The 49,326-nt window shown below is 32.6% G+C and carries 44 protein-coding genes; 24 read left to right on the top strand and 20 right to left on the bottom strand.

Translation table 11 applies throughout. From position 1 onward, the window contains the following. Positions 1–266 precede the first annotated feature (266 nt). Positions 267–2,678 carry an alpha/beta hydrolase family protein gene (locus OIU83_RS21980; protein ID WP_264208419.1) on the bottom strand — a complete coding sequence of 804 codons (2,412 nt, stop codon included), beginning with the start codon at positions 2,676–2,678 and terminating at the stop codon, positions 267–269. A gap of 273 nt (positions 2,679–2,951) precedes the next feature. Between OIU83_RS21980 and OIU83_RS21975 the strand changes: the two genes are divergently transcribed. From OIU83_RS21975 to OIU83_RS21965, 3 genes are all read left to right on the top strand, one after another. After that, a complete protein-coding gene (locus OIU83_RS21975) occupies positions 2,952–3,959 on the top strand; it encodes a 3-oxoacyl-ACP synthase III family protein (protein WP_264208418.1) in 1,008 nt (335 codons plus the stop codon). Between the two features lie 340 nt (positions 3,960–4,299). Next, positions 4,300–4,623: a GIY-YIG nuclease family protein gene (locus OIU83_RS21970; protein ID WP_264208417.1), complete on the top strand. Its 324-nt coding sequence runs from the start codon at positions 4,300–4,302 to the stop codon at positions 4,621–4,623. Between the two features lie 124 nt (positions 4,624–4,747). After that, positions 4,748–5,419: a copper homeostasis protein CutC gene (locus OIU83_RS21965; protein ID WP_264208416.1), complete on the top strand. Its 672-nt coding sequence runs from the start codon at positions 4,748–4,750 to the stop codon at positions 5,417–5,419. 260 nt (positions 5,420–5,679) lie between these two features. Here OIU83_RS21965 and OIU83_RS21960 read toward each other — a convergent pair whose 3' ends face one another. Next, entirely contained in the window at positions 5,680–8,094 is a 2,415-nt protein-coding gene (locus OIU83_RS21960; RefSeq protein WP_264208415.1) for a TonB-dependent receptor family protein, read from the bottom strand. A 321-nt stretch (positions 8,095–8,415) separates the two neighbouring features. Here OIU83_RS21960 and argS point away from each other — a divergent pair, with 321 nt between their 5' ends. Beyond that, a complete protein-coding gene (argS, locus tag OIU83_RS21955) occupies positions 8,416–10,197 on the top strand; it encodes an arginine--tRNA ligase (RefSeq protein ID WP_264208414.1) in 1,782 nt (593 codons plus the stop codon). A gap of 61 nt (positions 10,198–10,258) precedes the next feature. Here argS and OIU83_RS21950 read toward each other — a convergent pair whose 3' ends face one another. Then, complete coding sequence (locus tag OIU83_RS21950; protein ID WP_264208413.1) at positions 10,259–11,170, bottom strand: DUF6607 family protein; 912 nt, start codon at positions 11,168–11,170, stop codon at positions 10,259–10,261. Positions 11,171–11,276: 106 nt separating this feature from the next. Here OIU83_RS21950 and OIU83_RS21945 point away from each other — a divergent pair, with 106 nt between their 5' ends. The 14 genes from OIU83_RS21945 (at position 11,277) to OIU83_RS21880 (ending at position 28,392) form a co-directional block, all read left to right on the top strand. Then, entirely contained in the window at positions 11,277–13,394 is a 2,118-nt protein-coding gene (locus OIU83_RS21945; RefSeq protein ID WP_264208412.1) for a TonB-dependent receptor plug domain-containing protein, read from the top strand. Positions 13,395–13,411: 17 nt separating this feature from the next. Then, the gene (locus tag OIU83_RS21940; protein WP_264208411.1) at positions 13,412–14,494 is read left to right on the top strand and encodes an HmuY family protein; all 1,083 of its coding nucleotides are present in this window, start codon (positions 13,412–13,414) and stop codon (positions 14,492–14,494) included. A 330-nt stretch (positions 14,495–14,824) separates the two neighbouring features. Then, entirely contained in the window at positions 14,825–16,300 is a 1,476-nt protein-coding gene (locus OIU83_RS21935) for an SGNH/GDSL hydrolase family protein (RefSeq protein WP_264208410.1), read from the top strand. 82 nt (positions 16,301–16,382) lie between these two features. Continuing rightward, the gene (locus tag OIU83_RS21930; RefSeq protein WP_264208409.1) at positions 16,383–17,714 is read left to right on the top strand and encodes a GDSL-type esterase/lipase family protein; all 1,332 of its coding nucleotides are present in this window, start codon (positions 16,383–16,385) and stop codon (positions 17,712–17,714) included. A 1-nt stretch (position 17,715) separates the two neighbouring features. After that, entirely contained in the window at positions 17,716–19,407 is a 1,692-nt protein-coding gene (locus tag OIU83_RS21925; protein WP_264208408.1) for an MBOAT family O-acyltransferase, read from the top strand. A 515-nt stretch (positions 19,408–19,922) separates the two neighbouring features. Beyond that, on the top strand, positions 19,923–21,275 hold the full coding sequence (ffh, locus tag OIU83_RS21920; RefSeq protein ID WP_035619403.1) for a signal recognition particle protein: 1,353 nt from the start codon (positions 19,923–19,925) through the stop codon (positions 21,273–21,275). Positions 21,276–21,416: 141 nt separating this feature from the next. Beyond that, the gene (locus OIU83_RS21915; protein WP_264208407.1) at positions 21,417–22,298 is read left to right on the top strand and encodes a bifunctional 5,10-methylenetetrahydrofolate dehydrogenase/5,10-methenyltetrahydrofolate cyclohydrolase; all 882 of its coding nucleotides are present in this window, start codon (positions 21,417–21,419) and stop codon (positions 22,296–22,298) included. Positions 22,299–22,616: 318 nt separating this feature from the next. Then, the gene (locus OIU83_RS21910; protein ID WP_264208406.1) at positions 22,617–23,093 is read left to right on the top strand and encodes a hypothetical protein; all 477 of its coding nucleotides are present in this window, start codon (positions 22,617–22,619) and stop codon (positions 23,091–23,093) included. 98 nt (positions 23,094–23,191) lie between these two features. Then, positions 23,192–24,934 carry an ATP-binding protein gene (locus OIU83_RS21905; RefSeq protein WP_264208405.1) on the top strand — a complete coding sequence of 581 codons (1,743 nt, stop codon included), beginning with the start codon at positions 23,192–23,194 and terminating at the stop codon, positions 24,932–24,934. Further along, positions 24,927–25,673 carry a LytR/AlgR family response regulator transcription factor gene (locus tag OIU83_RS21900; protein WP_264208404.1) on the top strand — a complete coding sequence of 249 codons (747 nt, stop codon included), beginning with the start codon at positions 24,927–24,929 and terminating at the stop codon, positions 25,671–25,673. Before OIU83_RS21905 ends, OIU83_RS21900 begins: the two co-directional genes overlap by 8 nt. Before the next feature lie 345 nt (positions 25,674–26,018). Next, positions 26,019–26,309, top strand: coding sequence for a hypothetical protein (locus tag OIU83_RS21895; RefSeq protein ID WP_264208403.1), 291 nt, complete (start codon positions 26,019–26,021; stop codon positions 26,307–26,309). A gap of 88 nt (positions 26,310–26,397) precedes the next feature. Then, positions 26,398–26,685 carry a hypothetical protein gene (locus OIU83_RS21890; RefSeq protein ID WP_264208402.1) on the top strand — a complete coding sequence of 96 codons (288 nt, stop codon included), beginning with the start codon at positions 26,398–26,400 and terminating at the stop codon, positions 26,683–26,685. A gap of 98 nt (positions 26,686–26,783) precedes the next feature. Next, positions 26,784–27,128, top strand: coding sequence for a mannan-binding lectin (locus OIU83_RS21885; protein ID WP_264208401.1), 345 nt, complete (start codon positions 26,784–26,786; stop codon positions 27,126–27,128). Between the two features lie 169 nt (positions 27,129–27,297). Next, on the top strand, positions 27,298–28,392 hold the full coding sequence (locus OIU83_RS21880; protein ID WP_264208400.1) for a glycosyl hydrolase family 18 protein: 1,095 nt from the start codon (positions 27,298–27,300) through the stop codon (positions 28,390–28,392). 104 nt (positions 28,393–28,496) lie between these two features. On the opposite strand, the gene rluF is transcribed toward OIU83_RS21880, so the two are convergent. From rluF to OIU83_RS21865, 3 genes are all read right to left on the bottom strand, one after another. Next, positions 28,497–29,309 carry a 23S rRNA pseudouridine(2604) synthase RluF gene (rluF, locus tag OIU83_RS21875; protein WP_264208399.1) on the bottom strand — a complete coding sequence of 271 codons (813 nt, stop codon included), beginning with the start codon at positions 29,307–29,309 and terminating at the stop codon, positions 28,497–28,499. Between the two features lie 158 nt (positions 29,310–29,467). Further along, on the bottom strand, positions 29,468–29,836 hold the full coding sequence (locus OIU83_RS21870; RefSeq protein ID WP_264208398.1) for an antibiotic biosynthesis monooxygenase family protein: 369 nt from the start codon (positions 29,834–29,836) through the stop codon (positions 29,468–29,470). A 17-nt stretch (positions 29,837–29,853) separates the two neighbouring features. Beyond that, a complete protein-coding gene (locus OIU83_RS21865) occupies positions 29,854–31,020 on the bottom strand; it encodes a cytochrome P450 (protein ID WP_264208397.1) in 1,167 nt (388 codons plus the stop codon). A gap of 76 nt (positions 31,021–31,096) precedes the next feature. Between OIU83_RS21865 and OIU83_RS21860 the strand changes: the two genes are divergently transcribed. Further along, entirely contained in the window at positions 31,097–31,777 is a 681-nt protein-coding gene (locus OIU83_RS21860; RefSeq protein WP_264208396.1) for an ArsR/SmtB family transcription factor, read from the top strand. Between the two features lie 165 nt (positions 31,778–31,942). Here the strand turns inward: OIU83_RS21860 and OIU83_RS21855 are convergent, their stop codons facing one another. From OIU83_RS21855 to OIU83_RS21845, 3 genes are read right to left on the bottom strand one after another with little or no spacing between them, the layout of a single operon-like run. Beyond that, positions 31,943–32,797 carry an alpha/beta fold hydrolase gene (locus OIU83_RS21855; RefSeq protein WP_264208395.1) on the bottom strand — a complete coding sequence of 285 codons (855 nt, stop codon included), beginning with the start codon at positions 32,795–32,797 and terminating at the stop codon, positions 31,943–31,945. A 52-nt stretch (positions 32,798–32,849) separates the two neighbouring features. Next, positions 32,850–33,629: a zinc ribbon domain-containing protein gene (locus OIU83_RS21850; RefSeq protein ID WP_264208394.1), complete on the bottom strand. Its 780-nt coding sequence runs from the start codon at positions 33,627–33,629 to the stop codon at positions 32,850–32,852. A gap of 3 nt (positions 33,630–33,632) precedes the next feature. Beyond that, entirely contained in the window at positions 33,633–34,727 is a 1,095-nt protein-coding gene (locus OIU83_RS21845; RefSeq protein ID WP_264208393.1) for a Nif3-like dinuclear metal center hexameric protein, read from the bottom strand. A 169-nt stretch (positions 34,728–34,896) separates the two neighbouring features. Here OIU83_RS21845 and OIU83_RS21840 point away from each other — a divergent pair, with 169 nt between their 5' ends. From OIU83_RS21840 to OIU83_RS21825, 4 genes are read left to right on the top strand one after another with little or no spacing between them, the layout of a single operon-like run. After that, a complete protein-coding gene (locus OIU83_RS21840; protein WP_264208392.1) occupies positions 34,897–35,145 on the top strand; it encodes a DUF2683 family protein in 249 nt (82 codons plus the stop codon). Continuing rightward, a complete protein-coding gene (locus tag OIU83_RS21835) occupies positions 35,127–35,408 on the top strand; it encodes a Txe/YoeB family addiction module toxin (protein WP_264208391.1) in 282 nt (93 codons plus the stop codon). Before OIU83_RS21840 ends, OIU83_RS21835 begins: the two co-directional genes overlap by 19 nt. Before the next feature lie 3 nt (positions 35,409–35,411). Beyond that, positions 35,412–36,437, top strand: coding sequence for a tetraacyldisaccharide 4'-kinase (lpxK, locus tag OIU83_RS21830; RefSeq protein ID WP_264208390.1), 1,026 nt, complete (start codon positions 35,412–35,414; stop codon positions 36,435–36,437). Continuing rightward, positions 36,409–37,221 (top strand): purine-nucleoside phosphorylase, encoded by an 813-nt coding sequence (locus OIU83_RS21825; protein WP_264208389.1) that lies wholly within the window; start codon positions 36,409–36,411, stop codon positions 37,219–37,221. Before lpxK ends, OIU83_RS21825 begins: the two co-directional genes overlap by 29 nt. Here the strand turns inward: OIU83_RS21825 and OIU83_RS21820 are convergent. From OIU83_RS21820 to lipA, 3 genes are read right to left on the bottom strand one after another with little or no spacing between them, the layout of a single operon-like run. Next, positions 37,218–39,392 carry a tetratricopeptide repeat-containing hybrid sensor histidine kinase/response regulator gene (locus OIU83_RS21820; RefSeq protein WP_264208388.1) on the bottom strand — a complete coding sequence of 725 codons (2,175 nt, stop codon included), beginning with the start codon at positions 39,390–39,392 and terminating at the stop codon, positions 37,218–37,220. The genes OIU83_RS21825 and OIU83_RS21820 overlap by 4 nt on opposite strands. A 25-nt stretch (positions 39,393–39,417) precedes the next feature. Then, positions 39,418–40,422 carry a type I glyceraldehyde-3-phosphate dehydrogenase gene (gene gap, locus OIU83_RS21815; RefSeq protein ID WP_264208387.1) on the bottom strand — a complete coding sequence of 335 codons (1,005 nt, stop codon included), beginning with the start codon at positions 40,420–40,422 and terminating at the stop codon, positions 39,418–39,420. Positions 40,423–40,448: 26 nt separating this feature from the next. Continuing rightward, entirely contained in the window at positions 40,449–41,318 is an 870-nt protein-coding gene (gene lipA, locus OIU83_RS21810; protein WP_264208386.1) for a lipoyl synthase, read from the bottom strand. Between the two features lie 276 nt (positions 41,319–41,594). On the opposite strand from lipA, the gene OIU83_RS21805 reads away from it, so the two are divergent. Then, positions 41,595–42,464, top strand: a complete 870-nt coding sequence (locus OIU83_RS21805) for a M48 family metalloprotease (RefSeq protein ID WP_264208385.1) — start codon at positions 41,595–41,597, stop codon at positions 42,462–42,464. Positions 42,465–42,515: 51 nt separating this feature from the next. On the opposite strand, the gene OIU83_RS21800 is transcribed toward OIU83_RS21805, so the two are convergent. The 8 genes from OIU83_RS21800 to OIU83_RS21765 all read right to left on the bottom strand — a co-directional run bounded on the left by OIU83_RS21800 (position 42,516) and on the right by OIU83_RS21765 (position 49,233). Then, positions 42,516–42,896 carry a PH domain-containing protein gene (locus OIU83_RS21800; RefSeq protein ID WP_264208384.1) on the bottom strand — a complete coding sequence of 127 codons (381 nt, stop codon included), beginning with the start codon at positions 42,894–42,896 and terminating at the stop codon, positions 42,516–42,518. A 160-nt stretch (positions 42,897–43,056) separates the two neighbouring features. Continuing rightward, positions 43,057–43,872 (bottom strand): energy transducer TonB, encoded by an 816-nt coding sequence (locus OIU83_RS21795; RefSeq protein ID WP_264208383.1) that lies wholly within the window; start codon positions 43,870–43,872, stop codon positions 43,057–43,059. A 151-nt stretch (positions 43,873–44,023) separates the two neighbouring features. Further along, positions 44,024–44,575, bottom strand: coding sequence for an RNA polymerase sigma factor (locus OIU83_RS21790; protein ID WP_264208382.1), 552 nt, complete (start codon positions 44,573–44,575; stop codon positions 44,024–44,026). Continuing rightward, positions 44,566–45,675 carry a glycosyltransferase gene (locus OIU83_RS21785; protein WP_264208381.1) on the bottom strand — a complete coding sequence of 370 codons (1,110 nt, stop codon included), beginning with the start codon at positions 45,673–45,675 and terminating at the stop codon, positions 44,566–44,568. The genes OIU83_RS21790 and OIU83_RS21785 overlap by 10 nt, the downstream gene beginning before the upstream one ends. A gap of 82 nt (positions 45,676–45,757) precedes the next feature. Further along, positions 45,758–46,372 (bottom strand): FMN-binding negative transcriptional regulator, encoded by a 615-nt coding sequence (locus OIU83_RS21780; protein WP_264208380.1) that lies wholly within the window; start codon positions 46,370–46,372, stop codon positions 45,758–45,760. Position 46,373: 1 nt separating this feature from the next. Beyond that, the gene (locus tag OIU83_RS21775; protein WP_264208379.1) at positions 46,374–46,832 is read right to left on the bottom strand and encodes a GNAT family N-acetyltransferase; all 459 of its coding nucleotides are present in this window, start codon (positions 46,830–46,832) and stop codon (positions 46,374–46,376) included. A gap of 125 nt (positions 46,833–46,957) precedes the next feature. After that, positions 46,958–47,971 carry a UDP-N-acetylmuramate dehydrogenase gene (murB, locus tag OIU83_RS21770; protein ID WP_264208378.1) on the bottom strand — a complete coding sequence of 338 codons (1,014 nt, stop codon included), beginning with the start codon at positions 47,969–47,971 and terminating at the stop codon, positions 46,958–46,960. A gap of 161 nt (positions 47,972–48,132) precedes the next feature. Then, positions 48,133–49,233, bottom strand: a complete 1,101-nt coding sequence (locus OIU83_RS21765) for a pyridoxal phosphate-dependent aminotransferase (RefSeq protein ID WP_264208377.1) — start codon at positions 49,231–49,233, stop codon at positions 48,133–48,135. Positions 49,234–49,326 lie beyond the last annotated feature (93 nt).

Raw genomic sequence — 49,326 nt, 5'->3', positions numbered from 1 at the left:
TAATCCTTTCACTGGTCTCAATAAGTTATATAACTAACAGAATCAGACTTTTTCATGAGGAAAAGAGTGCGTATAAGTTATTTTTAGATTATTTTAAAATCTCATGCAATTGGTTTGGTTTTCTCTTGTCCAGATGGTCCCGACACTTCGGGAGCTCCTTAATAAAATCCTATGGGAATTAAGTCCGGTATAAAACGACAAAATCCCCTAAATTCATCATTTAGGGGATTTTGTTTTTATGTTAATGACTGAGTTTTTTATCAGTATTAATTCTTTAAATATTTCTCTAAGAACTGATCCTGTTCCCAAAGCAAATGTAAGATGTTTTCTCTAGCGACATAACTATGAGCTTCTTTAGGTAAAATTACCATTCTTGCAGGTGCTCCTAATCCTTTTAAAGCTTGGAAATAACGCTCTGTTTGCAAGGTAAAAGTTCCTGGATTATTGTCGGCTTCACCATGAACCAACAGTAATGGTGTTTTCATTTTATCGGCATGCATAAATGGTGACATTGTATTGTAAACATCCGGGACTTCCCAGTAGTTACGCTGCTCACTCTGGAAACCAAATGGAGTTAAGGTTCTATTGTAGGCACCACTTCGTGCAATTCCACAAGCAAAAAGATTAGAATGAGTCAATAAGTTAGCAGTCATAAAAGCTCCATAAGAATGTCCGCCTATTGCTACTTTTTTTCTGTTTATATATCCCAAAGCATCTACAGCATCTATTGCAGCTTCGGCATCATCTACTAATTGTGTGATGAAATTATCGTTAGGTTCTGTAGTTCCTTCACCAATAATAGGAAAAGAAGCATCATCAAGAACAACATATCCTTTGGTTACCCAATATATAAATGAACCATAGTAAGGAAACGTAAATTCATTTGGATTTTGGTTACTCTGCCCAGCACTGTTTTTATCTTTATATTCTGCTGGATATGCCCAAATTAATAACGGGAGTTTTTCTTTTTTGACCTTGTCATATCCTTCCGGTAAATATAAAGTTCCGGATAATTCAACGCCATCTTTTCGTTTGTATTTAATTACTTCTTTACTTACGTTTTTAATGCTTTCAAAAGGATTCTTGAAAAAGGTAATCTGAGTTAAGCTATTTTGTTTCTTTATGTTTCTAAAGTAATAGTTAGGGTATTCATTTTTAGATTGAATTTGTACTCGAATTTTCCCTGTTTTAAAGTCCTCAATATCTAATATGTCTTCTTTTTTGTCTTTATAAGTTGAGGTATATAATCTTTTTTTCTTTAGCGTTTTAAGATTGAATTCATCAATAAATGGAAATTGTCCATCCTTGGTAAATCCTTCTCCAATAAGAAAAGCATTGTCATTTTCTATAGCAAGAACATATTTATTATATTGATTTTTCTTAAGTTCAAAAATACCTGGATCGGTATAAATATCTTGTGAGTTTCTGTCGAATATTACTTTTGGTTTTTGACTTGGATCCGATGGGTTGATCAAGTATGTTTTTATATTACGGGTGTCATACCATTCATCCACTAGGATTGCTACATTATCATTTCCCCAGGTAATGTCATTAAAACGTTGTGGTGTTTTTGTTACAGAAGTTGCTTCGGTATTAAATGGTGCGTTCCAAAGGAATATTTCGTCTCTAAAATCAACTTTGTTAGCCGGATCTCCTCCGTCCAAAGCGACAACATAAGAAAGCGTTGCAGGTTTATCACCTCTCCATGCCATTTCTCTTTTTCCTTTGCGAACAGCCATAAAACCTTTTGGCATAATTTCATAAAGAGGAACTTCGTTTACTGTTTTTACTTCAGTACCATTTTTGTCATAAACGACAGCTTTTGATGGAAATCTGTTAAAGGGAACAATGTAGGAGAAAGGTTTTTGGATTGTAGATAACATTATATAATTTCCGTCGGGCGAAATTTTTTCTCCGGCATACATATCAGCACTTTTAAATAGAGATGCAGTACCATTTATGTTTACTTTATATAATTCGGAAGTGATGATGTTTTCAAAATTAGTTTCATCATTTTTGTTTTTCAACATATCTGCATAGGTTCTGTTTTGAGATTTAGAACCATCGGCATTAGAAATTATCGGACCCGTAGGTAAATCCTTTTTAGGATCTAATAATGCTGGTCTGTTCTTTGGTAACATTTTTACCAAAATAGTTTCATTATCTTTAAACCAGCTAAACGGATTTCCGAGATTTGCATTTACTGTGGCATCCGTTAGTTTTACTGCTTTTGCAGAAGCAACATCTATAACCCAAAGTTCAACACCTGTATTTGTAGTATGAGAAAATAAGATCTTCTTATCATTAGGAGACCATGATATATTGCTAATATGCGGATTGCTTGGCAAACCAGATACCTGTATTTCTTTGGTGTCATTTATTTTTCTTAATTTAAGATTTTTGACATAAGTAACCGTACTCGAGATATTTGTTACTGGGTTAATTCTTAAACCTCCTAAACGAAGTTCTTCCTGGTTTAAATCTTCTAAAGTCTTATAGGTATTTCTATAAGATAAAAGCATGAACTCTTTCTTGGTATCCATTGATACGCTGGGAGCTTTTTCATAGTCGGCCAGATCAAGTATAGACTTGGATGGTTTTTGATACGTTAAATTCTCTTGCGCAAAAGCCACTAAGCCAAGATTTAGAAATAGAAATAAAGTAACTTTTAATTTCATGATTGAAACTTTTGTAATTAATTAAAGGTATTGAATGTTATAATTTGTCTAAAGTAATCTAATCTTGTTAGATTTTTATAATGGAAGAGGTTCTTATGAAAAAAATATTATATTCAATGTATTTTTCTTACAGGAGAAAAGAAGGATGTAAAATACAGTTAGCGTGAAGGATAGGTGGAATTGCCGATTACGAAAAAATCACTAAATTGTGTACGTGATTTTTAAAAGATGTTTAGCTTTGCAGTCGAAATTTTTAACGAATAATAAAAAAATATGTATCATTCAAAAATATCGGGATTAGGATATTATGTCCCTTCAAATGTGGTAACCAATGACGATTTGTCTAAAATAATGGATACTAATGACGAGTGGATTCAAGAACGAACAGGAATTGAAGAACGCAGACACATTATTCGTGGTGAAGATACTACAACTTCGATGGGAGTAAAAGCTGCCGAAATTGCTATTCAACGTTCTGGTGTTGCCAAAGAAGATATAGATTTTGTTGTTTTTGCAACATTAAGCCCAGACTACTATTTTCCAGGTCCAGGAGTTTTGGTACAACGTGATTTAGGATTAAGAACGGTAGGAGCATTGGACGTAAGAAATCAATGTTCTGGTTTTGTATATGCTATTTCTGTTGCCGATCAATATATTAAAACAGGAATGTATAAAAATATTTTGGTAATTGGTTCCGAGGTACATTCTACAGGTTTGGATATGACAACCAGAGGAAGAGGAGTTTCTGTAATTTTTGGAGATGGAGCAGGAGCTGCTGTTTTGAGTAGAGAAGAAGATACTACAAAAGGGATTTTATCTACACACTTACACTCAGAAGGACAACATGCCGAAGAATTATCGCTAACAGCACCAGGAATGGGAGCACGTTGGGTAACAGATATCTTGGCAGATAATGACCCGAACGACGAAAGTTATTTCCCTTATATGAACGGACAATTTGTATTTAAAAATGCAGTAGTACGTTTTGCCGAAGTTATTAATGAAGGTTTGGTAGCCAATAATCTACAGGTTTCAGATATCGATATGTTGATTCCGCACCAAGCAAATTTGAGAATTTCTCAATTTATCCAAAAGAAATTTGGCTTGAATGATGATCAAGTTCATAACAATATTCAGAAATACGGTAATACAACTGCAGCATCTATTCCGATTGCATTGACAGAAGCTTGGGAACAAGGAAAAATCAAATCTGGAGATACGGTTGTTTTGGCTGCATTTGGTAGTGGATTTACATGGGGAAGTGCAATTATCAAATGGTAATATAAATTTATACACTATATATATTTTAAAACCTGTTCTTTTGGAGCAGGTTTTTTTATACGCATTTGTCAGACTGAGCGAAGTCGAAGTCACGTTCCAATCGTTGTGTTCTTTGACTTCGCCTCAGGGTGATAATGAAATGAAAAAAATGTAGTAATTGATAAGAATTGTCAGACTGAGAGAAGTCAAAGCCCATTTCCAATTAATAAACCGCCTACTTCGTTCAAGATTGCAATAGAATTTTAGGGACAGTTTTTTTATTGAGTCATTTTTCTTACTTTTAAAGTTGATTTATCAAACTGAGTGAAGTCAAAGCTAGCTTTAATTAATATTGTTTAAAATGAAAGGATATTATGTCTATATATTAAAATGCTCCGATAATAGTTATTATACAGGAGTAACAAATAATATCGAAAGAAGATTAACTGAACATAATTATGGGTTAAATAGCGATTGCTACACATTTAATAAGAGACCTTTTGAGTTAGTATTCTGTACTGAGTTTAATGATGTAAATCAAGCTATTTTATTTGAAAAGCAAATAAAAGGTTGGAGTAGAAAGAAGAAAGAGGCTATTATGGCTGATAATTGGGAAGATTTAAAAAAACTATCGGAATGTTTGAACGAAACTCATTTTAAAAATTATAATAAAAAGAAGATTTAGTAGTAAATTAGCCTTCGACTTCGCTCAGGATGACACTCCGGTTTTTGATTGCTATTTTATCTTCATTTTATTGTCAGGTGGAGCAGAGTCAAAGCCTATTGCAATTGTTTAAGAATAATAAAAAATGGAAAAAAGTCAATTAGAGATTGCGTGTTTTAATCTTGATTCTGTAGAAATCGCTCAGGCAAATGGAGCAAACAGAATCGAGTTGTGTGTAAATATGAAAGAAGGAGGAACAACTCCTGGTTTAAGTTTAGTTCAGGCTGCAAGGGAAAAAGCAAAGATTGGTTTAAATGTTATTATCCGACCTCGAGGGGGGGATTTTGTTTTTACTGATGCAGAATTTGAGGTAATGAAACAAAATATAATTGAATATAAAAAATGCAATGTTGACGGATTCGTATTTGGAAATCTAAATGCAGACGGGAGTGTTAATATCGCACAAAATACGACATTGATTAATTTGGCATACCCGCTTCCTTGTACATTTCACCGTGCTTTTGATGTTGTTTCGGATGTGTTTAAATCTTTGGAAGATGTAATTAATTGTGGCTTTAAAACAATCTTAACATCAGGACAAGGAAAAAATGTAGAAGAAGGAATCGATGTTCTTATTGCAGTAAGTCAAAAAGCAAACAATCGAATCATCATCATGCCAGGTGGTGGACTTAGATCTTCGAATATCGGATTATTAAAAGAAAAACTGGGAAATACTTTTTTCCATTCATCGGCAATTACTGATTCTGGCGAAACGGCGAGCGCTGTAGAAGTTAATGCTTTAACAGCAAAGTTGTAATTTTATTAAAGCTGACTAAAAAAGAACGCGGATTATACGGATTTACTAAAGGAAAGACGCAGATAAAAACTGATTTTAAAAAATAGCCAAAAGAAAAAAAATCGTTTTTATCCGCGTTTTCGCCTTGGCGAATCCGTATAATCCGCGTTCTTTTTTTAGGCAATTTATATATATCAAAAAAGCCCAGAGTGGCATACTCTGGGCTTTCTTTACTACTAAAAAATATTCAATTATTAAAATATTCGAATAAGTGTGATGGATTAAAACATTCCTCCACCACTTTTATTCGTGTTGTCTTCTCTTTGTTTGCGTTGTAAGCTTTTGTTTTTACCACCACCAAAGTTGTAGCTTAAACCAAAATATACGGTTTGACTTTCCCATCTAAATTCTCCTTTTTGAGGATAAGGGTTTGTAGCATCAAAGGCATATTTCATAGTATTGAAAACATCATTAAAACGCAAGCTTAAAGTCATTTTACTATCCAATAATGTATAACGTGTACCAGCATCCATTTTGTACATATCATGACTGTTGTTTTGGATTCCATCAACAGGACCTCTGTAAAAACCGAATAATAAGAAACTCAAGCGTTTGTTAGCTTTGAAGTTTGCATTAAGTCTGGCATTAAAAGAATTAGCATCAATACTTTTGCTTATTGGTGTTGAAAGATTTGTTACAGGATCTATGATAAAAACAATTCCTTGTTGGTTAATACTTGAGAAATCGATCGATGGTTGTATATCCAGCCATTTTGCAGCCTTATAATTTGCCGACATTTCGAATCCGTATGCAGTATTATGGTCAAAATTGGTATAACTCATAATTTGCTTTTGGTGTGTTTCATCAGCTTCATCAGGATATAGTGTTCTACTAATTTGATCATTGATGCTTCTTACATAAACTCCAGCAGTAAAAGTACTTTTTCCAATAGTTTTGGTATAGTTTATTTCAACAGAATTTGTGAATTGAGGTCTCAATTCAGGATTTCCAAATGAAGTTACTAATGGTGTTGAGAACTCACGTATTGGTTTTGTTTGTTCTATACTCGGACGGTCTACACGACGACTATAACTAAACTGAAAAGTATTATTTTCGTTAAGGTTATAAGTAAAATAAGCAGATGGATATAGTGTTACATAATCATCATTAAATTTTGTTTGTCCATAATTTAAGTTAGCTTGAACTTTATAACTCTCAAATCGTGCTCCAATCTGGTAGCTAAATTTAGTGAATTTCTGACCAAAAGTTACATAAGCAGAATAGATATCGGTATCATACGTATAATTAGAAACTCGACTTTCTGGAAGTACATTAGGATTTCCAGTTGTATAATCACTTGAAGTTCTCGTAATTCTTGCCTCTGCACCAGCTTCAAGAGTTGTTTTCTTATCCAAAGGATTAACGTAATCAATATTTAAAGTACTGTTTTTTCTAACATCTTTTATATAATCATTGTAAAGCGAAGTCAATGCATTACTTGTGTTATCAGTTGTTTTTGTATCGAAATAAGCAGTTTGAGGTTGTTTGTAATCATTGAAGTTTCCTTCAACGTCCAAAGTATGTCCTTCTTTTTTGAAAAGATGTTTGTATGCTAAATTGTAGGTGTTGTTATTATTCTTTCCATCGTATATTGATTTTTGATAGATGTTTTTGATAGGACCTCCTACGCCATAATTAATGTTTGTGTTCACATTACCAAGTCCGGTAAAAGAGTTTTGATTGGTGTAAACAGAAATAGTATTGTTGTCATTGATGTAATAATCCATACCGATTTTGTACAAGTAAGAATCATTGTCATTTGTGATTTTTAGATTTTGAGTTAAATCTGTATCCAATCGATCGATTTGTCCTTTGTTCTCATAAACTCCAAAATTACGTCCGGCACTTCCAAAGAAGTTTACCTTTCCTACTTTGTAGTTTAAATCTAATGAATTGTTATATTTTGCTGTTTTCCCAAAAGTTATTCCGGCATTAAAGCTTCCGTTGAAACCAGTGTTGGCATTTTTATGCAAAATGATATTTATAATTCCAGACATTCCTTCTGGATTATATTTGGCACTAGGATTTGTGATTAACTCAATTTTCTTTATAGATGTAGATGGAATCTGCTTAAGCAATTGAGCTGGGTCAATGTTTGATGGTCTTCCGTCGATTAATACACGTACGTTTGAGTTACCACGTAATGATAATTTTCCATCTTGATCCACATTCACAGAAGGAATATTGTTCATGATTTCCGAAGCCGAAGCACCAGCTGTAGTAAGATCTTTACCTACAGTAATTACTTTTCTGTCTATCTTTTGTTCAATAGTAGAGCGTTCGCTAATGATATTTACACCTTTTAATTGAGTTGCTTCTTCTTCAAGAGCAACTTTAAAAGTGTATTCTTTTTTTGAATCATTAAAGTATAGGTTGGCTTTGTAGTTTTTAAAACCGATGTATTGTATTTCTAAAATGTAATTTTTTAAAGGGATGTTCTTTAAAATAAAGTCTCCTTTATCATCTGTCACGCCACTTGCTATTGTTTTTCCTTCTTCTTTTACTGCAATAGTAGCATAAGAAATAGGAGCGTTAGTGGCTTTTTCTAGTACTTTTCCAGAAACACTTCCGGAATTTTGAGCATGTACCGATGTTATTACCCCAATAAGCAACAACATGATAAGTTTAAGTTTCATAAAATTTGATTTGTTAGAATAGATTAATAGAATTTTGATTGATGATTTTTTCTTTAAATACAAGTTGATTAATCTTGCTGAAAAATTTATTTAAAGACTCTATTAAGACTATAATATCGATTTTATGTTACAAGAATCATGAAAAAAAATAGTTGTTTTGTGAATTTAGCTTTGTTTATCAGTGATTTAGAACTGTTATTTTGAATGAGTCTTAATTGTTTTTCAAGATAATAAGACTTCTTACCGTAGATTTTAAATCTTTCACATTTTCTGTAATTGATGAATAAGCAGTATATTTGCACACTTTAAAACTAAGTTTACATGTCATTATCACAAATTCTTACGCCTTCTATACAAAAAGCAATACAAGCCTTATTTGAAGTAGCTGTAGATAAAATCGAATTTCAAACTACCAGAAAAGAGTTTGAAGGCGATATTACTATGGTTATCTTTCCTTTATTAAAAGTGGTTAAAAGTAATCCTGTTGAATTAGGAAATAAAATCGGAAATTATCTGGTAGAAAATGTTGCTGAAGTGGCTCGTTTTAATGTAGTTTCGGGTTTTTTGAATATTGTTATTGCCGATACCTATTATGTGAATTTCTTTAATGGAATTAAAGACGGAAAAAAATATGGTTTTGTAGAGCCAAATCCTTCTGATAAAGCAATTATTGTAGAATATTCTTCGCCCAATACAAACAAACCATTACACTTAGGTCACGTACGTAACAATTTGTTAGGATATTCAGTAGCTGAGATTATTAAAGCTGCTGGTAAAAAAGTATACAAAACTCAAATTATAAACGACAGAGGAATCCATATTTGTAAATCGATGCTGGCTTGGGAAAAATTTGGAAATGGAGAAACACCTCAAAGTACAGGTTTAAAAGGCGACAAATTGGTTGGTAATTATTATGTAAAATTTGATAAAGTTTATAAAGAACAAATCAATGAATTAGTACAAGCGGGTAAAACTGAAGATGAGGCTAAGAAACAAGCTCCAATAATTCTTGAAGCACAAGAAATGCTTTTAAAATGGGAAGCTGGGGATGAAGCTGTAAAAGAACTTTGGGCCAAAATGAATCAATGGGTTTATGATGGTTTTGCTATTACATATAAAAATTTAGGAGTTAATTTTGATAGTTATTACTACGAAAGTAATACGTATTTATTAGGAAAAGATGTTGTTCAGATAGGTTTGGACAAAGGTATTTTCGAAAAAGATCCCGATGGTTCTGTATGGATTGATTTAACCGATGAAGGTTTGGATCGTAAGATTGTATTGCGTTCAGATGGAACTGCTGTTTACATGACGCAAGATATCGGTACAGCAATCCAGCGTGTAAAAGATCATCCGGATGTTGGCGGAATGGTTTATACTGTAGGAAACGAGCAAGATTATCATTTTAAAGTGTTATTTCTGATCTTGCAAAAATTAGGTTTTGATTGGTCTTCAAGTTTATATCATTTATCATACGGAATGGTTGATTTGCCTTCGGGTAAAATGAAAAGCCGTGAAGGAACTGTAGTCGATGCCGATGATCTAATGCAGGAAATGACCGATACAGCTCAGGAAATTTCAGAAGGGTTAGGGAAATTAGACAGTTTCTCTGCCGATGAAAAAGCAAAATTATATAGCACAATCGGACTTGGAGCTTTAAAATATTATATTTTAAAAGTAGATCCAAAGAAACGTATTTTGTTTAATCCAGAAGAATCTGTTGATTTTGCTGGAAATACAGGTCCGTTTATTCAATATACATACGCAAGGATTCAGTCGATTATTCGTAAAGCCGATTTTGATTTTTCCGTGACGCTCAATGGAATCGAAGAGCTTCATGAAAAAGAGAAAGAATTGGTAAAACAAATCGAACTTTTTCCAGAAGTAATCCAAAATGCAGCACATAATCATAGCCCGGCATTAATTGCTAATTATACGTATGATTTGGTAAAAGAATACAATTCATTTTATCAGTCGGTACATATTTTAGGAGAAGAAGATTTAACCAAGAAAATATTCAGAGTACAATTTTCTCAAAAAGTGGGAGAAATTATAAAATCAAGTTTCAGTTTATTAGGAATTGAAGTTCCTGAGAGAATGTAAAAATTAAAAAGAGCCGATAGTTTTAAAACTACCGGCTCTTTTAACAACTAACCAAATATATTTATTGTTTAACTACGAAGTTATCAATTATAGCATCACTTTCGGCTTTTTTAGCATCCGGTTTTAAGTCGAATAAAAACGAATACAGCGGCTTTTTATCTACATCATTTTTTAACGTTAAGTCTTTATCTGCTGCAAAAACTGTATCCCATTTATCTCTTACGTTTTTCCAAACCGCTTTATTTGCAGTCCACCAGTTTTGAGCTGCAAGACATTTAGAATCGGCTACTTTAGTATATACATCAAGGCCTTTTTCCTGAGCCAATAGTACATCTTTGCCATTATTGTCTCTTATAAGTTTGTCATTGTCTTGCTCATGATTCCAACCAGTAGCAGTGATTTCTTGAATATTTCTTCTCTTTAAAACATTATAATCATCACGTTTTGTATGTTCTCTACGAGGTAATGGAGCGTCTGTAGTATTTGCCCAGTAATCTTTCCCATCTACGTGAACCCATGTAGCAGTTCCTTCATATCTTGGACTATCATCTACTTGATATACTTTTTGAGTCCACTGCCCTTTTACGTCTTTTTTAGCAAGTTTGTTGAACTTCCAGGTATTGTCTTTAAAAAAAGAATATAAATCGGTGTTTTCGTATAACCAGTCTTGTCTCCAGTGCTTGATAATCATTTTATCACTCACAATCAATAAATGCTGTAGCATTATTTTGTTAGGAGTATCCTCAACTAATTCTACCCATTCCAAACCATAATCATGTTTAGTTTTTGAAGGTTTATAATTAACGGAATCTTTAGAATACTGAAATGTTTCAGCAAAATTAAATTTTACTTCATAACAACCACACATCGATTTTATCGATTTAATGTCTTGTTGCTTTTTAGACTCCTGACTAAATCCAAAATTAATAGATAGCGCCATTACAGCTGATAAACAGAGACCTTTTGTAATCATAACTTGTTTTTTTTGATTTAAAATTTTTAGCAAATATATAAAATTTATTTAGAATGAATTAAAATAATTATATATTTGCCGAGATTATTAAGACTAATTAAAAATAATGAAAACCAAAATCATCCTATTTGTTACCCTTGTATTTTGTAGAACGCTTTCTGCCCAGGAAAAGCAAAAAGACAGTATTCGTGCTAATGAATTATCAGAAGTTGTGGTTACAGGTCAGTTTGAACCACAATCTATAAAGAAGTCGGTTTTTAATGTACGCGTAATATCAAATCAAGATATCCAGAATTTAGCAGCTAATAATTTAGCAGATGTTTTAAACCAATATCTAAATATTACAGTAAGACCGAGTGGAACAAGCGGGCGTTCTACAGTTTCTTTATTTGGATTAGATGCTCAGTATTTTAAAATTTTGGTTGACAATGTCCCATTAGTGAATGAGGCAGGTTTAGGAAACAATATCGACTTGTCACAAATAAATTTGAACGATGTAGATCATATTGAAATTGTTGAAGGTTCAATGGGAGTGAGTTATGGAGCAAATGCTGTAAGTGGAGTGTTAAATATAATTACAAAGAAATCTTCACAATACCAGTGGGGAATTACAGCATCAGTTCAAGAGGAAACGGTTAATAAAGAGTATTCTCTTTTTAAGGAAGGGCGTCATATCCAGTCTTTAAAAGTTTCACATACATTCAATAAAAATTGGTTTGTTTCAATTGGAGCAAATCGCAACGATTTTCAGGGATATTTGAGCGATAAAAATGGAATTGATTATATCGAGAATGATGGTACACGTGGATATCGATGGTTGCCCAAAGACCAATTAAACGCAACAGCATTAATTGCATATCACAAAGATAATTTTCGTTTTTTCTATAAGTTTGAATATTTAGATGAAAATGTAGACTATTATAATAGTACCGTACAATCTGGATTTAATACTACTTTAGGAGCATATCGTTATGCGAATGACAAAAGATATTTAACAAATAGATACTTTCATAGCATAAATGCTACTGGTAAGTTATTTTCTCAATTGAATTATAATGTTTCGCTTTCTCACCAGAAACAAGCACGTGATGTAGAAGATTTCAGGTATTACTTGTTTACTAAAACGGAGGTAAATAATGTTACTGTGAAAGATCAGTCGATGGAAGTGCTTTATTCTACAGGAACCTTAAATAACTTTTTTACAGATAAAACCGTTGATTTACAATTAGGGTATGAATTTGTGAATAATCAAGGATATTCTTTAGTTCAGGAGGCAAGTAATATGATGGCACCTGTCCGTAAAACACTTGAAAATTATGATTTTTTTGCTTCTTCAGAAATCATGGCAAGCGAAAGATTTTCTATCCGACCAGGGATTAGATTTTCTGCTCAATCTCAGTTTGATAATCAATATGCTTCATCTCTAGGTTTGAGATACTTATTTGATAAAGGAATTGAACTTCGTGGTTCTTATGGAAACTCTTTTAGGACACCAACATTTGAGGAATTATATTCTAAACAAATTTTTGACGGACACTTTTTTGTAGGTAATGAGAATCTTATTCCTGAGACAAGTACTTCTTATGAAGCCAGTCTTAAAAAATCAACTATATTTTCTTCTGGAGCACAACTTTCAAACACATTTGCAGGAAGTTATTTAAATGTTAATGACAGGATAGATATGGCACTTATAAGATTCAATCCAGATACTGGAAATCCAGAATATCAATATGTCAATATCAGTAAATACAGAATGTGGAATTTCTCGACGATGAATCAATTTAAAATAGATAATCTAACCTTCAATTTTGGTGCTGCAGTAATTGGAATTTCTCAGGAAATAAAAAATCAAGTCTTTACTTCAGATGATAAGTTTCTTTATTCGTTTAATTTAAATGCAAGTGCTTCCTACATGATCCCAAAATGGAAAACCATAGTTTCAGGTTATTATAAATACAACGGGCGAACTCAGCAATTTGTAGAGGGATCTTCATCTTATATTTTGTCTACAGTTGATCCAAGTAATTGGCTTGACGCTTCTATTCGAAAAAACTTTTTTAAAGATCAGTTTGAAGTTACAATAGGGGCAAGAAATATTCTTGATGTAACAAATGTAATTCAATCAGGAACAAATCAAAGCACAGCTCATGCCACGTCAGGAGAAGTTATGCTTGCTTATGGGCGTTCATACTTTTTAAAATTAGCATATAACCTTAATCTTTAATATAAAACAGAAATACCATGAAAAAACTATTATTTTTATCAATAGCCTTATTGTCACTAGCAGCATGTTCAAGTGATGACAATACACCTACTCCCGAAGTGCCTTCAGTAGGAGCAACTTTATTAGCATCTGTAGGAGGGTCAAATGAACCAAATCAACTTTATTTAGATTTAAGTACTGGAGAATCTAAATCTGTCAATAGAGAATCTTGGGATTTTGGTTTCTTTAGTGGAACAGATTTTAGAGTAGTGATTAACGGATCTCTTAAAATGGCTGTAAAAAAGTTAGAAACTTCAGATATTACTTTGGCTCAAACAATTGATGCTAATGTTACTGCAGGAGGTGGAACAACAGCGACTTCTAACGGATTTGTTGATAACCCAACTGGAGTTTTGGCAGGTGCAGGTGCAGGAATTGGTACTGCTATTGCTGAAGTTTCTGCAACAGATGCTGATAACAAAGTATATTTGGTAAACATGGGATTTGCTGTAGGTACAGTAAAACCAAGTGTAGGTAATGTTGAAGTTGATGGAGCAGCCAGAGGATGGAAAAAAGTTAGAATTTTAAGAAGTGGAAGTGGATACAAAATTCAATATGCAGATTTAGCTTCTACAACTTTTCAGGAAAAGACAGTTTCAAAAAATGCCGATTTTAACTTCACATTTTTTAGTTTAACAACGGGAAATACAGTTTCAGTAGAACCAGAGAAAACAAAATGGGATTTGAATTTCACATACTTTACAAATTACGTAAATTTTGGAACAGAAGTGACTTATGGATATGCAGACTTTATTGTTTCAAATATGAAAGGTGGAACACAAGTATATCAGGTTTTAGTTGTTGATGGTGGAGCTTATGCAGATTTTACAAAAGCAAAAGTTGTTGAAACTAATTTTGCAACTTCTATAACTGATCAGAGAATAATTGGAGCTAATTGGAGAAATGGTGGTAGTCAAGCATCATTGCCAAGTATCAGAACGGATCGCTTTTATGTAATTAAAGATGCTTCAGGAAACTATTATAAAGTAAAATTCCTTACGATGACAAATGATGCCGGAGAAAGAGGTAATGTAACTTTGGAATATGCTATCTTGAAATAATTTGAAGACGAAATCCAGATTAGCAAGTTCTTTAAATGCTCAACTATTGCTTATTAATTTAGCTTTAATCGCGTTGAAATGTAAGTTTGTAAGCTAATCTTAATATACAAGACTATACTTAAGTTCAATTAGTTAGTAACTTGGTTTTTTTTTATTTTTTTTTGAAAGAGGCTGGATTTATCCGGCCTTTTTTTATTTTTTCATTTAATTGTTAAAAATGAATAACAGATTATTGTTTATTCTATCTTTGCAAACGTTTTAAATAAATTAACAAGAAATTTGTATTTTAAGGGTCTTGTTGGTTTTTATTCTTCAAATTTATAATTTCAAGTGAATACAAAATCTTATTTTTTTCAGTCTTTTGCAATTGTTGCACTGGCATTTGTAGCTTTCATTGGCTTTAAGCAAGTATTACCAGATAAAATTTTTCCGGAAAGTAAAGTAGATACTAAAAATGTACTTGTAGATAGTATGCTTTTAGAATCATTTGAAAAACAATCAGTATCTAAAAAAGATAGTGCCGATGCCGATAATCAAGCAGACGAGGATATCGTTTATGATTCGAATGAAGGAATTGAATTCCCTTCGGAAACATTCGATAATTATAAAGGATATCAATACCTGATTTCTTTTTATGATAAATTATACCAGTTAGAAAAGCATCCAGAAGCCAAAGTGCGTATAGCATATTATGGCGATTCTATGACCGATGGCGATTTAATTGTGCAAGATGTTCGAACGAATTATCAAGAACGGTTTGGAGGTATGGGGGTTGGTTTTGTTTCTATAACTTCAGAATCATCAGCGTCAAGAGCTTCGATAAAATCATTGTATTCCAAAAATTGGAAAATGCAATCTTATCTTAATGTGAAAAAACCAGTAAGCCCTTTTGGAGTAAATGGGCATGTGTTTTTTGCTAATGATAAGTCAAATTCAACATGGGTTTCCTATGAGGCTGGACTTAATAAGTTCTCTACAACTTTGGATAATCCAACATTATTCTATGGAAGATCGTCAAGAACGGGGAAAGTGAATTTTATAGTTGGTAAGGATACAATAAGTAAGAATCTTGCTCCTGGGAACTTGGTTAATACATTAAAGGTAACTTCAAAAAGTATAAAAGGATTTAAAGCTAAATTTGTCAACGCAGACTCAATTCCTATTTATGGCTTCAATTTTGATAATGGAAGTGGAGTTCATGTAGATAATTTTTCGCAAAGAGGAAATTCGGGAATGCCAATTTCTATGTTTGATGCTAGTGTAATGCAAGGTTTCAATAACAGTTTAAAATATGATTTGGTTATTTTACATTATGGAACCAACGTTTTAAATTATGGAACCAAAAATTATTCCTGGTATGGAAAAGGAATGACAAAAGTAGTAGATAAAATAAAAGCATCTTTTCCAGGAGTTTCTATTTTGATTATTTCAACAGCAGATAAATCTACAAAATACGATATGGTAATGAAGACCGATTCGGCAGTTGTGCCTTTAATGAAAGCGCAAAAACGCTATGCATTAGATACACAATCGGGATTTGTTAATTTATATACCTTAATGGGAGGAGATGGTTCTATGGTAAAATGGGTTGATGAATCGCCCGCGAGAGCCAATAAAGATTATACGCACTTTAACCAGCGTGGAGCCAAAGCAATCGGTGGATTACTTTATGAACAATTGAATAAAGGATATGAGCAATATAAAGCCCTACGGGAAAAAAGGGAAGCTGATATAAAAAAGGGCAAAACCGTCCGAAAAACAAATACAGATTCCGTGTCTGTAATAAAAGATAGTGTAAATGAATAAACTTATTATTTTCTTTTGTTGTCTTCTTTTTGCGTCCAATAATAAAGCGCAAAAGACAGAACCAATTTTAATATCCAAAAAGATGACTAGCAATATCGATACAATAACTGTTGAGCCTTTATCAGGAAGTCAAATTTATAATACGAAGGTGCTGGAAGATTTTTTTAAGAAATTAAAAGACAATGAAAGTCATGGTAATCATAAAATAAATATAGTTCATATTGGAGATTCACACATTCAGAGTGATTTAATGACAAATGAGATTCGTAAAAATCTCCAAAAAGAATTAGGAAATGCAGGAAGAGGGCTAATTTTTCCGTATTCTTTGGCAAAAACTAATGGTTCTTATAACGAACGTTTTCGTTCGAATAAAAGTTGGGAAAGTTACCGAAACATTCTTCCCGTAAAAAATTGCCCGATGGGATTAAGCGGAATTGCGCTTTGGAGAAACACCGATGGTTTTGTAATTGAGGTTAATGTAAAAGACCCAGTGTATAAGTTTAATACAATCAAGATAATTACGCCACAAAATCAACATATGTTTGACTTGGCAACCCGCATTCAAACCAATATGATTCAATCTTCGGAGCGAAAAGTAATTACACATAAAATAAAAAAAGGAGAAGCAATCTCGGTTATCGCAGATAAATACAATGTTTCGATTGCTGAAATAAAAAGAGCAAATCATTTAAAATCTAATGCGATTCGAGCAGGAAGAACATTGAAGATTCAAACAAATGAAACACGACCAAAAACAATTTCACAATCCGAGTATGTTCCTTTGGACATAGAATCAGATTCTTTTTCTCATTATTATAATACCGAAAAAGCACTGGATAAAATCTACCTTATTCCAAATAAGGATGCAAAGAAATATGAACTTAACGGATTGGTTCTTGAGAAAAATGCTCCGGGAGTAATTTATAGTAGTATTGGAGTTAATGGTTCTAAATATTCGGATTACAACAAATACCCACTTTTTTTTGAACAAGTAAAATCTTTGCATCCAGATATGATTGTCTTGTCTTTGGGGACAAACGAAAGTTATGAAAAATTGGAAGCATCGGGTTATATAAAACAATTACGCCAGTTTATAAGTAACCTAAAAGCTCAAAACATCCATGTTCCTATAATTGTGATGACACCACCACCATCATTATTAAAAGGAAGAAAACCAAATACGTTCATTGCCGATTATACAAAGCATATTTATGAAACAGCCCAAACAGATGGTTTTGCAGTTTGGGATTTGTATAACGAGTTTGGAGGTATGAGCGGTATTGGAAGATTAAAATCCGAAGGATTAATCGGCCCGGATTGGGTACATTACTCTAAGAAAGGATATGAAAAACAAGGAAATTTGTTTTCGAAAGCATTATTAAACGAATACGATAATTTTAAATTAAAAAAATAAGTTGATAACAGTTGATAGCATTAATGATTGGTTTGTTCAGAATTTTGGTGCGCTTACATTAGAACAGGTTAAAGGTTGGTTTATTTATAATCCAGAAGAAAAGTTATTATTTAATACAGGTTTATTTTTAGGCTTGTTTCTCGTTTTTTATTTTGTGTATGCCTTTTTACGCAAAACATTTTATTTAAGATTAACGTACGTTATTCTATTCTCGCTTTTCTTCTATTATAAGTCTAGCGGAATATACTTTTTATTATTACTGCTTTCCTCGGTTGTAGATTATGGCTTGAGTCAAATAATTTATAAGGAAGCCATAAAAAGCAGGAAGAAAATATACCTTGTTATAAGTGTTATTTTAAACTTAGGATTACTAGGTTATTTCAAGTACATGAACTTTATGATTGTGACTTACAATGATATGTTTCATGGTAATTTTGAGCTTCATGATGTTTTTCTTCCTGTTGGAATCTCATTTTACACGTTTCAATCGATGAGTTATATTATCGAGATATATCGTGAAGAGATTAAACCAACTAAAAATTATATCGAATACTTATTCTTCGTTTCTTTCTTTCCACAATTAGTGGCAGGACCGATTGTAAGAGCTAAGGATTTCTTACCACAGATATATCAAAAATTAAACCTTACCAAGGCAGATGTAAACAATGCGTTGTTTCTTATCATTGGGGGATTAATCAAGAAAACAGTAATATCAAATTATATCTCGATAAATTTTGTAGACCGTGTTTTCGATTCTCCCATGAGTTATACTTCATTCGAGAATTTAATGGCATCATATGGATATGCAATCCAAATTTATTGTGATTTCTCAGGATACTCAGATATGGCAATTGGAATTGCATTATTGCTAGGGTTTAAATTGCCTGCCAACTTTAGAACACCTTATAAATCGGTATCGATTACCGATTTCTGGAGAAGATGGCACATTTCATTATCGACTTGGTTAAAAGACTTTTTATATATATCCATCGGAGGAAACAGAGAAGGGACATTCGCAGGATTCTTATTCCCAAGTATATTTTTCTTCGGATTGTTGCTTTGGGGAATTACAAATTCTGCCGAAAGTATAATTCCGCTTGTAATTGCAGTGGGCGGAATAGCTGTTTTTTGTTTGTCATTTTTGCTTTCAAGCAAATTAAAACAAACAATGGTAACCAACTTCAATCTCTTTACAACAATGCTTTTAGGAGGATTGTGGCATGGAGCAGGAGCGCAATTTATAATCTGGGGAGCATTACACGGATTGGCTTTGGCGGTTCATAAAATATTCGTCGAGTTTTTTCCTTCCCAAAAAGACAGCAAAAGCAATGTCTTAAGCGTTATCTGGAAATTCTTCTCGATAGTACTTACATTTCATTTTGTAGTTTTCTGTTGGATATTTTTCCGTGCAAAAGATTTCGATACAGCAATACAGGTAATCAATAATATCGGACAGTTAACATTCGAGCCAGATCATTGGCAAACGATTGTATTAGGTTACAAAAACGTATTTTTATTAATGCTTTTCGGTTATGTATGGCACTTTTTACCAGAAGTGGTAACTGCCAAAATGAAATTAGTTTTTGATAAAACACCTTTAATTGGTAAAGCAATCGTTTTAGGATTTGTGTATTGGATCGTTTATGCAACAGCAGTTGCAGGTTCACAACCGTTTATTTACTTCCAGTTCTAATTAAGCAGGTTTAAAGGAACAAAGTTACAAAGGCGCAAAGGTTTATTCTTTTGCGTTTTTTTGTTTTACGCAGATTTTACAGATTCAAGCAGATTAGCGCAATAATTTTTAAAATTTAAATCTGCCATAAATTGCAAAATCTGCGTGAAACAAAATCTTTTAAATCCTTTTAATCTGTGGCCTTAAATTTTCCGACTTCGCGAGTAAAAAAAGCATAGCGAACTTTGCGAAAAACTTTGCGCGCATTGCGGTTAAATCAACACAATGTAAAATAATAAACTTAGCGTATTTGTGAAGAAAAGCATTGCGAACTTTGCGAAAAACTTTGCGCACATTGCGGTAAAATCAACACAATGTAAATAATAAACTTAGCGTCTTTGTGAAGAAAAGCATTGCGAACTTTGCGTAATACTTTGTGAACTTTGCGGTAAAATCAAAACGCGTATTGCACTTAAATAAAAATTGCCTGAAATATCTAATTAGATTATCTTTGCACTTCAAATAAAGAAAATAGTATGTTTGATAATTTAAGTGATAAGTTAGATAAAGCCTTCCATATATTAAAAGGACACGGTAAAATTACAGAAGTAAACGTTGCCGAAACCTTAAAAGAAGTTCGTCGTGCATTACTTGATGCCGATGTTAACTTTAAAATTGCTAAAGATTTTACTACCAAAGTAAAAGAAAAAGCAATAGGGCAAGACGTTTTAACTACACTTCAGCCAGGACAATTATTGGTGAAGTTGGTAAAAGACGAACTTACCGAGTTAATGGGTGGTGATGTAGCAGGAATAAACTTGTCTGGGAATCCAAGCATTATTTTAATGTCTGGATTACAAGGTTCGGGGAAAACTACTTTCTCTGGTAAACTTGCTAATTATTTAAAAACCAAAAAGAATAAAAAGCCACTTTTAGTAGCGTGTGATATTTACCGTCCGGCGGCGATAAACCAATTACATGTTGTAGGAGATCAAATAGGTGTTGAGGTATACTCAGAACCAGAAAATAAAAATCCTGTAGAGATTGCTCAAAACGCAATAAAACATGCTAAAGCTAATGGGTTTAATGTTGTTATAGTCGATACAGCAGGACGTTTAGCCGTAGATCAGGAAATGATGGATGAGATTGCGCGTGTACACAAAGCAATCCAACCACAAGAAACTTTATTTGTTGTGGATGCCATGACAGGTCAGGATGCTGTAAATACTGCAAAAGCATTTAATGATATATTAAACTTCGACGGAGTTATCCTTACCAAATTAGATGGTGATACACGTGGAGGAGCTGCAATCTCTATTAAATCGGTAGTAAACAAACCAATTAAGTTTGTAGGTACAGGAGAGAAAATGGATGCAATTGATGTGTTCTATCCTATTCGTATGGCAGAGCGTATACTTGGTATGGGTGATGTTGTGTCGTTGGTAGAAAGAGCACAAGAGCAATTTGACGAAGAAGAAGCTAGAAAAATCCAAAAGAAAATTGCTAAGAATGAATTTGGTTTTGATGATTTCTTATCACAAATTCAGCAAGTAAAGAAAATGGGTAACATGAAAGACTTGGTAGGAATGATACCAGGCGCTTCTAAAGCTATGAAAGATGTAGAAATCGAAGATGATGCCTTCAAGCATATCGAAGCAATTATACACTCGATGACGCCACTTGAAAGGAGCAAACCAGCAGTAATCGATGTAAAAAGGAAAGCCAGAATCGCTAAAGGTTCGGGAACCAAAATCGAGCAAGTAAATCAGTTGATGAAGCAGTTCGACCAAATGAGCAAAATGATGAAAATGATGCAAGGCCCAGGCGGAAAGAATTTAATGAAAATGATGGGAGGCATGAAAGGAATGCCAGGCGGAATGCCGAGATAATAAAAACACGTTTAAGGTTTAAGGTTTCAAATTAATTGAAATTTTAAACCTTTAACTTTTTAACATAAACACAACTAATTGATTTAAGGTTTTGAGAACCGAAGAAACTTTAAACTTTAAATTTTAAACTCTTTTAAAAAAATGCAACTACTAGACGGTAAAAAAACAGCTGAGGATATTAAAAATGAAATTGCAATAGAAGTGCAAGCGATTAAAGATGCGGGAGGGAAAGTACCTCATTTGGCAGCTGTGATTGTTGGTAACGATGGAGCGAGCTTAACGTATGTGGGAAGCAAAGTAAGATCTTGTCAGCAAATAGGTTTCGATTCAACTTTGGTAAGTTTACCTGAAACAATTACAGAAGTAGAACTGTTGGCCAAGATCAAAGAATTAAATGAAGATGATGATCTTGACGGATACATTGTACAGTTGCCTTTGCCAAAACATATCGATGAGCAAAAAATTTTAATGGCGATAGACCCTGATAAAGATGTTGATGGTTTTCATCCAACGAACTTCGGGAAAATGGCTTTGGAGATGGAAACTTTTATTCCAGCGACACCATTTGGAATAATGCAGCTATTAGAACGTTATAAAGTCGAAACTGCAGGGAAACACACAGTTGTTATTGGGAGAAGCCATATTGTAGGAAGACCTATGAGTATCTTGATGAGTCGAAAAGGAAATCCTGGTGATTCTACAGTAACGCTAACGCACAGCAGAACAAAAAATATAGAAGAATTTACTAAAAATGCCGATATCATTATTACTGCTTTAGGAGTTCCAAATTACTTAAAAGCCAATATGGTAAAAGATGGTGTTGTAATTATCGACGTTGGAATTACAAGAGTAGAGGATGCTACAAATCCAAAAGGATATGTAATTACTGGGGATGTCGATTTTGACGAGGTAAGTAAAAAATCATCTTTTATAACGCCAGTTCCTGGTGGAGTAGGACCAATGACAATTGCAATGTTACTTAAAAATACTTTACAGGCTAGAAAAATGAGAGCCAGAAAGTAATAATTTCATATTTATATAGGAAGCCTTAAACTTTTGTTTAAGGCTTTTTTTGTGCTGTGTTTTCTGGTGAATTTTGTAAGAATTAACCTCTTGCGTAAAAAGGGTTGTTTGGGTAACTTGCCAATATAAACGATAAAATGCATATTTTTAGCTTGTTATTTAGGAATGTTTAAAAGTTATTCAGAAAATGTTTGTTATATTTGAAATGGAATTAAACGAGTGTTCACTAGGTATCCTAGTTGAATTAGTTGTTTTTTTCTAAAATAAATTATTAACTTTAATAGGCGCTCAAACCTATAATCTAACTAACTTAAAATTATGAGTACAACAAATTCAAACATTCAGGATTGTGAACCACAAATTATGCCTCCAGGAGCTATAATTCTTTTAAACAGTAGAAATCCTGAAATAGGAAAAGTAACTTTTCCTGAAAGAAAATCTAAAGGACTTTTGCCTCCATTTGTTGAGGCATATTATAATAAAGAAGATGATAGCCTTTCAGTAAACGCTATCGTTTATGTTGATTTGGATAGAAAAGAAAACGAATCCTTTGCTTATAGTGTATATCAAAATTGTTATGTAGATGTCAATGGAAATCCCCAACTGCAATTTTTTATAGCTTATAATATGTTAGAACAAGATGCTACTACATTCTCTATTCATGAACTTAAATTTAAAGTGAATAAGGATATCTTCATAGGTAAGCTTGCAGATGTAAAAACAATTCAAACTTTCCTTTGGGATACAGATCCAATTGCATCTAGAGGAACAGAAACAAATGTTCAGCCAGGATAAATATCATCGTTGTAATACATAATAAAAGCGGGATAGATGAATTTCTATAACGCTTTTATATAATTGTCAATCTGTAAAATATAAAGCATAAGAGTATAATGGCTAAAATTAGATTATTTACTACTTCAATATTGTTCTTTCTTTCCTTTTTTCTTTTTTCTCAGGAGAGGCAACATGTTGGTAATTTAATGGATATAGCAATTAAAGCAAAAATAAAAAAGTTTAAAGAGAATACGAACTTTGATAAAGCTCAAATGTTTTTTAGACAAGGTATTTGGGATTCAACCCTTGTTTACTCAATGAAAGAAATGAGTAATACAAAAAACAAGGAGCTCACTGATTACTGTCATTATTTTAGAGGAATTAGTTTTAAGGAAAAAAAACTATTCAACGAGTCTAAAAAAGAGTTTAATGAAATTTCTAATAATTTTCAGTTTTTTTATAAAGTAAAAATAAAATTAGGAGAAATCGCATTAGGGCAAAATGAGTTTGAAAATGCTTTACAATATTTTGAAGAGATTGAGAAATTACCAAACGTCTCTAATTATGATTTAAAAAAAAGTAATGTTTTACATAATATAGGGTTATGCTACTTACATCTTAAAAAATTTGACAAAGCAGAAGAGTATTTGTTTAAAAGTACTAAATTACAAGAGACTGAAAAAGATACTTTGATGCTTATAGGTTCCTATATGGATATTGCAACCTTGTATTATGAACAATATAAAGACAATCAGGCAATTCCTTATTTTGAAAAGGCATATCACTTATCGAAAAAAGCAAAATCATTTGAATTGAGAAGAACTGCTACAAAGAATATGGCAGTAGTAGAAGAAAATAGGAAGAATTTTCCGCTTGCTCTAGCTTATCGTAAAGAATATGAAAAGTGGAAAGACTCTTTAAATGATCAGAATAAAGTCTGGGCAATTGCCGATCTAGAAAAGAAATTTGCAGTAAAGCAAAAACAAAAGGAAGTAAACATCCTTGAGGCTGAGAATAAAGTAAAAGCAGCCGAAAGAAATGGGCTATTATTTTCTTCAGTCTTATTGCTAATATTGTTTGGAACCGGAGTGTATTTTTATAGACAGAAAATAAAAAATAATAAAATTATACTAGCTCAAAAAAATGAGCTAGACGAATTGAATGCTACCAAAGATAAATTATTTTCTATAGTAAGTCATGATTTACGATCTTCAGTAAATGCATTAAAAATAAGTAATACCAAATTAATTGAGAATCTCGAAACGAAGAATTTCGATGAACTCGATGTACTGCTTCATAACAATAGTACTATAGCTAATGGCGCTTATAATTTATTAGATAATTTACTCAATTGGGCTTTGTTACAAACGAAACAAACCTACTTTTTTCAGGAATCACTTCATTTGGCTACTATTGTACAACATGTAGAGTATAATTATAAGCCATTAATGTTAAATAAGAATATCAATTATGAAAATAGGGTTTCCAAGACAGATTATGTATTTGCCGATTTGGATTCACTTAAAATAATTATTCGAAACCTATTAGATAACGCAATTAAGTTTTCTAAAGAGAATGGAACAATTTCAATTTATACCCGCACTTCGTCTGATGATTTTTGTTACTTGGTAATAGAAGATACCGGATTAGGAATGAGTGCATCAACGCAGGAAGAATTACTGAAAGAAACAGTTTTACTTTCCAAAAAGAAAAACGATGATGCGATAGGAACCGGATTAGGAATGCAGTTGTGTAAAAGCTTGATTCATAAAAATGGAGGTAAATTAGAAATTGAGAGCGAAGAAAATGTTGGTACTAAAATTATTATAGTATTACAAAAGTTTAAAGATCATGGATAATATAAATGTACTTATTATCGAAGATACTCCTGCAGAAAGTGATGCGCTTGTAAAAGTGCTTACCGCTAATAACTATAATATTGTAGGCATCGCAACGAATTATAATGAGGCACTAAAATTATTTTATCAAAACCCTATTGATATCGCTATTGTAGATGTCTTTTTGGACGGACGACCAGACGGAATCACTTTTGCAGAAACAATAAATATTGTTCCTAATGGATTAAAGCCATTTGTTTTCCTGACGAGTTCTAAGGATCGTCAGATTTTTGAAAGAGCTAAACTTACAAAGCCTTTCAGTTTTTTATTAAAACCATTCAATGAGCTTGAAATCTTGTACGCGCTGGAAATGGCTGTCGAGAAATTTTACGGGCAAACTAATGTTTTCGTTAGTGAAGAGCAAGATACCGTTATAAGTGACGATTATCTCTTTATTAAAAAAAATAAAGCGTTAAAAAAAGTTCGAATAGAGGATATTGTATACATAGAAGTAGAAGATAGATACTGTAATATAATAACCGAAGCCGAAAAATTCGTAATTTTAATATCACTAACCAAAATTCTTCAGTTTTTGGATCCTGATAAATTTTGTCAAACTCATCGTAACTATATTGTGAATTCAAGCAAGATAGAAGAAATTATCGTTAATGATAACCTTGTTGTTTTAAAAGGGAATCATAAAATCACATTGAGTGATAAATACAAAGACTTCGTAAAGAAGTTTCGCATATTGAGGTAGTTTATTTCATATGTTTCTCCATAACTACAGCCTCTTTCATGCAAATGAATGAGGCTTTTTTTGCTTATTAGGTTTATAGAAAAACTTCTATACCAATTTTTTTGCTTTTCATGACAATGATTTCCGTTCTCATGACATTTTCGTATTTACAGGTTTAATTGTGCAGTAGTTTTACTCTTGGGAATTGAATAAGGCTAGCATAATTTAATTCTCGAAAGACTTATTACTTGTTGATTTTTATTAAACAAGTAAATGTATTAAAGAGGAGTTTAATATCCGCTTTAAAAACATGGCGCATCCGAAAAGCCTTATGAGTAGGACGAAAAACAATTAAATTACAATATTATGTCAAGTCAAACCCAAGCCTTAGCAAACCATGAGCCAATAGTTGGCGGATGGACAGATTTTCGCAAACCTACAGCTGCAGATTTATTAATATTCAAACAAGCCCTGGAAGGTTATGTTGGAGTAAAATATATCCCAACTGCAGTTGCCACACAGGTGGTAGCAGGAACGAATTACCGTTTTAGATGCACTGCGTCGATTCCGCCTTCAGAGATTGCTTATGAAGCTATAGTGAAGATTTTTAAACCATTAGTTGGTGACCCGCATGTTGTGAAAATAACAAGGATTTAATACTCGAAAAAATGTTTAGCAGTACTTTTAAAATAAGTGATTTCTGAAAAGCATAAGAGTAATTAAAATAATTTAAACTATAGAAATTATGTCAAATAATGCCCTAATAAATAATACGGAGACACTGCTCGGAGGATGGACACTTTATCATACTCTAACTCCGGAAGATTTGCAAATATTTAAACAAGCTATGAACGGATTGCTTGGAGTGAAATATAATCCAATTACGGTCTCTACACAGATTGTAGCAGGTACAAATTATCGTTTTAAATGTAATGCAACTGTTATTCTGTCTGAACTTGATTATGAAGCCTTGGTTGAAATTTACAAACCATTGTCCGGAAATGCAGTTCTTACAGGAATAACACCAATTTAAGATAAAAAGGGGAATGTGGAGTTCAGAAACCATATGAAAAAACGAGGCGGATCTGAAAAGCCAAATGAGTAAGAAAAATAAATATAAAATACTATATCATGGCAACATTTAAAGTAAACATCCCAGCAGGTCCAATTTGGAACCAACAAGATGCAAATGAAAAAGCTCCTTTAGTAGCAGCTGCACATCAAGGAAAATGGACAGGGCAATGGAGTACCGTTGTAGAAAGTCAAATGAGTGTAGTTGAATTAGAACTAAACGTTCAAAGTGGAGGAAAAAACGAATATAAGACCAATGTTTTGGCTGGACCATTATGGAGTAATGATCAGGCTCAAAAAGTAGGTTCTGTAATTGCAGCTTCATATGGAGCAGAGTTTACAGGGCAGTGGTCAACAATCGTAGAAGGTCAAATGAGCGTTATAGAGATTAAGTATACTTTTTAATCTTAAAATTAGTTCATTCTTAATTACAAAACTAGAAATATCCTCTTGATGTATTTCTAGTTTTTATGCTTAAAAAGAATTCATGTTTTGTATTATCGAAATTTATTGGATGAAATGTACTTTAAGTTAATGGATAAGAATAAAAAAGAATAATTTAAAAAATGTCAAAATGGCTTGGACAAAAAAAGCAAATTCGGCGATGTTCAAAGGGGCGAATTGGAATACTTTAATAAAAAAAGTTTCGAATTGTACGCCTGAACTAGCAAAACGTATTGCGATTAAAGACCCTAAAATTAGTTTCTTTTTCTTTTGCAGAGAAGCTATGATTCTTGAGAATTTAGGAGATAAAGGAATCTTCCGCGCTGGTGATGCAGTGTTTTTTAGTGGAGAACCTTGGTATGGAAGTGCACCACAATGTGATTCGTATGAAAAAACAGGAATGTCTGTGGCTTATGTAAATGTAGAAAATATACAAACACCTGGTTGTTATACTATGGCAGATGGAAGTGCTGCTGTAGATGTTGTCTGTATTTTTGCAGCAAATATTAATAATATGCCTTTTCCAGCAGGTTCATTTCAATTGGCACCAAATACAAAAGTACCAAATGGGTATCCTTATGTAGTAGGTAGTCAGGGATATGTTAATCTTACAGCTGCTACTATCCAAAAATTACAAAATAAGGGAATAACAGTATTGTTAACTTTATTGAATAATCACGACTATTCTGGTTGGTCTGAGTTTCCGGATGCTGCAACGGCAACAAATTTTGCCCAGCAATTAAAAGAGGTAGTAAACAGACTAGGTTTGGATGGAATCGATATTGATGATGAATATAGTAAGAGTACAGATCCTAATCCATCTTCATTGGTGATGGTTACTACAATAATGAAAGAACTTATGCCCGATATTATTATATCGAAAGCATTGTTTGATGATGCTCAGTATTTTACGCCAACTTATAAAAACAGAACTTTGGTAGATAATCTTACTTATGGTTGGGAAATGAGTTATGGTGTTCCTCCAGAGTACATACTTCCTACTTATTATGGTCTCGGAATGGCCAAAGATACATTAGTATGTGGATTTTCGTCAGGACATCCTTCAAGCTCACCTTCGAATGATGTTTCATGGTTAAAAGAAAATGGATATGAAGGAATTATGGTTTATGCTTTTCAAGATCAGCCTAATGTTGCGTTACTAGGAGACCTTGTTAATTATTGGAATGGCGATGGTAATTGGAATAAAATACCTAACTGTCCATAAGATCTTGTTATTTGTTGGTTAAAATAAATAAGATTATAAAAACAAAGCCCGGAATTTAAATTCCGGGCTTTTATTATTTCGTTTAGATTTCTAATTACAGGAGATTAATAATCACCTCTTTTTTTAAATCTGGGATCATCTCTTTTTATAAATTCAGTTCTTCTTTTGGGAGTTTCAACTTTAGGTAAACTAGCTTCTTCGGTTTTAATTGAAGGTTCAATTAGTTCGTTTAGTTCCTTAATCTCAGCATCTGTTAAATCACGATATCTTCCCACAGGAACATCAAGTGAGATATTAATAATACGAATACGTTTTAAGGCAGTAACCTCATAACCTAAATATTCACACATTCTTCGAATCTGACGGTTTAAACCTTGTGTAAGAATAATTTTGAAGATGTATTTGCTAATCTGCTCCACCTTACATTTTTTGGTCACAGTATCTAGAATCGGAACACCATTTCCCATTCGTTCTATAAAACGATCTGTTATTGGTTTGTTTACCGTTACAGTATATTCTTTTTCGTGATTGTTTCTGGCACGTAAAATTTTGTTTACGATATCACCATCATTAGTCATGAATATTAATCCTTCACTGGCTTTGTCCAATCTCCCAATTGGGAAAATACGTTTAGGATAATTAATGTAATCTACAATGTTGTTACGAACTTCCAGATTAGTAGTGCATTCTATCCCAACAGGTTTATTAAATGCCAAATAAACAGGTTTTTCGTTCTTTTCTACGATTAATTTCCCGTCTATGCGTATTTCATCATTTGGGGAAACTTTCGTTCCCATCTCAGGCACAATTCCATTTATGGTTACACGTCCTTCTTCAATTAGTTTATCAGCTTCACGTCGGGAACAATATCCTGTTTCTCCAATGAATTTGTTGAGGCGTTTTACATTTTCTTCCATAATGCAAAAGTAGTCAAAAAATAGACATCTTGGGATTTAGACCTTTTAGACTTCTTAGATTGTTAGATTTCTTAGATTATTGGGTTTTAATAATAACTAAAAAAGCAGCGTGCTTTTTTAGTTCAGAACCTCAGTCCCGAAGCTTCGGGATCAGAACCTCAGAACCTTTTATCCCTTTGAACCTCTTCTACAAAAGCAACACTATCCTTCGGAGTTTCTTTTCTTTCAAACATTCCGTAATCTCTTTTTACATCGGCAATTCTTAAATGATAGTCTTTAAAAATTTCTTCTCGCCCTTTGGATTGTGCGCCACGGTGCATTTCTAGATTTCTCCATTGCTGGATGCTCTCTTCGTCTTTCCAGAAAGATAGAGACAAAAGTTTCCCAGGGTCATTTAAACTTTGGAAACGTTCTATAGATATAAAACCGGAAATTTTATCCAGCTCAGGACGTAGGCTGGCTGCTATATCAAGATATTCTTGTCTTTTTTCTTCGTTCGGAATTACTTCAAAAATTACTGCTATCATATTTTTTATTTAAATTATTATAAAAGTGAAATCCAGATGTTCTTTGGTAATCTGGCATTTATCATGGGTTCGTATTGAGTATTGTTTTCAAGAATTTTAACTCTTGGATAGTTTTCTAATAAATACCATAAGGCTTCAGTTGCCTGATGAATTGAAAAATGTTTAGCAAGACACATGTGACCACCAGTTCCAAAAGTTAAATTTTCATTATTGTTATTTCTTTCGATATCAAATTTCATTGGGTTATTGAATTTTTCAGGATCCCGATTTGCAGCAGCAAGAACTAATAATATGGGATCATTTTTCTTAATTACAATTTCACGCAATCTAATATCGCTTATAGCAACCCTTCTTGTGTTATGAATTGGCGGATCAAATCGTAGCGTTTCGATAACCGATTTCTGTATCTGGATTTTATTTGCATTTTTTTTAGCAATTATATTCTCAGGAGCAAGAAGCTGTAATAGCGAATTACTCAGGATTCCTCTTCCGGCATCATAACTTTGGATAAACAATCCAATTAAATTACTTATAAATATTGTTTTAGCCTCGTTTAATGAAATTTTATATGATTCGCAGACTTTATTTAGCAAAGGCAAATAGAAAGGTAGTGAAGTCAAATGATCTTCGATTATTAAATAGATGTCTTCTGTGATTTTATTTATAGATTGAACTTGTTCAGTAGTTTTATTCGGTAGCATTATTTTTACAAGAAGCTCTATTTTTTCTAAAAAGAAATCACAATCATTTTGTTTAAAGCCAAAGCTTTTTAAAATAACGAGAACAGGAAGTTTTTTGCAAAGAGAATTAACCCAATCTATTTTATTTTCGACTAATCCGTTGTTTATTAATTCTGCTATGATTTGGTTGTTATCAATTGATTTCATGTTAGAGAATAGTAACATGGCAATTTCTTTAGTTATCTCATGTTGAATCCCATTTGATAGTCGCAATAAATGATTAATAATTTTTAAAGAATATTCGTTAAGTTTTTGCTCATTATCTCGATTGATAATTGGGATATGTACATTGGTACTGTTTAGAATTTCGGTACAATATTCATGAGAGTAAATCGCCCAGATTTTATTTGTTTCATCCCAATATATAGCATGCTCATCAAGCATTGTTTTGTATATAGAATAAGGGTTTTTAATATCCGATTGTAAAAATAAAGAGGATGGCATAGGTTATAATTTTTAACAAAGTTATTTAACTTTACATGCAGATACTTCATTCTGTCTTTAACTATAATTGCATAAAATGGAAGAACAATTTATAAAAATTGCTACATTAATAGGTGATCCTACCCGGGCATCAATAATGTGGGCATTGCTTGATGGGAGAGCGTTTACTGCTACAGAGTTGGCAATTGTAGCCAATACTTCACCACAAAATATAAGTATGCATTTGGGGAAACTATTAGATGCCAGTTTGCTATCTGTAGAAAAACAAGGACGTCATAAATATTATCGATTTTCTAATAAAGAGATTGCTTACGCTATCGAAGGAATGGCAAATCTTATCTCACCAACTACAGTTTCTAAGAAAAAAAGCACCGAAAAGCTTTCGCCAGTAAAACACTGTAGAACCTGTTACGATCATTTAGCAGGGAAAATCGGAGTAGCTTTGACCAATAGTATGCTGGAGCAAAATATTATTGTAGATGTTGATAATGATTTTGAAATAAGTCAGGAAGGTGTAAAGTGGTTTTCCGATTTTGGAATCGATGTAGATGAGGTTAAGAAAAAAAGGAGGTTGTTCTTAAAACCTTGTCTCGATTGGAGCGAAAGAAAAAATCATATGGCAGGTTCACTCGCAGCTTCATTATTAGATAAAATGTTAGCGGATGATTGGTTGAGGAGAACGACAAATTCCAGAGCGATAATTATTACAGGAAAAGGAGAAAAAGAATTGCACAAGCAATTTAAAATAGTTGTTTAGCTATTTTAGATTGTTAGACCTTTTAGACTTCTTAGATTTTTAGTGAATTTTTTAAAAAAAAAGCAGAATGCTTTTTTTAGAACCTTAGAACCTTAGAACCTTAGAACCTTAGAACCTTAGAACCTTAGAACCTTAGAACCTTAGAACCTTAGAACCTTAGAACAATCAAACTTCTGAAAACAAAAAATCAACTACTTTTTGATATAGTTCATCGTTGTGCATTCCGTGTCCTAAGCCATTTGTAGCTATGAACTGGCTATTTTTCCAAGTGCTGGCTATTTTTTCTCCTTCTTCAAAAGCAACTACTGTATCATCGATATCATGGGCAATCAATCCTTTTATAGTAAAATTAGAGGCGAATTTTTTACCCGAAAAATCTTCAAGTTTAAAGTTGAAACGATTAATGAAACGATTCTCCAAAAGAGGAATCATTTTATCGTTCAGACTTAACATAGAAATATAATTATTGATGAGTGTTTGCAAATCCGATGGAGCTCCTAAAATTACCATTTTCTTAATACTTGTTCCTGGATATAAGTGCTGGTGATATACACAAGCAGCACCACCAATAGAGTGACCAATTATAATTGTAGGGTGGTATTTTTCTACCGCTTTATTAATGAATTCTGCATAAAGAGGTACGTTGAATTCTTTACCGCTACTTTGTCCATGTGCAGGAGCATCGATAGCTATAATTGTACTTCCGGATTTTTGTAAGTGAGGTAGTGTTTTTTGCCAGCGTGCAGCATTACTTTCCCAGCCATGAACGAGTAATATTTTGGTTTCATTTCCTTCCCAGGTGTAGGTTTGAAATTCATGCTCGTTATGATGAAAGATTTCTGTTCTCGTATTTTTTAATACTTGGGGTAAGCTTTCTTTGGTTAGTCTGCCTTCTCTGGGTTGGCTAAAAAGAGCGTACGAAAGTTGGGCCGCTTTCTCTGGATTAACATAACTTAAAAAGTTAATATATTGCCCTACGGATTTTAATGTTATGAAACGGATACCTTCTTTAAATCCCAAAATTATAATTTTAATATAAAAAAAGCCCCGAATTTCGAGGCTTTATTATTATTTAGAATTTCGAAAATAATTGATCCATTTTTTCTTTTTCTTCTTCAGCTAGTGCACTGTCAACCAGGATTCTTCCAGAATGCTCATCAGTGATGATTTTTTTTCTAGATGCAATCTCTACTTGTGTTTGTGGTGGAATAGTAAAGAAAGAACCTGCAGATGCTCCTCTTTCAATAGATACTACTGCCAAACCGTTACGAACGCTTGTTCTGATTCTTTTGTAAGCCGCTAATAAACGATCTTCAATTAATCCTTCATATTCAGCTGATTTTTCAGATAAGAAGATTTCTTCTTTTTGAGTCTCAGACATAATCGCATCCAATTCAGATTTTTTATGTTTTAGATGTGAACTCTTAGATTCAAGTCTTTCTTTTAAACCAGTGATAACTTCTTTTTTATGATCAATAGAAACTTTCATTTCTTTGATTTGCTTTTCAGCCAATTGGATTTCTAATTCCTGAAATTCAACTTCTTTTGTCAAAGAGTTGAATTCTCTATTGTTACGAACTGATTCCTGTTGTTTTGTATACTTTTTGATGGCTTCTTTATGATCATCAATAGCATTTTTTCTAGTCTTGATTTGCTCTTCAACTATTTCAAGTTCGCTTTTCAATTTCTCTGAACGTGTGCCTAAACCCGCAACTTCATCTTCTAAATCTTCCACCTCTAATGGAAGTTCTCCTCTTACGTTTCTGATTTCGTCAATTCTAGAGTCAATTAACTGTAAATCGTAAATTGCTCTTAACTTGTCCTCAACACTTAATTCTTTCGTATTCGCCATATTCTATAAGTACTTAACTGGATTTGTATTTTCTTCTGATAAAATGATTGCAAAATTAAGGATTTTTTTCCGAAGATAATCAACAATATAATTTTTTGTATAACGTTCGCTTTCAAAATGTCCAATATCGGCTAATAGTAATCGATTTTCGGCTTCATAAAACTGATGGTATTTTAAATCGGCTGTCAAAAAAGCATCGGCACCAGCCTGAATTGCATTTTTTATCGCAAAACTTCCAGATCCTCCAAGAACGGCAACTTTATGGATTTTTTTTCCTGTAAATGCAGAATGTCTGATACCATCTGCAAGCATTTTTTCTTTTACAAAAGGTAAAAAATCAACCTCATTCATTGGAGTTTCAAATTCTCCAATCATACCCAGACCTATGTTTTGGTGCACATTTTGTAAATCGTAAATTTCATAAGCGACTTCTTCATAGATATGAGTAGCAAAAAGAGCTTTTAAAATCCGTGATTGTAAGTGTTTTTCAAAAACAACTTCAATCTTTATTTCATTTCCGGTATGTAATTTTCCTTTTTCTCCAATAACAGGATTGCTGTTTTCATTTCCTTGAAAAGTAAAAAAACCTTCGGTATTAAAACTACAATTGTCATAATTACCAATAGTTCCTGCTCCGGCTTCAAACATTGCATTCCGAACTTTGTCAGAATTATCAGGAGTAGTATAGGTGACTAGTTTTTGAATGTAACTTTGTTTTGGAATTAAAACCTTGGTGTTTGTTAAGCCTAAAGCATCGCAAAATATTTTATTTACACCTTGTGAATGATTGTCCAATGCAGTGTGAACGGCATAGATGGCAATGTCATTTTTTATGGCTTTAAGAATAGCACGTTCTACATAATTCTTACCCGTTATTTTTTTTATTCCAGAAAATAGAATTGGATGAAAGCAAACAACCAGATTACAATTTTTAGCAATAGCTTCATCAATTACATTTTCAAGCGCATCGTGGCAAACCAAAACTCCTGTAACTTCTGTAGCTGAATCACCAACTAAAAGCCCGACATTGTCAAAATCTTCGGCGTAAGCCAAAGGAGCCATTTCTTCGAGGACTGCTAATATTTCTTTGATTTTCATTTTTTATTTTTTTGATTCAGGTTTCATGTTTTATAAAGTAGCAGGAAACCTGAAACAAATTAACGAATAATAATTATATCTGGTAATACTTATTCATATCTAATGATAATACTAATTCGTACTAAATAATTACGAATGTTGTATCTTTGTTTATTCAAAATTTATAGTCATGACTACAATAACAATAAAAATTAACGAACGCACTAAAGCGGGGAAAGCTTTTATCGCTATGTCTGAATCCTTTTTTAAAGATGTCGAAGGAATCGAAATTATTGAAACAGATTCAAAAAAAATTAAAAAAACAGAAAGTATATATAGTCCTGAGTTTATTGCTAAAATTAAAAAAGCAGAAGCAAATATTAAAAAAGGAAAAACTACAAGATTAAATCCTGATGATATATGGGGAAGTATTTTGTAGAATTTGACGACATTGCTCGTAAAGATTTCAAAAATCACTATAAATCAGGAAATAAAGCAACTATAAAAAAGATCGAAAAAATACTTTTAGAGTTAACTGAAGACCCTTTTTCAGGTGAAGGAAACCCTGAAGAATTGAAGTATAATCTTAAAGGATATTGGTCTAGACGTATTAATCAAAAGGATCGTATGATTTATCGGGTAGAAAATGAAATTGTAACTGTTATTATAGTTTCAGCCATGGGACATTATTCTGATAAATAAATTATGAATTTACTTCGAAAATTACTCTTCCCATTTGCCATTTTATATGGAATCATTACTAGTATTCGGAATTTTCTTTTTGATAAAGGAGTTTTAAAATCCACCTCATTTGATATTCCAGTTATTGCAGTTGGGAATCTTAGTGTGGGAGGAACTGGCAAAACGCCACAAATAGAATATTTAATCCGATTGTTATCAGATAAATATCAGGTTGCAACACTTAGTCGTGGATACAAACGACAATCAGAAGGTTTTGTGCTTGCTGATGAAACTTCTAATGCTGTTATATTAGGAGATGAACCTTTTCAGTTTTTTCAAAAGTTTAAAAATATTCAAGTTGCGGTAGATGCTAACCGAACAAACGGAATTCAGAAATTACTTTCTCAACCTAAAAAGCCTCAGATTATTTTGCTTGATGATGCATTTCAGCACCGAAAAGTAAAAGCTGGATTTTATATTTTGCTTACTTCGTATGGAGATTTATATGCTGATGATTGGATGTTGCCAACTGGAAATTTACGTGAGAGCAGGAGTGGAGCAAAAAGAGCCAATATTGTTATTGTAACCAAATGCTCTTCTGATCTTAAGGAATCAGATCAGCAAAATATTCGTAGAAAGCTCAAACTAGAACCATCACAAGAATTATACTTTACTTATATAGATTATGATGATTGCATTTATTCTCAAACAGGGAAATTAGCAATCGAAGAAATTAAAAAGGAACGAAAATTACTTTTGGCTGGAATTGCAAAGCCAACACCATTTTTTGAGTTTTTAAAATCTAACGATGATGAATGTCTTACATTCCCTGATCATCATCACTTTACAGAAACGGATATTACAACGATTGCGAATAAAGCAAAAAAACATAAAATTATTACAACCGAAAAGGATTATGTTCGCTTAAAAGGCACTAATATTGCGCCGCAATTATTTTATTTGCCTATAAAAAGCACTTTTATTAATTATCAAAACAATTTTGATACAACAATTTTAAATTATGTGGGAAAAAGTACAGGAAACAGTTAGTTATATAAAATCAAAAACACAGTTCACGCCAGAATATGGAGTGATTTTAGGTTCAGGTTTAGGAGGTTTCACAAATGATATCGAAATAGAGTACACATTACCTTATAACGAAATTCCTAATTTTCCGGTATCTACAGTTCAAGGTCATAAAGGAGCTTTGGTTTTTGGAACTATTGGAGATAAAAAAGTGGTTGCGATGCAAGGTCGTTTTCATTTTTATGAAGGATATACAATGGAAGAAGTTACTTTTCCGGTTCGTGTTATGAAGTTTTTAGGAGTTACTAAATTAATGGTTTCTAATGCTTCGGGAGGAGTAAATGCGGCTTACAAAGTAGGTTCGATTGTTATCATTAAAGATCACATCAATTTTGCACCGCAACATCCTTTGCATGGTAAAAATGATGAGCGTTTTGGTCCTCGATTTGTAAACATGAGCGAACCATATTCTAGAAAAATGATCATTAAAACCAAAGAAATTGCATCTAGATTAAATATCGAAATTCATGATGGAATTTATTTTGGATTACAAGGGCCAACTTTTGAAACTTTGGCGGAATATAAAATGGTAAAAATTCTTGGGGCAGATTGTGTAGGAATGTCTACCGTGCCCGAAGTTATCGTAGCACGTCATATGGATGTAGAGACTTTTGGAATCTCTGTAATTACCGATATGGGTAATGAAGAAAGTATAGATACAATCTCGCATGACGAAGTATTGGAAGCGGCAAAAATGGCCGAACCTAAAGTGAGAGCACTGATAAAAAACTTGATTTTAGAATATTAATTTGCATTGAGACATCGTGCAATGATACTGTAGAATTCATCAGGAACAAAGGGTTTTGTTATTACGTCATTCATTCCGAAAGACAGTAACATTTCCCTGTTCTCATCTAGTGAAATTGCAGTCAAGGCAATAATAGGGGTTATTTTATCAAATTCGCGAATGTATTTAGTGGCAGTAGTTCCATTTATTCCAGGTAAATGGACATCCATTAAAATCATGTCGAAACGTTTGGTTTTTAACAACTCAATGGCATCTTCTCCATTGTCGATTATCTCACATATTACGCCTTTATTTTCAAGCATTTTTCGAGTAATCATTTGATTAATTTTATTGTCTTCAATCAATAGAATATTCTTGTTCTTTAATTCGTAGTCGTTGTACAATTTGGTTTCTTGTTTAATAGCTAATGGTTCGTTATTTATTTTAAATTTCAATTTAAATGTAAAAGTTGATCCTTTGTCAACTTCACTTTTAAGATTAATTTCGCCACCTAGCATTTCGGTTAGTTTCTTTACAATAGTAAGTCCAAGGCCAGTTCCTCCATATTTTCGATTAATTTCTATTGAGCCTTGCGAGAAACTCTCGAAAACAGTTTGTAATTTGTCTTCTGGTATTCCTATTCCAGTATCAACTACCTCAAAATAAATAGTTGCTTGTTCTTCCTTTAATGAATGTAATTTAACGATTACTTTTACACGCCCGTTTTTAGTAAATTTTAATGCATTATCAATTAAATTCATAATGATTTGCGATAACTTAGTAGGATCTCCTATTAAATTATCCGGGATGCTTTTGTCAATGTCAAGATAAAAGTAGTTCTTGTTCGCCGTAGCTAATTCTTTTAATGAATTTTGAATATTTATTAATAATTCTTTAAGATTGAAACTAATGTATTCTGTTTCAAGTTTGTTAGAGTCGATCTTGTTGATTTCTAGAATTTGGTTAATAAATGTAGTTAAGTAATTTCCTGAGAATTTCAGAGATTCCAAATATTTCTGTTGCGATTTTTTAGGGCTATCTTCTATCAGTAGATGCGTGATTCCATTAATAGCATTTAATGGAGTTCGTAATTCATGGCTCACAGTTGATAAAAATTCAGATCTTGCTTGAGATGCTTTTTCGACTTTGTTTTTGGCTATAATAAGTTCATTGTTCTTTTCTTCTAAAATAATATTATTTTGACTTCGAATAATGTTGTTTTTATATAAAGATAAACTTAAAAGTGATAAAATGGAAATTAAAGCTATAGCAAGGATACTTATTAGTTTGGAATATTTATATGTTTTTTTGTCTTCAAGATCCTTTTTCTCTTTTTGAATTGCATCGTTTAGAAGTTCAGTGTTTTTGAGTTTTTTTAATTCATCAAAATTTAGTTTAGAGTTTTTTAATTTTAGGATATAATTTTTTAATTGATAATGTTCATCGAGATAAGTGTAAGCTCTGTCGTAATCTTGGTTCTTTTTGTAAAACTGACTAATAGCTAGTAATATAGTTGCTTTTTGATTAAGATCATTGCTTTTTGTAGTTAGTCCTAATGCTTTGTCTAAAAAGAATATCGCAGAATCATTTTTTTGCAAGAGGTTTTGTATAAGCCCTAATTGATAATAAGCATCAGTTTTGGTTCTTAAGATAGATTTGTTATCTGGTTTTGCAATTATTTCTTTGAATGTTGAAATAGCCAAATCATAGTTTTGATTTGCTTTTAATGCTATTCCTTTTTGGAGATTTAATGTTTGGGTGGAATCAACTATTTTTAGTTGTTTAAAAATAGACTCCGATTTATCAAAGTAGTGCTTTGCAACTTTATGATTCCCTTTTTCGGTGTTTGTTATCCCGATATAATGTAGAGTGAGTGCTTTGGTAAGTGTGGAAGGAATATTCTTTAACAAGTTTATACTTTTGAAGAAGTATCTTAAAGCAACATCATATTTTTTCTGATTGTAATAAATTTTGCCAAGCTTGAATGTTTGATTTGCTTGACTTTCGGTTTTGTGATTTGCTTGACAAAAATTAATTGACTTTTGTGTAAAAAGAAGGGCTTGATTGTATTTATTGGCTTTAAGACTGGAATTAGTCAGTTGATTATAATAGGCAACACTATCTGCATTCCGGTTGGATTGGGAGTACAAAAACGAACTAAAAAAACTAATTAGAATAAAAAGATATCTCATAGATGTAATACTTTTTATAATTAGTTTATTTCTTTCTTGTTAGCAAAATTAAATCGATTAATCGAGATGAATAACCAATTTCATTGTCATACCAGCCTACAACTTTAACCATTTTGTCAATTACAGATGTAAGTTGTGAATCAAATAAACAAGAATTTTGATTGCCAATGATATCAACAGATACAATAGGATCTTCTGTATAATCTAAAATCCCTTTTAAACTGGTTTTAGCAGCATTTTCAAATGCTTCGTTGATTTCTGCAATAGTCACGGCACGTTTTACATTGAATGTAATATCGGTTAATGAACCATCAGGAACTGGAACGCGAATACCGCAACCGCCAATTTTATTTTGCAATTTTGGGAAGATTTTCGTCAATGCCTTCGCTGCTCCTGTTGTTGTAGGAACAATAGACTGGCTTGCACCTCTGGCTCTGCGTAGGTCTTTATGAGGTTGATCATGTAGACTCTGATCTGTTGTATATGAGTGTATTGTCGTGATGTAGGCTTGCTCAATACCACAAAGCTCATCGATTATTTTTATCATCGGAGCAGCATTGTTTGTAGTGCAACTCGCGTTTGAAATAATTGTTTCGGTTCCGTCCAATATCCCTTCGTTTACACCTAAAACAACTGTTTTTATAGAGTCTACTTCCGAAGGTGCAGATAGAATCACTTTTTTGGCTCCAGCCAAAATATGCGCATTTATCTCTTCATACGTTTTGTATTTTCCAGTAGCTTCTATTACGTAATCAATATCACTATTTTTCCAGTTTAAGTTTGAAATGTTCTTTTCATGAAAGAATAGATAATGTTTCCCATCCACGATTATTCCATCATCATCACTACTTACTTTATATGGTAATACACCGTGAATACTATCGTATTTAATTAGGTGAGCCATAGTTTTAGTATCGGCAATATCGTTTATAGCAATAACTTCAATTTCGGGATGGTTTAAAAGTAAGCGAAATAAATTTCGACCAATTCTTCCAAAACCATTAATAGCAATTCGTACTTTTTTATTCATTAAAATAATATATTCAACATTTAAAACTAAAGTATGTGTTTTTGTGCTTTATAGGAAGAACGCACCAACGGACCGCTTTCGACATGGCGAAAGCCTAATTCTAATCCGAATTTTTCATATTTAGCGAATTGATCAGGAGTGATAAATTCTTTTACAGGTAGATGTTTTTTACTAGGTTGTAAGTATTGACCAATTGTTACTACATCTACGTTTGCATTGCGTAAGTCGGTCATAGTCTGAAACACTTCTTCTTCGGTTTCACCAAGACCAAGCATGATTCCAGACTTAGTTCTGTTGATTCCTTTTTCTTTTAGGTAGCGTAATACTTCAAGACTACGATCGTATTTGGCTTGAATACGTACTTCACGTGTTAATCGGCGAACAGTTTCTACGTTATGAGAAACAACTTCGGGATTAGCTTCAACAATTCTGTCAATATTTCTTTCGATTCCTTGAAAATCAGGAATCAATGTCTCCAATGTTGTGTTTGGATTCATACGACGAATTGCTTTGACTGTTTCAATCCAAATAATTGAACCACCATCTTTTAAATCATCTCTATCAACACTTGTAATAACAGCGTGTTTAATATTCATGATTTTTATAGAACGTGCTACTTTTTCCGGTTCATCCCAGTCTACAGTTTCTGGCCTTCCGGTTTTTACACCACAAAAACCACAAGAACGTGTACAAACATTCCCTAAAATCATAAACGTTGCCGTTCCTTCTCCCCAGCATTCTCCCATATTTGGGCAGCTTCCAGAAGTACAGATTGTATTTAAACTATATTTATCGACTAAACCACGTAGTTCGGTATATTTTTGTCCAATCGGGAGTTTTACCTTTAACCATTTTGGTTTTCCAACAGGTAAATTATTATCTATAAGGCTTTCCATATTCAATTTTCAAAGTACAAAGATAAGCAATGTTGTTTATTTGTTTATTTGTTTGTAGTTTAATTTGTAAAGTGATAATGAAAAGACGTTCACGCTTTTTTTTTTGAATAATTATTTAATTAAGAGAAATGAATATTTTTTTGATTAAAATTGCAAGAAATAGCTCTGAATTGCAAAAAAGTTTGGTGTTTTTTTCTTCAAAATTAATTGAATTAGAACAGGTGAGTATTTTAAAGATGTAGTATATTTGCTACAGTTAATCTAATAATTAAAATAATGAAAAGAAATTCGATAGCGTTAGTTGTTTTACTTGCAACTTTTGGTTTTACACAAGCCAATGCACAGATAAATTTAGGAGAGAAAGCTTTAGGAGCAGTTCAAAAAGGAGTTGCCGGATTCACTTTTAGTGATGCAGATGCTGCGGCTTTATCCAAAGAAGCAGTTGCAGAAATGGATACCAAAAATCAAGTTGCACCTGCAACAGATGGTTATGCAATTAGATTAAACAGATTGTTTGGGAAACATACTGCAGGCGACGGATATACTTTAAATTATAAAGTGTATATGTTAAAAGAGGTAAATGCATTTGCAACTGCCGATGGAAGTGTACGTGTGTATTCTGGTTTAATGGATATTATGGATGATAACGAATTACTTGCAGTTATTGGACATGAAATAGGACACGTTGCGAATCATGATTCAAGAGATGCAATGAAGGCAGCTTATAAAAAAGAAGCTTTAATTGATGCAGCGGCTTCACAATCCGGGAAAATTGCTACGCTTACCGATACACAATTGGTAAAAATTGGGAATGCTATGATTGATAGCAAACACAGTAGAAAACAAGAATCTGAAGCTGATTTGTTTTCTTATGATTTCTTGAAAAAGAATGGTTATAATATTAATGCTGAGGAATCTGCATTTAGAATTCTTGCAAAAATGAGTGAAGGTACCGAAGCGTCTTTCTTAGATAAAATGATGAGTTCTCATCCTGATTCTAAACAAAGAGCTGATGATGCTAAAAAAAGAGCCGAAAAGGATGGATTGTATAAACCATATGTTCAGCAAAAAATAGTTAATACTGTGCCTGTAGTAACTCCAGTAAAAAAAGTTACGCCAGCTAAGAAAACTACCAAGAAAAAATAAGAAAGATAATTTCTAATCATAAAAAAGCAGAACCTCGGTTCTGCTTTTCTTTTATTTTAAGACATGATGAGCAAGAACTCTTTGAACTTCATATACATTTACTGATTTGTTGAATTGTTTTACGATACTTGGATTCTGTTCGCTGGAAACCCAAATTTTTAATTCGGCATCCAGATCAAAAGTTCCGGCAGTTTCAACACTAAATCGTGTGATGCTTTTATAAGAAATCGATTTGTATTCGGTTTTGCTACCTGTTAATCCTTGCTTGTCAACCAGGATTAATCTTTTGGTTGTGAAGATAAAAGTATCGCGTATAAGTTTAAAACCCAATTCGATTTCTTCATTGTCGGTTAAAAGCTGACCATAATTTTTAACCAATTCATCTTGACCTACAGTGCCCGCATTACCAAGTATTGCTGAAAATATTCCCATAATTTATTATTTGTTTTTGATGATTCTAAAAGTGAATTTCAGCAGTAAAGATAGCGTATTTTATAAAAAAACTACTTTGGATAAGTAGCTAATAATTACTTTTTAAGAAACAAAAAAGCATAAAAAAAGCAGAACCTGAATTCTGCTTTTAGTTTTATAGTTATTCTGCTTTAATCGTGATTGGCAGATTATATGCTGTTCGAACTGGTTTTGAATCAATCATTCCCGGACTCCATTTGGTTTTTAAAGATTTTAAAACTCTAATGGCTTCTTTTCCTAGTCCATAACCAGGATCATTTTTTACAAGAATGTCGGTCATACTTCCATCTCTTTCGATTACAAATGATACATAAATACGAATCATTCTTTCGCTGTCTAGTTCTGGACGGTTAAAATTATTTCCCACATACGTGTAGAATTTGTTCATTCCTCCCGGAAATTCAGGTAGCTTATCAAGAGCGCTGGTACCAACGATGCCAGGTTCAGGATTTGCAGTCTTTGTAATTTCGGTTCCAGTGCCTTCATTTCCTAAAGCATTTGTTAATGTTCCGGTACTTTCGCCAGTTGTAGTTTTTACTGCTACAATGTTCTCTGTTGCTTTTGCGATTTCTTGCGTGGCTTGGCTTGCTTCTACAATAGTAGGATTTACAAGTTGGCTTTTTTCAATAACATTTTGTATTGGTTGTGATTTTACAGCAGGCATTTTTGCCGATTCTTCAATCACGTGCGGAACATCACTTAGCCGTACAATTGTTGGTAAACTATCGGGAATAATGGGTAAGATTTCGACCTTGTTCAGATTGGTAATAAACATTGAAGCACACACAATAGTCGTAGTGAAAAATAATCCCATGAAAAGTGCTTTAATAGCGTTTTTTGAACTTTCATGTCGTAATTGATACGCGCCATACTCTTTGTTTCTGTTTTCGAATACAAGGTCAATCCATTTGTTTTCGTAGATGCTTGATGTTAACATAATTCACGGGTTTAAAGGTTAAGTAGTGGTTAAATCATAAGCAAAAAATATTTTACCTGATAACGTTAATAAAAGAACTTTAGTATGCGGAATTTTTGTTTATTTAAGAATAAAGGTAGCGATATTTTATTCTTTACCGAAAGATAGTAAATTATCTTTTGTTTTTAATCACTTCTGCTAATAATTTTTTAGCGCGAAGTAATTTTACTTTTACATTGCTTAATGGCTCATTTATTTTGAGTGCAATTTCCTGATAACTCATTTCCTGAAAATAGCGTAACTGAATTACTTCCTGATAATGCGGCTTTAATTCTTTGATGCAATGTAGTAATCTGGAGAGATTTTGTTCGGTAATCAGTTCGTCCTCTACCGACGGAGTAGTGTCGGCAATATTGTAAGCTTGTTGGTTTTCCTGATCGGTAATTTCTATAAAAAGATTAGTTTTCTTTTTACGCAATAAATCAATATGTACATTCTTTGCAATGGCAATCAACCAAGTGTTGAATTGAAATTCGGCGTTGTATGTTTTTATTTTATCAAAAGCCTTAGAGAAGGTTTCGATAGTAATGTCTTCGGCAATGGTTTCATTTTCAGTGCGCTTTAACATAAAACTATAAACCTCATTCCAATAATGATCCAACAAAAAAGTGAAGGCGATTTGGTCTCCACTTTTTGCCTTCTCTATTTTAGAATTTATTTCCAATGTACAGGTTTTGAAAAGATATTAGTTATAAAGATATTAATTTGGGTGAATATAAGCGCAATTTCTACGATAGGAAACCAAACTTTTAAATCATTTTCTTTTAATTTCCCTGCAGAGAAGCCTATAACAAGCCATATAGCAATGTATCGAGCTACGACTAAGCTTAAAACTATAATCCATTGAAATTGGAATGAAAGTAGAATAATTGCCAGTATAAAGAATAACAATTGAGAGCTGTAAAAAACGCCTAATTGAATCTTATCAAAAACTTTATAATAATTAGCAGTAGCTACATGTCTTCTTTTTTGAATAAACCAGTCTCTGTATTTTTCTTTAGGCTTAGAGTAAGTAAAGCTTTCAGGAGAATAGGCTATTGTCGTATTATTGCTATTGGCTGCCTGATTAATAAATAAATCATCGTCGCCGGAACGTACCTGAATATGTTCGATAAATCCATTTACATTAAAAAACTCTTCTTTTTTATAGGCTAAGTTACGACCAACTCCCATGTATGGATGACCTGCTTTTGCCCATGAAAAGTATTGAATTGCTGTAAGTAAAGTTTCAAAGCGAATAATTTTATTCAAGAATGATTTCTCTATTCTTTCATAAGCACCATATCCTAAAACGATTGTTTTGTTCATCGTAAATTGCGAACTCATAGCTGTGATCCAATTTTTTGAAGTTGGAAAACAATCGGCATCGGTAAATAATAGGTAGTCTTTCTTGGCTGCTTTTATTCCTAGTGTTAAAGCGTATTTCTTATTACCCCAAAAAGCTTCGTTGTTTTTTACTTTTACCAAACGGATAAGGTTTGGGTATTGGCTTTCGAAGAGTTCAAAAATGTCTAGAGTTTCGTCGCTTGAAGCATCATCAATTAAAACAATTTCGAAATCCGGATAATCCTGTTCTACTAATAGCGGAATATACTTAACTACATTTTCAGCTTCGTTTTTTGCACAGACAATAACTGAAATTGGAATTCTTTTGGGAGTGATATTCTGTGTTTTAGCAAATGAAAACTTGCTAAATACACCCAGATAATAAGAAAGTTGTACAACAACGATAGCAATAAAAAAGTATAAAATAATTGTAAGCATCTGATTTTAATGTCTTTTAATTTTGAATCTTGCGAGCGCAAAGGTAATTATGAATTCCCGATTTCCAACGTTTAAAATGCAATTACTTTCGGCATTTTGACATTTCTTTTGCAACGGCAATAGACTGAGGGTTTTCTGTTTTTTCTAAGGCTGTGATTATGTTTTTATAGTTCACATCATCTCTGTTTTGAGACATTTTTTTAGTAGCCTGAATTTCATCTATTTCAATTTCGAAAGCGATTATTCCGTGTGCTTGTCGCATCGTTTTTGTAGATAGATCTTCTACGCGAACCGGGTTCTCTGAGTTGGCTTCATATTTGTCAACTAATTTTTTTAGAGATTCGATTGCAGCTTCGTGATCCACGATTTTTATTCGACCATATACATGTACGGCAGTATAATTCCATGTAGGTACATTTTCATGATCATACCATGAAGGCGAAATATAGGTATGTGCTCCGGTGAAAACAGCCAAAACCTGATCATTTTGAATAAAACCTTCGCCTTGTGGATTTAGTTTAGAAATATGTCCACATAATACTTCTTTGCCATCAGCTCTGGTTTCGATTTCTATAGGAATATGGGTTGCCCATAATTTACTATGAGTTTGATTGATTAATATTCCGAAGCTGTTTTCTTTAAGAAAAGCTCTTATTGCTTCCGGATCTTCATCTTTGTGTATTTCTGGTGTGTACATTTTATATTAAGTTTTTTCCAAAACAAATAGCTTTTGTATTATTTACATATTTGCCATAGTTAGGAATGATTTTATAATTTGATTTTTGATAGAATTGGGTTGCTTCCTGATTTTGAATCCGTGTTTCTAAAATTAATTCTTCGTAACCAATTTCTTTGGCTCTTGTTTCAAGGAAAGATAAAATGGTTTGCCCGATTCGTTTTCGTGGATATTTAGAATACATTCGTTTTACTTCTCCCATGGTTTCCGAAATCGGTCGAATTGCACCACAACCTACGATTTCGTTATCGATTTGGGCTATGACAAACACAAATTTTGAATTATAATTCTGCCAATCCTGAAAAGAATTCTTTCCATCACTTCCAAAACGAATATAAAGATTTTCTGATAATTTCTCTGTAATTGGAAGAGCTTTTTTATCGTCTGGATTTACTGTTTGTATTGAAATAGTTTGTGTCATCTTGCTCGAAGAAAAATGTTTTTTTAGATATTTGTCACATCGAGCGGAGTCGAGATGTTGTAATGTTATAAAGGGCTTCGACTCCGCTCAGTCTGACAACACTATATAATTTGAAAATTAGTGTTTTATATCACATTTACTTCGGCTTCGATATGTATTCCGAATTTTTCAAATACTGTTTTTTGGATGTTTTTTGAGATTGCCAGGATTTCTTGTCCTGTTGCGTTTCCGTAATTAACCAGAACCAAAGCTTGGTTTTTATGAATTCCGGCATCGCCAAAACGTTTTCCTTTAAAACCGGCTTGCTCAATAAGCCAACCCGCAGGAACTTTTACTTCTGTTTCGGAAACATCATAATATTTCATTTCCGGAAATTTCTGATGGATTTTTTCGAAATCAGATTTTAACAGAATTGGGTTTTTAAAGAAACTACCACTATTTCCTAGTTCTTTAGGATCAGGTAATTTACTTTGTCTTATTGCAATTACTGCATTACTTACATCTTTTAAATTCGGATTTGTAATGTTGTTTTTGGCTAATTCGGCAGTAATATCTCCGTACGAAATATTGATTTTATGATTGCGCTTCGTTAGTTTATAAGTTACAGATGTAATGATGTATTGATCTTTTACTTCGTTTTTAAAAATACTTTCTCGATATCCAAAATTGCATTCGGCATGAGTAAATGTTTTTATTTCCTGAGTTTCGATGTTTATAGCATCGCATGAAACAAAAGTGTCTTTTATTTCGGTTCCGTAAGCTCCAATATTTTGTACTGGAGTAGTTCCAACATTACCGGGGATAAGCGACATGTTTTCTAATCCTCCAAAATCTTGCTCAATTGTCCAAAGTACAAATTCATGCCAGGTTTCTCCGGCTTGACTTTCTACCCAAACAAAATCATCATCTTCATCGATTATTCTTTTTCCTTTTAAATCAATATGAATTACCAGGGCATCAATGTCTTTAGTTAAAAGCATGTTGCTTCCGCCTCCTAAAATGAATTTTTCCTGGTTTTTGTTTTCTTTTAGAACCTTTTTCAATTCATCAATTGTATGTACAGCAATAAATTGTTTTGCTTTGGCTTCAATGCCAAATGTGTTGTGATTTTTTAAAGAAAATTGAGATAGAATTTCCATAAATGAGAAACTTTTTTGTAGAATTAATCGAGAGTTCAAAAGTAAGGATTATAATCTATTTTGTGTTGAGTTTCTATAAAATATCAGATGATTAAATACATTAAGAAATAAATTACTACTATAATATCTTGTAAAAGCTTTAGATAGTTTTTTGTGAAACTTTATTTTAAAGCAGCAATAAAAAGTTGCATTTCTTTCATAGTGCCAATTGTAATTCTTGTCCACTTTCCGTTTTCTTCGTAGATTTTTGTTCCTGATATGTTATGATCTTCTAATTGCTTGAAATAATCTTTTCTATAATTGTCTAATGAGAAATAAATAAAATTTGAATAGGACGGAATACAAGTTAAATTTAATTGAGTAAGCTGATCAATAGTGTATTTTTTTACTTCCTGATTTGAAGAATAAGCCTGTTGAGTAAATTTTTCGTCATTTAAAGATGCTATGGCGGCAGAAGCTGAAACAACGCTAACGGACATATTTGTAGATGATTTTAAATTACTTAGTTGCTCAATAGTATCAGGATGTGCAATTGCATAACCGATGCGAGCACCAGCTAATCCATAAAGTTTTGAAAAAGTTTTCGTTATTATCAAATTTTTGTTTTCAATAACGAGGTTGCTTAATGATTGTTCTGTGGTAAAGTTGATATATGCCTCGTCTACAAAAACAACTGTTTTTTGGGTTGCTTCGTTTATAAATGATACTAATTTTTCTCTGTCGCAAATTGTCCCTGTTGGATTGTTAGGATTACAGATATAGATCATTTTTGTATCTGAATTAATAGCTTTTAACATCGCAGTTAAATCGTGTTTTTTGTCCTTAGTCAATGGAATAGTGACTTTTTTTAAGCCTAATTTGCCGGAAGGAGCTGTCCAGTAATCGTATGTGGTTTCGGCTATTATAAAATTACCTTTATTTAAAGCTGCGTGTTGAAGGACTAAGTCTAAAATTTCAGTTGAACCGGCACCTAATAAAATATTGTTGTCTAAAACGTTATTCTTTTTTGCAATAAGAGAAATTAATTCCGACCAAAGATTCCAGCCATATCGATTACTGCTGTTTATGCTTTTTGTCATTGCAGCACGAGCAAGCGGAGAAGGACCATAAGGATTTTCATTTGACCTTAATAATATAGGAGAATTATCTAAATTGGGTAAAATATAATCTGATGGAGTATTTGCAAAGCTTTCAAATTGGCAAAAGCCTAATCCTATTGTACCTAATCCTATTTGTTTCAGCCAGTTTCTTCTATTGTTCATCTCTATTTCAGAATTAAATTAAACTATTCAGTGAAACGGTATGACGTTGGGATTCCAGAAATGTTACGCGTTGAATAAAATAAGATTTTTTAC

This window comes from Flavobacterium shii (assembly GCF_025847235.1).
Classification (GTDB): domain Bacteria; phylum Bacteroidota; class Bacteroidia; order Flavobacteriales; family Flavobacteriaceae; genus Flavobacterium; species Flavobacterium shii.
Note: the sequence above shows the minus strand (reverse complement) of the source record. Positions and strands in the feature narration are given on the sequence as shown.

What these genes read in the sequence shown, in the direction of transcription:
- OIU83_RS21980 (WP_264208419.1), bottom strand. Translation starts at nt 2,678, where the DNA reads ATGAAATTAAAAGTTACTTTATTTCTATTTCTAAATCTTGGCTTAGTG.
- OIU83_RS21975 (WP_264208418.1), top strand. Translation starts at nt 2,952, where the DNA reads ATGTATCATTCAAAAATATCGGGATTAGGATATTATGTCCCTTCAAAT.
- OIU83_RS21970 (WP_264208417.1), top strand. Translation starts at nt 4,300, where the DNA reads ATGAAAGGATATTATGTCTATATATTAAAATGCTCCGATAATAGTTAT.
- OIU83_RS21965 (WP_264208416.1), top strand. Translation starts at nt 4,748, where the DNA reads ATGGAAAAAAGTCAATTAGAGATTGCGTGTTTTAATCTTGATTCTGTA.
- OIU83_RS21960 (WP_264208415.1), bottom strand. Translation starts at nt 8,094, where the DNA reads ATGAAACTTAAACTTATCATGTTGTTGCTTATTGGGGTAATAACATCG.
- argS (WP_264208414.1), top strand. Translation starts at nt 8,416, where the DNA reads ATGTCATTATCACAAATTCTTACGCCTTCTATACAAAAAGCAATACAA.
- OIU83_RS21950 (WP_264208413.1), bottom strand. Translation starts at nt 11,170, where the DNA reads ATGATTACAAAAGGTCTCTGTTTATCAGCTGTAATGGCGCTATCTATT.
- OIU83_RS21945 (WP_264208412.1), top strand. Translation starts at nt 11,277, where the DNA reads ATGAAAACCAAAATCATCCTATTTGTTACCCTTGTATTTTGTAGAACG.
- OIU83_RS21940 (WP_264208411.1), top strand. Translation starts at nt 13,412, where the DNA reads ATGAAAAAACTATTATTTTTATCAATAGCCTTATTGTCACTAGCAGCA.
- OIU83_RS21930 (WP_264208409.1), top strand. Translation starts at nt 16,383, where the DNA reads ATGACTAGCAATATCGATACAATAACTGTTGAGCCTTTATCAGGAAGT.
- ffh (WP_035619403.1), top strand. Translation starts at nt 19,923, where the DNA reads ATGTTTGATAATTTAAGTGATAAGTTAGATAAAGCCTTCCATATATTA.
- OIU83_RS21915 (WP_264208407.1), top strand. Translation starts at nt 21,417, where the DNA reads ATGCAACTACTAGACGGTAAAAAAACAGCTGAGGATATTAAAAATGAA.
- OIU83_RS21910 (WP_264208406.1), top strand. Translation starts at nt 22,617, where the DNA reads ATGAGTACAACAAATTCAAACATTCAGGATTGTGAACCACAAATTATG.
- OIU83_RS21905 (WP_264208405.1), top strand. Translation starts at nt 23,192, where the DNA reads ATGGCTAAAATTAGATTATTTACTACTTCAATATTGTTCTTTCTTTCC.
- OIU83_RS21900 (WP_264208404.1), top strand. Translation starts at nt 24,927, where the DNA reads ATGGATAATATAAATGTACTTATTATCGAAGATACTCCTGCAGAAAGT.
- OIU83_RS21895 (WP_264208403.1), top strand. Translation starts at nt 26,019, where the DNA reads ATGTCAAGTCAAACCCAAGCCTTAGCAAACCATGAGCCAATAGTTGGC.
- OIU83_RS21890 (WP_264208402.1), top strand. Translation starts at nt 26,398, where the DNA reads ATGTCAAATAATGCCCTAATAAATAATACGGAGACACTGCTCGGAGGA.
- OIU83_RS21885 (WP_264208401.1), top strand. Translation starts at nt 26,784, where the DNA reads ATGGCAACATTTAAAGTAAACATCCCAGCAGGTCCAATTTGGAACCAA.
- OIU83_RS21880 (WP_264208400.1), top strand. Translation starts at nt 27,298, where the DNA reads ATGGCTTGGACAAAAAAAGCAAATTCGGCGATGTTCAAAGGGGCGAAT.
- rluF (WP_264208399.1), bottom strand. Translation starts at nt 29,309, where the DNA reads ATGGAAGAAAATGTAAAACGCCTCAACAAATTCATTGGAGAAACAGGA.
- OIU83_RS21870 (WP_264208398.1), bottom strand. Translation starts at nt 29,836, where the DNA reads ATGATAGCAGTAATTTTTGAAGTAATTCCGAACGAAGAAAAAAGACAA.
- OIU83_RS21865 (WP_264208397.1), bottom strand. Translation starts at nt 31,020, where the DNA reads ATGCCATCCTCTTTATTTTTACAATCGGATATTAAAAACCCTTATTCT.
- OIU83_RS21860 (WP_264208396.1), top strand. Translation starts at nt 31,097, where the DNA reads ATGGAAGAACAATTTATAAAAATTGCTACATTAATAGGTGATCCTACC.
- OIU83_RS21850 (WP_264208394.1), bottom strand. Translation starts at nt 33,629, where the DNA reads ATGGCGAATACGAAAGAATTAAGTGTTGAGGACAAGTTAAGAGCAATT.
- OIU83_RS21845 (WP_264208393.1), bottom strand. Translation starts at nt 34,727, where the DNA reads ATGAAAATCAAAGAAATATTAGCAGTCCTCGAAGAAATGGCTCCTTTG.
- OIU83_RS21840 (WP_264208392.1), top strand. Translation starts at nt 34,897, where the DNA reads ATGACTACAATAACAATAAAAATTAACGAACGCACTAAAGCGGGGAAA.
- OIU83_RS21835 (WP_264208391.1), top strand. Translation starts at nt 35,127, where the DNA reads ATGGGGAAGTATTTTGTAGAATTTGACGACATTGCTCGTAAAGATTTC.
- lpxK (WP_264208390.1), top strand. Translation starts at nt 35,412, where the DNA reads ATGAATTTACTTCGAAAATTACTCTTCCCATTTGCCATTTTATATGGA.
- OIU83_RS21825 (WP_264208389.1), top strand. Translation starts at nt 36,409, where the DNA reads ATGTGGGAAAAAGTACAGGAAACAGTTAGTTATATAAAATCAAAAACA.
- OIU83_RS21820 (WP_264208388.1), bottom strand. Translation starts at nt 39,392, where the DNA reads ATGAGATATCTTTTTATTCTAATTAGTTTTTTTAGTTCGTTTTTGTAC.
- gap (WP_264208387.1), bottom strand. Translation starts at nt 40,422, where the DNA reads ATGAATAAAAAAGTACGAATTGCTATTAATGGTTTTGGAAGAATTGGT.
- lipA (WP_264208386.1), bottom strand. Translation starts at nt 41,318, where the DNA reads ATGGAAAGCCTTATAGATAATAATTTACCTGTTGGAAAACCAAAATGG.
- OIU83_RS21805 (WP_264208385.1), top strand. Translation starts at nt 41,595, where the DNA reads ATGAAAAGAAATTCGATAGCGTTAGTTGTTTTACTTGCAACTTTTGGT.
- OIU83_RS21800 (WP_264208384.1), bottom strand. Translation starts at nt 42,896, where the DNA reads ATGGGAATATTTTCAGCAATACTTGGTAATGCGGGCACTGTAGGTCAA.
- OIU83_RS21795 (WP_264208383.1), bottom strand. Translation starts at nt 43,872, where the DNA reads ATGTTAACATCAAGCATCTACGAAAACAAATGGATTGACCTTGTATTC.
- OIU83_RS21785 (WP_264208381.1), bottom strand. Translation starts at nt 45,675, where the DNA reads ATGCTTACAATTATTTTATACTTTTTTATTGCTATCGTTGTTGTACAA.
- OIU83_RS21780 (WP_264208380.1), bottom strand. Translation starts at nt 46,372, where the DNA reads ATGTACACACCAGAAATACACAAAGATGAAGATCCGGAAGCAATAAGA.
- OIU83_RS21775 (WP_264208379.1), bottom strand. Translation starts at nt 46,832, where the DNA reads ATGACACAAACTATTTCAATACAAACAGTAAATCCAGACGATAAAAAA.
- murB (WP_264208378.1), bottom strand. Translation starts at nt 47,971, where the DNA reads ATGGAAATTCTATCTCAATTTTCTTTAAAAAATCACAACACATTTGGC.
- OIU83_RS21765 (WP_264208377.1), bottom strand. Translation starts at nt 49,233, where the DNA reads ATGAACAATAGAAGAAACTGGCTGAAACAAATAGGATTAGGTACAATA.